At 61.1% G+C, this 56,231-nt stretch carries 52 protein-coding genes (1 of these 52 only partly in view); 23 read left to right on the top strand and 29 right to left on the bottom strand.

Annotated features, from left to right (window positions below):
* Positions 1–63 precede the first annotated feature (63 nt).
* From H8F22_RS24610 to H8F22_RS24565, 10 genes are all read right to left on the bottom strand, one after another.
* Positions 64–2,268, bottom strand: coding sequence for an OsmC domain/YcaO domain-containing protein (locus H8F22_RS24610; RefSeq protein WP_194940791.1), 2,205 nt, complete (start codon positions 2,266–2,268; stop codon positions 64–66).
* 156 nt (positions 2,269–2,424) lie between these two features.
* Complete coding sequence (locus H8F22_RS24605; protein WP_194940790.1) at positions 2,425–3,582, bottom strand: glutathionylspermidine synthase family protein; 1,158 nt, start codon at positions 3,580–3,582, stop codon at positions 2,425–2,427.
* Positions 3,583–3,594: 12 nt separating this feature from the next.
* The gene (locus tag H8F22_RS24600; RefSeq protein WP_027924371.1) at positions 3,595–4,308 is read right to left on the bottom strand and encodes a DUF1190 domain-containing protein; all 714 of its coding nucleotides are present in this window, start codon (positions 4,306–4,308) and stop codon (positions 3,595–3,597) included.
* A gap of 19 nt (positions 4,309–4,327) precedes the next feature.
* Complete coding sequence (locus tag H8F22_RS24595) at positions 4,328–4,756, bottom strand: DUF350 domain-containing protein (protein ID WP_194940789.1); 429 nt, start codon at positions 4,754–4,756, stop codon at positions 4,328–4,330.
* A gap of 14 nt (positions 4,757–4,770) precedes the next feature.
* Positions 4,771–5,454, bottom strand: a complete 684-nt coding sequence (locus H8F22_RS24590) for a DUF2491 family protein (protein WP_027924369.1) — start codon at positions 5,452–5,454, stop codon at positions 4,771–4,773.
* Positions 5,441–6,475, bottom strand: coding sequence for an ion channel (locus H8F22_RS24585; RefSeq protein ID WP_027924368.1), 1,035 nt, complete (start codon positions 6,473–6,475; stop codon positions 5,441–5,443). Before H8F22_RS24585 ends, H8F22_RS24590 begins: the two co-directional genes overlap by 14 nt.
* A gap of 74 nt (positions 6,476–6,549) precedes the next feature.
* The gene (locus H8F22_RS24580) at positions 6,550–7,113 is read right to left on the bottom strand and encodes a rhomboid family intramembrane serine protease (RefSeq protein ID WP_027924367.1); all 564 of its coding nucleotides are present in this window, start codon (positions 7,111–7,113) and stop codon (positions 6,550–6,552) included.
* Between the two features lie 177 nt (positions 7,114–7,290).
* Complete coding sequence (locus H8F22_RS24575; protein ID WP_027924366.1) at positions 7,291–7,989, bottom strand: PspA/IM30 family protein; 699 nt, start codon at positions 7,987–7,989, stop codon at positions 7,291–7,293.
* A 21-nt stretch (positions 7,990–8,010) separates the two neighbouring features.
* The gene (locus H8F22_RS24570) at positions 8,011–8,592 is read right to left on the bottom strand and encodes a YjfI family protein (protein WP_027924365.1); all 582 of its coding nucleotides are present in this window, start codon (positions 8,590–8,592) and stop codon (positions 8,011–8,013) included.
* 234 nt (positions 8,593–8,826) lie between these two features.
* Positions 8,827–9,375, bottom strand: a complete 549-nt coding sequence (locus tag H8F22_RS24565) for a cysteine hydrolase family protein (RefSeq protein ID WP_027924364.1) — start codon at positions 9,373–9,375, stop codon at positions 8,827–8,829.
* Between the two features lie 102 nt (positions 9,376–9,477).
* On the opposite strand from H8F22_RS24565, the gene H8F22_RS24560 reads away from it, so the two are divergent.
* The 3 genes from H8F22_RS24560 to H8F22_RS24550 all read left to right on the top strand — a co-directional run bounded on the left by H8F22_RS24560 (position 9,478) and on the right by H8F22_RS24550 (position 12,616).
* Complete coding sequence (locus tag H8F22_RS24560; protein ID WP_027924363.1) at positions 9,478–10,473, top strand: GlxA family transcriptional regulator; 996 nt, start codon at positions 9,478–9,480, stop codon at positions 10,471–10,473.
* A 285-nt stretch (positions 10,474–10,758) separates the two neighbouring features.
* Positions 10,759–11,868 (top strand): DUF3182 family protein, encoded by a 1,110-nt coding sequence (locus tag H8F22_RS24555; protein ID WP_059182087.1) that lies wholly within the window; start codon positions 10,759–10,761, stop codon positions 11,866–11,868.
* Positions 11,858–12,616, top strand: coding sequence for an alpha/beta hydrolase family protein (locus H8F22_RS24550; RefSeq protein ID WP_027924361.1), 759 nt, complete (start codon positions 11,858–11,860; stop codon positions 12,614–12,616). Before H8F22_RS24555 ends, H8F22_RS24550 begins: the two co-directional genes overlap by 11 nt.
* Before the next feature lie 117 nt (positions 12,617–12,733).
* On the opposite strand, the gene H8F22_RS24545 is transcribed toward H8F22_RS24550, so the two are convergent.
* The 5 genes from H8F22_RS24545 to H8F22_RS24525 form a co-directional block, all read right to left on the bottom strand.
* On the bottom strand, positions 12,734–13,720 hold the full coding sequence (locus tag H8F22_RS24545) for a lysylphosphatidylglycerol synthase domain-containing protein (protein WP_027924360.1): 987 nt from the start codon (positions 13,718–13,720) through the stop codon (positions 12,734–12,736).
* Positions 13,707–15,002, bottom strand: coding sequence for a cardiolipin synthase ClsB (gene clsB, locus H8F22_RS24540; RefSeq protein WP_027924359.1), 1,296 nt, complete (start codon positions 15,000–15,002; stop codon positions 13,707–13,709). The genes H8F22_RS24545 and clsB overlap by 14 nt, the downstream gene beginning before the upstream one ends.
* Positions 14,999–15,796: an endonuclease/exonuclease/phosphatase family protein gene (locus H8F22_RS24535; RefSeq protein WP_194940788.1), complete on the bottom strand. Its 798-nt coding sequence runs from the start codon at positions 15,794–15,796 to the stop codon at positions 14,999–15,001. Before H8F22_RS24535 ends, clsB begins: the two co-directional genes overlap by 4 nt.
* Entirely contained in the window at positions 15,793–16,719 is a 927-nt protein-coding gene (locus H8F22_RS24530) for a DUF72 domain-containing protein (RefSeq protein WP_027924357.1), read from the bottom strand. The genes H8F22_RS24535 and H8F22_RS24530 overlap by 4 nt, the downstream gene beginning before the upstream one ends.
* Before the next feature lie 204 nt (positions 16,720–16,923).
* The gene (locus H8F22_RS24525; RefSeq protein ID WP_027924356.1) at positions 16,924–18,123 is read right to left on the bottom strand and encodes an MFS transporter; all 1,200 of its coding nucleotides are present in this window, start codon (positions 18,121–18,123) and stop codon (positions 16,924–16,926) included.
* Between the two features lie 247 nt (positions 18,124–18,370).
* Here H8F22_RS24525 and H8F22_RS24520 point away from each other — a divergent pair, with 247 nt between their 5' ends.
* Positions 18,371–20,494: a mechanosensitive ion channel family protein gene (locus H8F22_RS24520; RefSeq protein ID WP_194940787.1), complete on the top strand. Its 2,124-nt coding sequence runs from the start codon at positions 18,371–18,373 to the stop codon at positions 20,492–20,494.
* A 115-nt stretch (positions 20,495–20,609) separates the two neighbouring features.
* On the opposite strand, the gene H8F22_RS24515 is transcribed toward H8F22_RS24520, so the two are convergent.
* Positions 20,610–24,926 carry a DEAD/DEAH box helicase gene (locus H8F22_RS24515; RefSeq protein WP_194940786.1) on the bottom strand — a complete coding sequence of 1,439 codons (4,317 nt, stop codon included), beginning with the start codon at positions 24,924–24,926 and terminating at the stop codon, positions 20,610–20,612.
* 322 nt (positions 24,927–25,248) lie between these two features.
* Between H8F22_RS24515 and H8F22_RS24510 the strand changes: the two genes are divergently transcribed.
* On the top strand, positions 25,249–26,133 hold the full coding sequence (locus tag H8F22_RS24510) for a sugar nucleotide-binding protein (RefSeq protein ID WP_027924353.1): 885 nt from the start codon (positions 25,249–25,251) through the stop codon (positions 26,131–26,133).
* Positions 26,126–27,055, top strand: coding sequence for an NAD-dependent epimerase/dehydratase family protein (locus H8F22_RS24505; protein WP_027924352.1), 930 nt, complete (start codon positions 26,126–26,128; stop codon positions 27,053–27,055). The genes H8F22_RS24510 and H8F22_RS24505 overlap by 8 nt, the downstream gene beginning before the upstream one ends.
* 54 nt (positions 27,056–27,109) lie before the next feature.
* Here H8F22_RS24505 and H8F22_RS24500 read toward each other — a convergent pair whose 3' ends face one another.
* The 5 genes from H8F22_RS24500 to H8F22_RS24480 all read right to left on the bottom strand — a co-directional run bounded on the left by H8F22_RS24500 (position 27,110) and on the right by H8F22_RS24480 (position 31,255).
* Positions 27,110–27,811, bottom strand: coding sequence for an OmpW/AlkL family protein (locus tag H8F22_RS24500; protein ID WP_027924351.1), 702 nt, complete (start codon positions 27,809–27,811; stop codon positions 27,110–27,112).
* 222 nt (positions 27,812–28,033) lie between these two features.
* Positions 28,034–28,552 carry a DUF3299 domain-containing protein gene (locus tag H8F22_RS24495; RefSeq protein ID WP_027924350.1) on the bottom strand — a complete coding sequence of 173 codons (519 nt, stop codon included), beginning with the start codon at positions 28,550–28,552 and terminating at the stop codon, positions 28,034–28,036.
* A gap of 11 nt (positions 28,553–28,563) precedes the next feature.
* The gene (locus H8F22_RS24490) at positions 28,564–29,829 is read right to left on the bottom strand and encodes an ABC transporter permease (RefSeq protein WP_027924349.1); all 1,266 of its coding nucleotides are present in this window, start codon (positions 29,827–29,829) and stop codon (positions 28,564–28,566) included.
* Position 29,830: 1 nt separating this feature from the next.
* Positions 29,831–30,541 carry an ABC transporter ATP-binding protein gene (locus H8F22_RS24485; RefSeq protein WP_027924348.1) on the bottom strand — a complete coding sequence of 237 codons (711 nt, stop codon included), beginning with the start codon at positions 30,539–30,541 and terminating at the stop codon, positions 29,831–29,833.
* A 135-nt stretch (positions 30,542–30,676) separates the two neighbouring features.
* Positions 30,677–31,255, bottom strand: coding sequence for a DUF2796 domain-containing protein (locus H8F22_RS24480; RefSeq protein WP_027924347.1), 579 nt, complete (start codon positions 31,253–31,255; stop codon positions 30,677–30,679).
* A gap of 135 nt (positions 31,256–31,390) precedes the next feature.
* Between H8F22_RS24480 and H8F22_RS24475 the strand changes: the two genes are divergently transcribed.
* Positions 31,391–31,738 carry a hypothetical protein gene (locus tag H8F22_RS24475; protein WP_027924346.1) on the top strand — a complete coding sequence of 116 codons (348 nt, stop codon included), beginning with the start codon at positions 31,391–31,393 and terminating at the stop codon, positions 31,736–31,738.
* Here the strand turns inward: H8F22_RS24475 and trxA are convergent.
* The 3 genes from trxA to H8F22_RS24460 form a co-directional block, all read right to left on the bottom strand.
* Positions 31,735–32,607 (bottom strand): thioredoxin, encoded by an 873-nt coding sequence (gene trxA / locus H8F22_RS24470; RefSeq protein WP_194940785.1) that lies wholly within the window; start codon positions 32,605–32,607, stop codon positions 31,735–31,737. The two genes, H8F22_RS24475 and trxA, sit on opposite strands and share 4 nt — an antisense overlap.
* Positions 32,608–32,707: 100 nt before the next feature.
* On the bottom strand, positions 32,708–33,364 hold the full coding sequence (locus H8F22_RS24465) for a class I SAM-dependent methyltransferase (RefSeq protein ID WP_027924344.1): 657 nt from the start codon (positions 33,362–33,364) through the stop codon (positions 32,708–32,710).
* Positions 33,361–33,825, bottom strand: coding sequence for a YbaY family lipoprotein (locus H8F22_RS24460; protein ID WP_027924343.1), 465 nt, complete (start codon positions 33,823–33,825; stop codon positions 33,361–33,363). Before H8F22_RS24460 ends, H8F22_RS24465 begins: the two co-directional genes overlap by 4 nt.
* Positions 33,826–33,952: 127 nt before the next feature.
* On the opposite strand from H8F22_RS24460, the gene nrdR reads away from it, so the two are divergent.
* The 12 genes from nrdR to H8F22_RS24400 all read left to right on the top strand — a co-directional run bounded on the left by nrdR (position 33,953) and on the right by H8F22_RS24400 (position 42,656).
* Positions 33,953–34,417, top strand: a complete 465-nt coding sequence (gene nrdR, locus H8F22_RS24455; RefSeq protein WP_003228656.1) for a transcriptional regulator NrdR — start codon at positions 33,953–33,955, stop codon at positions 34,415–34,417.
* Positions 34,414–35,547, top strand: a complete 1,134-nt coding sequence (gene ribD / locus H8F22_RS24450; protein WP_194940784.1) for a bifunctional diaminohydroxyphosphoribosylaminopyrimidine deaminase/5-amino-6-(5-phosphoribosylamino)uracil reductase RibD — start codon at positions 34,414–34,416, stop codon at positions 35,545–35,547. Before nrdR ends, ribD begins: the two co-directional genes overlap by 4 nt.
* Positions 35,548–35,594: 47 nt before the next feature.
* Entirely contained in the window at positions 35,595–36,260 is a 666-nt protein-coding gene (locus tag H8F22_RS24445) for a riboflavin synthase (protein ID WP_027924341.1), read from the top strand.
* A gap of 16 nt (positions 36,261–36,276) precedes the next feature.
* Positions 36,277–37,368 carry a bifunctional 3,4-dihydroxy-2-butanone-4-phosphate synthase/GTP cyclohydrolase II gene (ribBA, locus tag H8F22_RS24440; RefSeq protein WP_027924340.1) on the top strand — a complete coding sequence of 364 codons (1,092 nt, stop codon included), beginning with the start codon at positions 36,277–36,279 and terminating at the stop codon, positions 37,366–37,368.
* Positions 37,369–37,459: 91 nt separating this feature from the next.
* Positions 37,460–37,936 (top strand): 6,7-dimethyl-8-ribityllumazine synthase, encoded by a 477-nt coding sequence (gene ribH, locus H8F22_RS24435; protein WP_003185938.1) that lies wholly within the window; start codon positions 37,460–37,462, stop codon positions 37,934–37,936.
* Entirely contained in the window at positions 37,933–38,433 is a 501-nt protein-coding gene (gene nusB, locus H8F22_RS24430; protein WP_027924339.1) for a transcription antitermination factor NusB, read from the top strand. Before ribH ends, nusB begins: the two co-directional genes overlap by 4 nt.
* An 18-nt stretch (positions 38,434–38,451) precedes the next feature.
* Positions 38,452–39,417: a thiamine-phosphate kinase gene (thiL, locus tag H8F22_RS24425; protein WP_059182093.1), complete on the top strand. Its 966-nt coding sequence runs from the start codon at positions 38,452–38,454 to the stop codon at positions 39,415–39,417.
* Entirely contained in the window at positions 39,414–39,917 is a 504-nt protein-coding gene (locus tag H8F22_RS24420) for a phosphatidylglycerophosphatase A family protein (RefSeq protein WP_027924337.1), read from the top strand. The genes thiL and H8F22_RS24420 overlap by 4 nt, the downstream gene beginning before the upstream one ends.
* Positions 39,918–39,938: 21 nt before the next feature.
* Positions 39,939–40,673: a substrate-binding periplasmic protein gene (locus H8F22_RS24415; RefSeq protein ID WP_194940783.1), complete on the top strand. Its 735-nt coding sequence runs from the start codon at positions 39,939–39,941 to the stop codon at positions 40,671–40,673.
* A 149-nt stretch (positions 40,674–40,822) separates the two neighbouring features.
* A complete protein-coding gene (gene ribA, locus H8F22_RS24410; RefSeq protein ID WP_027924335.1) occupies positions 40,823–41,440 on the top strand; it encodes a GTP cyclohydrolase II in 618 nt (205 codons plus the stop codon).
* Positions 41,437–41,856: a hypothetical protein gene (locus H8F22_RS24405; protein ID WP_027924334.1), complete on the top strand. Its 420-nt coding sequence runs from the start codon at positions 41,437–41,439 to the stop codon at positions 41,854–41,856. The genes ribA and H8F22_RS24405 overlap by 4 nt, the downstream gene beginning before the upstream one ends.
* Entirely contained in the window at positions 41,856–42,656 is an 801-nt protein-coding gene (locus H8F22_RS24400; RefSeq protein ID WP_194940782.1) for a cobalamin-binding protein, read from the top strand. The genes H8F22_RS24405 and H8F22_RS24400 overlap by 1 nt, the downstream gene beginning before the upstream one ends.
* Before the next feature lie 49 nt (positions 42,657–42,705).
* Here the strand turns inward: H8F22_RS24400 and H8F22_RS24395 are convergent, their stop codons facing one another.
* The 5 genes from H8F22_RS24395 to H8F22_RS24375 form a co-directional block, all read right to left on the bottom strand.
* Positions 42,706–44,589 carry a TonB-dependent receptor domain-containing protein gene (locus tag H8F22_RS24395; RefSeq protein WP_194940781.1) on the bottom strand — a complete coding sequence of 628 codons (1,884 nt, stop codon included), beginning with the start codon at positions 44,587–44,589 and terminating at the stop codon, positions 42,706–42,708.
* A 169-nt stretch (positions 44,590–44,758) separates the two neighbouring features.
* Positions 44,759–46,657, bottom strand: coding sequence for a 1-deoxy-D-xylulose-5-phosphate synthase (gene dxs, locus H8F22_RS24390; protein WP_194940780.1), 1,899 nt, complete (start codon positions 46,655–46,657; stop codon positions 44,759–44,761).
* A gap of 92 nt (positions 46,658–46,749) precedes the next feature.
* On the bottom strand, positions 46,750–47,637 hold the full coding sequence (gene ispA / locus H8F22_RS24385; protein ID WP_027924330.1) for a (2E,6E)-farnesyl diphosphate synthase: 888 nt from the start codon (positions 47,635–47,637) through the stop codon (positions 46,750–46,752).
* Positions 47,634–47,876 (bottom strand): exodeoxyribonuclease VII small subunit, encoded by a 243-nt coding sequence (locus tag H8F22_RS24380; RefSeq protein ID WP_007894317.1) that lies wholly within the window; start codon positions 47,874–47,876, stop codon positions 47,634–47,636. Before H8F22_RS24380 ends, ispA begins: the two co-directional genes overlap by 4 nt.
* Positions 47,877–48,053: 177 nt before the next feature.
* A complete protein-coding gene (locus tag H8F22_RS24375) occupies positions 48,054–49,196 on the bottom strand; it encodes a Fic family protein (RefSeq protein WP_194940779.1) in 1,143 nt (380 codons plus the stop codon).
* A 278-nt stretch (positions 49,197–49,474) separates the two neighbouring features.
* On the opposite strand from H8F22_RS24375, the gene H8F22_RS24370 reads away from it, so the two are divergent.
* The 4 genes in view from H8F22_RS24370 to H8F22_RS24355 are tightly spaced (at most 36 nt apart) and all read left to right on the top strand, a layout consistent with a single transcriptional unit that may run on beyond the window.
* Complete coding sequence (locus H8F22_RS24370; protein WP_194940778.1) at positions 49,475–50,266, top strand: YfaP family protein; 792 nt, start codon at positions 49,475–49,477, stop codon at positions 50,264–50,266.
* A 36-nt stretch (positions 50,267–50,302) separates the two neighbouring features.
* Positions 50,303–52,012: a DUF2138 domain-containing protein gene (locus H8F22_RS24365; RefSeq protein ID WP_194940777.1), complete on the top strand. Its 1,710-nt coding sequence runs from the start codon at positions 50,303–50,305 to the stop codon at positions 52,010–52,012.
* The gene (locus tag H8F22_RS24360; protein ID WP_032833560.1) at positions 51,997–52,647 is read left to right on the top strand and encodes a DUF1175 domain-containing protein; all 651 of its coding nucleotides are present in this window, start codon (positions 51,997–51,999) and stop codon (positions 52,645–52,647) included. Before H8F22_RS24365 ends, H8F22_RS24360 begins: the two co-directional genes overlap by 16 nt.
* A protein-coding gene (locus tag H8F22_RS24355) for an alpha-2-macroglobulin family protein (protein ID WP_194940776.1) crosses the window boundary here: on the top strand, positions 52,644–56,231 show its 5' portion. It continues 978 nt past the right edge of the window; only the first 3,588 of its 4,566 coding nucleotides appear in the window; the start codon lies at positions 52,644–52,646; the stop codon falls past the right edge of the window. The genes H8F22_RS24360 and H8F22_RS24355 overlap by 4 nt, the downstream gene beginning before the upstream one ends.

Raw genomic sequence — 56,231 nt, 5'->3', positions numbered from 1 at the left:
CGGCGATCCAGTCAGTAACAAAAAAAGCGAAGCCATCTGGCTTCGCTTTTTTTATGGGCGCTATTAACGGGATAACGTGGTGACGTTGGCCCGTGCCGAGTGCAGTTTCTTGTAGCTTTCGATCAACCGCAGGTGCCTGTCGAGCCCCTCCAGTTTCATGTTGGTCGGCGTCAAGCCATGGAAGCGCACGCTGCCGTCCACCGAACCGATGGCTGCGTCGGTACGCTCGTTGCCAAACATCCGGCGGAAATTGGCCTCGTAGTCTTCCAGTTCCAGGTCTTCGTCCAGCTTCATTTCCAGCACCACATTGACGGCCTGGTAGAACAAACCACGTTCAACCGTGTTGTCGTTGTACTGCAGGAACATTTCTACCGCCTCTTTCGCCTCTTCATATTGCTCCAAGGCGAGATAGATCAGCAGTTTCAACTCCAGGATCGTCAGCTGACCCCACGCCGTGTTGTCGTCGAACTCGATGCCGATCAAGGAGGTAATGTCGGTGTAGTCGTCCAGTTCACTTTCCACCAGACGCTCAACCAGCGATTGCAATTCTTCTTCGTCCAGTTGATGCAGGTTGAGGATATCGGCGCGGAAGAATAAGGCTTTGTTGGTGTTATCCCAGATCAGATCATCCGCCGGATAGATTTCCGAATAGTCCGGCACCAGGATGCGGCATGCCGTTGCGCCGATATGCTCGTAGACCGCCATGTACACTTCTTTGCCCATGCCTTTGAGGATGCCGAACAAGGTCGCGGCTTCCTCGGCATTCGAGTTTTCACCCTGGCCGGAGAAGTCCCACTCGACGAATTCGTAATCCGACTTGGAGCTGAAGAAGCGCCACGACACCACACCGCTGGAGTCGATAAAGTGCTCGACGAAGTTGTTCGGCTCGGTCACCGCATGCCCTTCAAACGTCGGCTGCGGCAGGTCATTGAGGCCTTCGAAACTGCGGCCCTGCAACAATTCGGTGAGGCTGCGTTCCAGTGCCACTTCCAGGCTCGGGTGCGCGCCGAACGAGGCGAACACGCCGCCGGTGCGTGGGTTCATCAGCGTGACGCACATCACCGGGAATTCACCGCCCAGGGACGCATCTTTCACCAGCACCGGGAAGCCTTGCTCTTCCAGCGCCTGAATACCAGCCAGTATACCGGGGTACTTCGCCAACACCTCGGCCGGCACATCCGGCAGGGCAAATTCGCCTTCGATGATTTCGCGTTTGACCGCGCGCTCGAAGATCTCCGACAGGCACTGTACCTGGGCTTCGGCCAGCGTGTTGCCGGCGCTCATGCCGTTGCTCAGGAACAGGTTTTCAATCAGGTTGGACGGGAAATACACCACCTCGCCGTCCGACTGACGAACATACGGCAGCGAACAGATGCCGCGCTCTTCATTGCCCGAGTTGGTGTCGATCAGATTGGAGCCGCGCAGTTCGCCGTCGCGGTTGTAAATCTTCAGGCAGTATTCGTCGAGAATTTCCGTGGGCAGCGCGTCCTTGCGGCCAGGCTTGAACCAGCGCTCGTCCGGGTAATGCACAAACGGCGCGTTGGCGATGTCTTCGCCCCAGAACTGGTCGTTGTAGAAGAAGTTGCAGTTCAGACGTTCGATAAACTCGCCCAGAGCCGACGCCAACGCGCTTTCTTTGGTGGCGCCTTTGCCGTTGGTGAAACACATCGGCGAGTGTGCATCGCGGATGTGCAGCGACCACACGTTGGGCACGATATTGCGCCACGAAGCGATTTCAATCTTCATGCCCAGGTCCGCCAGAATGGCCGACATGTTGGCGATGGTTTGTTCCAGCGGCAGATCCTTGCCCGCGATATAGGTGTGCGCCTCGGAATTGGAGGCAGGCATCAACAATGCCTGGGCATCGGCGTCGAGGTTGTCCACTTCTTCGATCACAAACTCAGGCCCGGCTTGCACCACTTTTTTAACGGTGCAACGGTCGATGGAGCGCAGGATGCCCTGGCGGTCCTTGTCGGAGATGTCCGCCGGCAACTCGACCTGAATCTTGAAAATCTGGTTGTAGCGGTTTTCCGGGTCAACAATGTTGTTCTGCGACAGGCGGATGTTTTCGGTGGGAATACTGCGAGTGTCGCAGTACAACTTCACGAAATAGGCCGCACACAACGCCGATGAAGCCAGAAAGTAATCGAACGGACCCGGTGCCGAACCATCGCCCTTGTAGCGAATCGGTTGATCGGCGACCACGGTGAAGTCATCGAACTTTGCTTCAAGCCGAAGGTTGTCGAGAAAGTTGACCTTGATTTCCATGGGGGATTACCAGAATAACGGGCTAGACGAATTGGCCGCCATTATCCGGCTTTTCAGGCGTATGTCTTGTCGTTGTCGGATCCGGAGTCTGGTTTACGCCTGTTTCAACCTGGCGCCCGATACACGGTATCGGGCGTTTGATGAGCGATTTGATGCTCAGTCGAGGATCAGGTGTGGCAAAAAGCGGCTCGAATCCTTGGTGATCAAGCTGTTGTCTTCCCGCACGCCAATCCCGGCCGCCTGATCGCCAATCACCCAAGAACCGATCAGCGTGTAGCTGTCGCCAAATTTAGGCAGCGGCGCAAATTCCTGAAGGATAAACGGCGCGTCGGTGTAGGGGCCGTCCTCTTTCACGATCAGACCGTCGGCCGTTTGCAGCTCGATGTTGGCGCCTTCGCGGGAGAAGAACGGTTTGCGCACCCAGCCCTTGGGCACGGCTTTGTTCGGATCCGTGTCCAGATGCGCCGCGAGCAGGTTCGGGTGACCTTTATTGAATTCCCACAGCAACGGCAGGATGCCCTTGTTGGAAATAATGGATTTCCACGCGGGCTCAAAAAACTGCGTATCACACTGGGCAATTGCGGCACCGAAGGGCTCGTGGAAGATGAATTCCCAGGCGTGCAACTTGAACAGATGAGGAATCCAGCGATCCTCAAGGTCGACGAAGCGTCCGTCACTGGTCAGGCCGATGTCTTCGATGTCGATGTGCCGTGATTCGATGCCGACCTTTTCCGCGACCAGCCGCAGGTAATCGGTGGTGCCCTTGTCTTCGACCGAGTGTTTCATCGAGGCGAAATAGAACGGCTGCTTCAACTGCAACTGGGCAAAAGCCTGATGCAGTTTGGTGTCGATGCTGTTGAACTGGTCGGCCTGCTTGGGCACCAGACCACGCTCGATGCATTGTTCCAGCCAGCCCCATTGAAACGCAGCGGCCTCATACAGGCTGGTCGGCGTGTCGTAGTTGAGTTCCAGCAACTTGGCCGGCCCGGTGCCGTTGTAGGAAAAATCCATGCGCCCATACAGGTGCGGGTGGCCTTCGAGCCATGACGTGCGAATCATGTCGTAGAACGCCGGAGGAATACTCAGGCGCTCGAGCAATTCCTCGTTCTGCACCACCCGGGCGACCATGTCCATGCACATCTCATGGATCTCGGTGGTCGGGTCTTCCAGATCGTTTTCGATCTGCTTGAGCGTGAACTGGTAATACGCGCGCTCGTCCCAGTAGGGTTCGTCGTCGATGGTGTGAAACAGAAAGCCGAGACCTTCGGCGGTCTGTTTCCAGTCATGACGCTCTGCGCAATGGATTTTCTTCATGGCCCGGTTTCCTTAACTGCTCGACCCGCCGCCCCAGCCGCTGCGCGCACTGGCCTTGCTGCCAAAGCCGCCACGCGACGTCGACGAGGCAACGGAAGAAACCGGCTTGCTGGCCGATTTGCTGATGGTGGAGCTGTAACTGCTGCCGGATCGCGCCTGGTTGGAGCGGCCAAACGTTGAACCGTTGGCGACGCGCTGACTGAGTGTTGAATTGCCGTAGTTACCGCGATCGTCGCGGTAGCGGTACACCGGCTGCGAGTAATAGCTGTTGCGGTTGTTGCTCAGCATGTTGCCGATCAACAGCCCGGTCAGCAGGCTGCTGGTGGAGAAGCCCGAACCGCCGGTGTTGGCTTCCGAAGCCGGCAATTGCGCCTTGGCGGCGTCGACCTGGGACTGCGTCACCTGGCCATCGGCAGTCAGCTCGAAGCCGCCGAGCCGGGGAATGAACTTGCCGGTCGACTCCTGCTGGCACCAGTCGGCGACGAAGTCGGCATCGCAATCGGCCTGGTTGTCGTACACCGGCGCAATGCGGCGATGTTCGGCCATGGCGGTCATGTAGGCGTCCGAGCAGACGTCTACCGGGAGCTTTTCATCGGCGCATTGCTGGACGGACTGGAAGTTGTACTTCTTCTGCACCGCGTAGGTTTTTTCCGTTGGCCCGCAACCGGATATCGCCATGGCGACCGATGCGGCCAGCGAGAGCTGAACGTACTTGCTTCGTTTCATCAGGATCTCCGCTGCGCAATCAGTTCTGGGAAGGGGTCATGCACGCGGCGTTCAACATGCCCACGCTGATGGCCACTGCCGCGACATAAATGCCCGCCGCGATTTCACCTTTCTTGATGCGTTCCGAGGTGCCTTTGAGCACCAGGCTGGTCATCAGGAACGCCAGCAGTTGCACGAATGCGGCAATGACTGCCCAGACGACGAAGTCGAGCAGGCTGATCGAGTAGGCAATCACATTGCTCGCTGGAATGGCGAAGCCAATGATCGCGCCACCCAGTGCAATCGCAGCCGCCACGTTGCCCGAACGGATCAGTTCGAACTCTTTGTGCGGTGTGATGCGGGTGTAGATGAACTGGAACAGTGCGAACAACACGGCGGCGCCGAGGATGTAAGACACAAACCCGAGCACGGCTGCCGGGTTCAGCGAGATGGCGAGTGCTTCTAGCATGGACGGCTTCCTTGTTAAAAAGTATTCAGGTCGGTGGTGTACAGCGAGACGCCCAGCGACGTGCTCAAGCTGATGGTGCCTTCGGCGTCTTCTTCGACGGAAAACAGCAGGAATTCCCGGCGATCGGTCAAGCCGGTTTCGCGGGCGTACAGCATCGAACGGTGCTCGATGCTGTAGCTGTCTTCCGGGTTTTTCAGCTGTTCGCTCAGTTCGACCAATTCCGTCTGACCGTTCTCGGTGCCCCATTCGCGGGTGTATTCGACGCCGTTATGGGTGTAGGTCGGCAACCCGATCAGGCTTTGCGGGCCGGCCAGCCGTCGCAGCTCTGCTTCGCTGCTGATGGTGATGTAACTGAGGTAATTGAACAGGATCACCGACTCGACCTGGCCGGCGATATCGCCGGTGGTGTGCACTTGCAGCCAATACTCTTCCTCGTTCATGTAATAACGCGACAGCCAGGTCGACTGCCCGAGATCAATGGTGCCGTTGCTCCAGATTTGCTGGGAGCCCGGGATCGTCACCGTGGAGTTGCCGTCGAGCAACAACTTCAGCGTCGTGTCGAACATCACCTCTTTGCCCAAGGCCAGGCCCAATGGGCCAGTGACGGGTGACGGCGTTGCGTTGGCAGTCCATTTCGACGGGGTGTTTGTGTTCGTGTTCGGAGCCTCAAGCCCCATCAACTGTTTAAACCATCCCATTGGAGATCTCCTTCAGGCGAGTGGAGGCAATGTAAAAGAGTTCGCCGCCCTGAACGCGCGTGGCACAGGGCGGGTTGATTGAAGGTTGCTGCGCGCCTTGGGCGCGATAGCCAATGAGCGTGGCGTTGTGGCGCTGTTTCATTTGCGCGTACAGATCGCCAAAAGTCGCCTCATAGGTGTCGGGCAGTTTCATCAGGTATTGAGTGGCGCCTTCACCCACGCACAGCAATTCGTTGATGACCACTGACGAGCCGGGGTCCTGGGAGGCGCGCACCAACATCTCGATGGCCATACTTGAAGTGCATTCCAGGCTGGGGGCGTAGGCGCTGGCGAGCGCGGCGATTTCACTTTCATTGAAGTGTGCGACCACATGCCCGACCGGGTTCAGTTGATTGATCGCCAGCACGGTGGCCAGGGTCAAATCGTCTGACGAGGTACGCACCAGCACGCGTTCGGCGCCGGGAACACCGGCACGCAGTAACAATGCCGCGGAAGACAGGCTTTCACCTTTGATGAAGTCCGCCTTGCCCGGCAGGGGGTTTTCTTCGAGGGTGCAATCGCAAATGACGATCAGGTTGTCGTTCGAGGTTTCGTCCGCCAGCAACAGTTCAATGACCCGTTCGCTGGACGCGCCTTCCCAGCCGATGAGCACGGTATGGCCGACCTTGCCGGTGAAATCGCCTTTACCCTTCATGCCTTTTCTCCATGCATCGATAACACTGCTGGTGGTTTTGCCGATGGCTGCCGTCAGCAGCGCAATGCCGCCGAGCATGACCCAGGTCGCCACGAAAATTCGCCCGGCCGATGTCTGTGGCGCGAGATCGCCATAGCCCACGGTCAGCGTGGTGGTGAGATAGAAGTAGGTGAACGTGGCGGGGGCGGTGAGGTGGTGTTCGCCCAGAAACACCAGGCCCAGCCAGGCTGTGCTCAGGTGTACGCCCAACGCAATCAGCAGGCCCGCCCAGCCGAATCGGTGGAAGAGGGACGAAGCATACATGCGCACTAACAAAAAAATCGACATGGGGTCCCTGGCTCCGTGGGGGGTACTCGTTCCTGGCGATAGAGTCGCGTTGGCATTCGAGTGCTCAAGTGCGCTTACCGGGCGGCATTAAACCTGCTGCGCGGTGCAGATAACAGTACTTTGGCTGCGATAAATCCGGCGAAGGCCCCGAACAGATGCCCTTCGAAGGAAATGCCCCGGCGAGGCAGGAAGCCAAAGACCAGGCCGCCATACAACAGCGCCACGACGCCCGCCGTGAGTACATTGCCCCAGCTCTTCTGGAACCAGGCGCGCGACAGAATGTACGCCCACAGCCCGAACACCCAGCCGCTGGCACCAATGTGTACACCTGCAAAACCGAACAGCCAGACCAGCGAGCCGCCCAGCAGAATAATGATGGCGCTGACCGCCATGAACCGATTGAGCCCTTCGACCATCACCAGCGTTCCCAGAACCAAAAAGGCCACAAGGTTGGCGCTCAGGTGCGAGAAGGACGCATGTAAAAAAGGTGAAGTGACGATGCCGAGCAGTCCATGCACGGTTCGCGGGATCAGGCCGAATGCCATAAGGCTGTAGCCGGTCGCCGCGTTGATCACTTGCAGCGCGACCATGAAGATGGCCAGGCTGGCGATTAGCTTGAAACCCTTCAGGGCATCCATCCTTGACCTCGGTTCTACAAAAAATAAGGGCGATGAGTTCAGTCAGTTAAGGTAACCCACCTGTGGGAGCGAGCTTGTTCGCGATGGCGGTGGGTCAGCCAACATTGATGTTGAATGACATACCGCCATCGCGAGCAAGCTCGCTCCCACAAGGTGTTTGGTGTTGCCCCGACCGCTTTACTCGGCCGATTTTTGCTTCAGGCGTTCCAGGATCGCGTTGGCGCTGCCTTCGTTCGGCGTGATGCCGGCTTCGCGCAGTTTGCGTTCCAGGTCGGTACCGGTCGATGCGTCGGCCAGTTCGTCCTGAGCTTGCAGTTCAGCGGCACGTTGTTGCTGCTTGGCCTGCAAACGGTTCAGGGTGCCGACGGCAGTTTCCAGCTTGCCGTTGGCGCCGCCGCTGGCGATAGAGGCGCTGACCTGGGCTTTCTGCACGCTTTCGCGGGCCTTGGCCATGTCCACTTGCTGGCGCAGGCTCTTGATGCGGTTTTCGGCCTTGGTGATGTCTTTGCGCATGTTTTCCGCGTAACCGCCGAATTCGGTGGCCTGCTTTTGCTCGACATCGAGCTCATTGGTCAGGGTCGAAATCGCTTCGGCGACTTCCATCGCCAAGTCTTCACGGCCGGCGTTCAGGGCGGCAACAGCCTTGGATTCCAGGTCCTTGATTTTGGCGTTGTACTCGCTGACGCGGTCGGCCGACAGTTTGTGCTTGGCCATGATGGTGACCAGTTCACGCTTGGCGTTGGCCAGCGCGCTGTCAGCATCGCGAATTTCCTGGTCGAGGATGCGCAGGGCCTGCTGGTCGACGATGGCTTCGCCCACTTCAGTGGCGCCGCCGCGCAGTGCGGTGAACAACTTGCTCCAGATGGACTGAGTCATTGGATCTTCCTTTCCTGATAATTACTTGAAGAAGCGTTCGAAGGCTTCGATGGCACGCTGAACGTTGTCGACGAGGGTTTTCACCTCGGTCACCACGTTGGTCAGGCTGGAGTCGGAACTCAGCGCGCCAAACATGTTGTAAACGACCTGGCCGTTGGGCATGGACTCGATACCGATCGAGGACAGCGGGAACATTTCCCGGCTGCGCAGCACGGCATCGTTGAAGGCTGGCACGTCGCGGATGGACTCGACGTCGACCAGAACGGTGTCGACGATGATTTGCTCACCTGCCACGGCGATGTGAATCGGCAGTCCGCCAAACTCGTTCATCTCCAGCTTCAGGCTGGGTTCGGCGCTCTGGATCAGGGAGAGCGTGATCTCTTGCGAAGCCACCTCATCAAGGGCCTTGAGGGCGTTGTAGAGGCTATCGATGTTCCAGTTGTTGCCTGCGCTCATGTAATTCTCCGACATGAATGAGCCAGCCAGAATCGGTTGGCGTAGCTGTTGCTCCATCTGCTTGAGCAAGCTTCGGTTTTCGGGAAGCACCCAAGATTCGTGTTTCACATAACCGGCGGCTGCCAGGCCTGCGCGCATCTGCTTCATGTAGAAGCTCGATGGTTTTTTCGCGGACGGTTTCGAGCGGCTTTGCATGGCAGTGACTCCGTTGTGAAAATCTCACGCGTGAGAAACCCTACGCCCAATCCTAAACGTCATCAATGACTCACGCGTGAGTTTTTTCTGCCACGCGCCAAAAGGCCCGCTGCATGGCGGGCCCTGTGGTATTTCAAAGTGTTTCCCGACCGTTAATGAAGGTTGGGATGATCACATTTACCGCGTTTAATCACGCAGGAACTCATCGGTGGACACCACGTTGGCGTAGGCAAAGCCCAAAGCCGACATGAACGCCGCGTGAACATGGGCGGCCGGCACGGTCAGGCCGTTGAATTCCAGGTCACGGGTGGCACAGGCGTCATGAATCACCGTGACGTTGTAGCCAAAATCCGCCGCCGCGCGGGTGATGCCATCGATGCACATGTGGCTCATGCTACCGACCACCACCAACTCCTTGATCCCTTGTTCATCGAGGATCGATTTCAGCTCGGTTTCGCGGAACGAGTTGACGAAGTGCTTGAGGACCACGGGCTCATTGGCGAGGTTGAGCACGTTGGGGTGCAGCTTTGCGCCTTCGGAACCGGGGGTAAAGAACGGAGCCTCTTCGGAGGTGAATTCATGGCGAATGTGCACCACTGAATCACCAGCCTCACGAAAGGCCTTGAGTACACGAACGGCGTTATCTGCCGCGGCGTCAGCGCCGACCAGCGGCCACTTGCCTTGTGGGAAGTAGTCGTTTTGGATATCAACTACGATGAGCGCTTGCTTGGCCATAAGTGTTTCCTTGAAATGCTTGTTGGGTGTGGAACGAAGTATTGGGCCTGGCGGGCCGTCCGAGGATTGGCCGCACCGACAATAGAAGGGGGAAAACTGACAATGGACGCAGAAAGGGCAATCGCCGAACTGGGCGTGCTGATTTATCCCGGCGCGCAGATGGCGGCGGTGCATGGGCTGACGGACCTGTTCGACGTGGCTAACAGAATCGCCGCCGAGCATCAGTCGGCGCGGTTGCCGCTGTTGCGGGTCAGCCATTGGCAGGTTGAGGGCGATCAGGCCCCGGTTCGGGTCTACGACAGCCATCCGGCGCCGGACTCAGCCTTGGTGGCGGTGTTGATCCCGCCGTCGATCGCCAGTTTTTACGCCGGTCAGGTGCCGCAGGCATTGCTCCAGTGGGTTCGTCAGCAGCACGCGAACGGCGCGACCCTCGGTGGCGTCTGCGTGGGCTCGATTCTTTTGGCTGAAAGCGGCCTGCTCGATGGCCGCAGCGCCACCGCGCACTGGACCTCGGCCAAAGCCTTCGCCGAGCGTTACCCGGCGATCAAGCTCAAGGCTGATACGCCGATTGTCGACGACGGCGACTTGATCACCACGGCCGGACTGATGGCCTGGTCCGAGTTGGGGCTGCGCCTGGTGGACCGTTTGCTGGGGCCGAGCATTGCGACCGGCACCGCACGCTTTCTGGTGGTGGAACACAGTGACAGCGCGAGCGAGTGCGGCAGCAACTTTGCACCGATTCTCAGTCATGGCGACGCCTCGATTCTCAAGGTCCAGCATTGGCTGCAAAGTACCGGGGCGACCGATGTGTCGCTGACCGCCATGGCCGAGCGGGCCGGGCTGGAGGAGCGCACGTTCCTGCGTCGCTTCCGCGCGGCGACCGGGCTCAAACCGACCGAATACTGCCAGCACCTGCGGGTCGGCAAGGCCCGGGAAATGCTCGAGTTTACCAACGGCACCATTGATCACATTGCCTGGACCGTGGGGTATCAGGACCCGAGTGCGTTTCGGGCGACGTTCAAGAAAATTACCGGGCTGGCGCCGAGTGATTATCGAACGCGGTTTGGTGTGTCGCCGATGGCCGCAACTCCACGGTAGCCAGATCACTGCATAGCCTGTGGGAGCCGAGTTTGCTCGCGATTGCGCCATAACATTCAACACTGATGTGTCTGATACATCGCCATCGCGAGCAAGCTCGGCTCCCACAGGGCTATCGTGCAAAATGCAGGAGGTGAATCGACTGTCGTGCAGAATAAAACAGGCCTGATGCCATTACCCTTTTCACAACTATCTGATTTAACAGTTGTTTGCGGCGCCCACCGCTTGGCCTGATCTCTGCACCGTTCCCTCAACACTCATCAATCGCCATTTGAAGGGGGACGCATGACCCCAACAAGCCGCAAAAAACTGGTGGTCGCCCATTCCGTGGGCCCCGATGCGCCACAGCATGAAGTCGAAACCAATCGCGCCCTGGCCCGTTGGCTGGCGCAGATTCTGGGCCTTAAGTACGGCGGCAGTTTTGATCAGAAATTGCATGACGGCCGGGATCTCTACCTGCTGCCGACCCAGACCCTGGTAGGCGCCGCTGCCGCCCGGCAAATGGGCGTCAAAGGGCCGGAAGATTTGTGGGGCGGCTACGTCGACCACGATTTCATCTGCACCAAAGCCATCAGCCATGGTTTGCTCAACAAGAATGCTTATGCCCCACCAGGCTGGTCACCGCTGTTTTCCGAACGCGTGCGCAACGTGGTGCTGGATGGCCTCAGCGTGTTCTCCCTCGACGATGCGCGGCCCGCCGCCGAACACTTGCTCTACAACGGCCCGATCCGGCTCAAGCCGGTGCATGCCTGCGCCGGACGGGGACAGGAAGTGATTGAAAGCCTCGACCAGTTCGACGCCATTCTCGCCAGACCTGATGCCAGCAAGCTGTTCGCCGAAGGCGTAGTGTTGGAGCAGGACCTGAGTGACGTGATTACCCACAGTGTCGGCCAGAGTTTTATCGGCGACACCGTGCTGAGTTACTGCGGTGATCAATACTTGATCGAAGACGGGCAGGGCGAGCGGGTGTACGGCGGCTCCAACCTGCTGGTGGTGCCGGGTTATTACGAGGACCTGCTCAAGCTGCCGTTGCCGGATGACGTGCGATTGGCGATCCGCCAAGCGCAAGTGTTTGACAGCGCCGCCGATGAGGCCTATCCCGGTTTCTATGCGTCACGGCGCAACTACGACATTGCTCAGGGGCTGGACAGTAACGGCAAGCCACGTAGCGGTGTGCTGGAGCAGTCCTGGCGCATGGGCGGTGCCAGCAGCGCGGAAGTGGCCGCGTTGCAGAGCTTCGTCAATGATCCGCGGATGCGCGCGATTCGTGTGTCATCCGTCGAAACCTACATCGATCAACCGCTGCCGGCGGACGCCATCGAGGTGTACCGCGGCCCCGCAGAAAACAGTGACTTTCTTCTCAAGTACGTAACGGTCAAATCCTATGACGGCTAGAAGTGAAACCATTCAGATCGACATCGACGATGAACAGATGAGCGGGACTTTTCTCAGCCCCAAATCCAAGGTCCCCGGCGTGCTGTTCGTGCACGGTTGGGGCGGTAGCCAGGAGCGGGATCTGGAGCGGGCCAAAGGCATCGCCGGTCTGGGGTGCGTGTGCCTGACGTTCGACTTGCGCGGTCACACCGGCGGCACCGGAATCCCGCTGACGCGCGTCACCCGTGAAGACAATTTGCGCGACCTGCTGGCGGCGTATGACCGGCTGCTCGCGCACCCGGCGCTCGACACCTCGGCCATCGCCGTGGTCGGCACCAGTTATGGCGGTTACCTGGCCGCGATACTGACGTCATTACGTCCGGTGCGTTGGCTGGCGCTGCGGGTGCCGGCGCTGTATCGCGACGATCAGTGGCACACACCCAAGCGTGAGCTGGACAAGACCGATCTGCGCGATTACCGCAGCACGTTGATCCGCGCCGACAGCAACCGGGCACTGCATGCCTGCTCGCAATTCACCGGTGATGTGCTGCTGGTTGAATCCGAGACTGACGACTATGTGCCCCACGCAGCCATCATGAGTTACCGCGCGGCGTGTCAGCAGACCCACTCGCTGACCCACCGGATTATCGACGGCGCCGATCACGCCTTGAGCGACCCGGTTTCGCAGCAGGCGTATACCTCGATTCTGGTGGACTGGATTACCGAGATGGTGGTGGGTGAGCGGTTGAGCATTATTCAATCCCGCTGAGAAATCTTCGCTGTTTTCGAGTCCGTCATCGCGAGCAGGCCCACCCTACAGGTAGACCGCGATCCAAAATGTAAGAGTGAGCCTGCTCGCGATGGCGGCATCCGACTCCCCCCATACTCAAGAAGGTTTCTTCGAGATCCGCAACGACTTGGCCTTGGCCTCCACCACCAGATACATCACCAATGTAATCAATAACGGCAAGATGAAATAAATCGCCCGATACGCCAGCAACCCCGCCACCAGGCTCCCCCGCGAAACCTCATGTTGCAGCAGCGCCACAAACACCGCCTCCAGCACCCCAAGCCCTGCCGGGATATGCGTGATGACCCCGGCGATGGCGCTGATCAGCAGCACACCCAGCACCAGCGGATAGTCCAGCTTGCTCGGCAACAAAGTAAAAATCACCGCCGCCATCAACGACCAGTTCAGCGCCCCCAGTGCCAGTTGCAGCACCGCCATGCGCAGCGATGGCAGGTTGATTTCCACCCCGCGAATCGCCCATTCCCGACGCTTGGAAAACCGGCAGGCGACCAGGTAACCGGCACTCACCAACAGCAGCACCACACCGACGCCTTGCAATGCATCGCTGCTGAGTTTCCAGCCGGGCGGCATGCGCACCAGGCCGCTGCTGAACACGACGCCAGCAATCACCATGTAGCCGAACCAATTGGTCGCGAGGCTCAAGCCGAGGATTTTCGCGATGTTGCCCTTGCTCACACCCAACCGTGAATACAGCCGATAGCGCATGGCGATGCCACCCACCCATGCACTCAGATTAAGGTTAAACGCATAGCTGATGATCCCCACCGGCAGGATCTGTTTCCACGTCAGGTCCTGTCGAATGTAGGTGCGGCCGATCAGGTCGAAACAGGCGTACACCAGAAAGCTCAACAGCGTCAGCCCCGAGGCGATGACCAGCGTGCGTACCTTGAAATCGGCCAGGGTGTCGAAGACTTCGTTCCATTCGAGACGCTGGGCGAGCATCGTCAGCAAGACAATCAGCGCCAGGAAAAACAGCAGGGTCAATGGCCGTTTCCAGCGGCTCCAGCGCGATTTCGCCGGGTGCCCGATGTGTGGGGTCGAATGAGCTTCAGCGCGGGACATGGTGATCGCTCCCGGTCGGCTGGCTGAAGGGCTTCAGGCGCGGCTTGTGGGCCGGCAGCCAACCTGCCCACGCGGGGAAATGCCGCAGGAAGTGAAACACCAGGAAGCCGACCGTCATGTGCCAGATGCGTCCGCGCGGGGCGTTGTCGACGGACATGGCTTTGCAGTGGTTGTCGCTCAGGTGTTCAAGGCGTTCGAACAGCGTGCGATTGAACGCACGGTCGCGGATCAACACATTGGCTTCCAGGTTCATGGACAGGCTCAACGGGTCGAGGTTGCTCGAACCGACGGTGCTCCAGTCCTCATCCACCAATGCGACTTTGCCGTGCAGCGGCCGCTCGCAATACTCGTGAATCTGCACGCCTGACTTGAGCAGATAGTCATAGGTCATGCGCGCCGCGAGCTTGGCCACCAGCATGTCCGGCTGCCCTTGCAGGATCAGCCGCACATCGACACCACGGCGCGCCGCGTTGCGGATCTCGCGCAGCAAGCGATAACCGGGAAAGAAGTAGGCGTTGGCGATCACCACCCGACGCTTGGCGCTGCGCAACACCAGCCGGTAAACCTCCTCGATGTCGGAGCGATGGTCGCCATTGTCGCGGTACACCAGCCGAACCTGACCGTCATGATCGTTGAAGGCCAATTCCGAGCGCCGCTGCCGGCGTCGTTGCCACCAGTATTTGGCACGGGCCGGGCGCCCGCATTGCAGCAGCGCAAAGTGATGAATGTCGGCCACCGCCGGGCCTTGCACTTCAACCGAGTAATCCTGTTTGGCCTCGGGGCCGAAGTCGCCCAGATGGTCGGCGGAAAAATTGATCCCGCCGATGAAGGCAATCGTGCCGTCGACCACCACGATCTTGCGGTGCAGCCGACGGAACCAGTTGGTGCGAATGCCCAGATGCTTTGGCGCCGGATCGAATATCTGGATGTGTACGCCGGCCTGGCTCAACGCCGCCAGGAACCCGGTGCTCAATTCGCCGCAGCCAAAGCCGTCGAGACTGGCGGTGACCCGCACGCCGCGCTGGGCCGCGTCGATCAGCACTTGCTGCAGCTCGTTGCCGACCTTGTCCTCGAACACGATGAAGGTTTCCAGGAGGATTTCCGTGGTGGCCTGACGCATGGCCTCGAACACTCTCGGGAAATACGCTTCACCGTTTTCCAGCAACTCGACCCGGTTGTTGCCTTGCCAGCCGTAGTCGACATTGACCACGCCGGGCTCACGGGTGGTCGGGGTTGTGGACAGGTGTTCCGCGCGGGTTTCTTCCATCGACGGGATGCTCATAGTTCGATCTCCACCGACAGCGGTGCGTGGTCGGAAAGGTGTGACCAGGGGCGCGCCGCCAACACCTGCGGACGACTGGCCTTGAGGTTGCGCACGTAGATGCGGTCCAGTCGAAGCGCCGGCATTCGCGCCGGAAAACTGCGCGCCGGTTTGCCGTGATGTTCGGCGAACACTTCACGCAGGCCACACGGCTTGAGCAGCACATCGGCGCGCTGACGCCAGTCATTGAAGTCCCCGGCCACGATCACCGGCGCATCGTCGGGCAACTCTGCGAGGCGTCGGCTCAACAGTTTTAGCTGTTCAGTGCGATGGGCTTCGCGCAGCCCCAGGTGCACGCAGATGGCGTGGATTTCCTGACCGTCACCGGGCAGGCGTAGCACGCAATGCAGAAGGCCGCGGTTTTCATGGCCGATGATCGACACGTCCAGGTTGTCATGGCGAATGATCTGGAATTTCGACAGCAGCGCATTGCCGTGATCGCCCGCCGGGTAGACCGCGTTGCGGCCATAGGCGAACTGCGGCCACAACGTGTCGGCGAGGAATTCGTACTGCGGCATCGCCGGCCAGTTGCTGTAGCGCATGGGATGCTGCTCATGGGCGCCATGGACTTCCTGCAAAAACACCACGTCGGCGGACACGCTGCGCACCGCTTCACGCAACTCCGGCAGGATGAAACGCCGGTTCAGTGCGGTAAAACCTTTGTGCGTATTGACCGTCAGCACCGTGAAGCGGCGCACGGCGGTCAGGAGGGCGGACGGCTCATCCGCTGCGTCGAGCGGCTCGGGAATGTTCATGGCAGCACGCCTTCCGCTGCCGGCTCACCGGGGGCGGTGGCGAGTTCGTTGTCGAGGTGGAAGCGCTCGAGCAGGCGCCGCGCATCGAAGGGCGCGCGGACCTTGATGTCGTTATCGAAATAACAGAACACCTCGCGGGATTTGCGGGCCTTGGGTTTCTGCCGAGGTGCGATCAATTGCGCGTCCGACGGTTGCTGGCCATGCACCCAGGCATCGATCCGGTCGGCCCAGCGTTTCAGCGCCTGCGGGGGGTAGCCGCTGGCGTAGAGCTCTTCGGCACCGTGCAGGCGCAGGTAGACGAAATCGCTGGTGAGGTCTTCGCGGTACGGCCATTTACCCGCCGTATCGGCAATCACCAGCGCGGCGTTGTAGCGTTTGAGCAGACGGATGAACGCCGGGTCGACAAAGCTTTCGTTCCTGATTTCCACGGCATGCCGTACAGGTTTTTTCTTGTGCGCCGTGAGGCTGGCGTGGCCGTTCAGGTGCGAATCGTGCTGGCGGGCGAGGGTGGCTGCCTGCTGGGTGTCGTGGGGTAATTGTTCGAGGAAGCTTTCGAACACATCGGCGTCGAATTTGAAGTTGGGCGGGAATTGCCAGAGGATCGGCCCAAGCTTTTCCTTGAGCTCCAGCACCCCGGAGGCGAAAAAGTTTGCCAGTGGATGATGGACATCCCGCAGGCGTTTGATGTGGGTAATGAAACGCGGGCCTTTGACGCTGAAGACGAAACCCGGCGGGGTGTCGGCGTACCACTCGGCGTAACGTTCCGGCCGTTGCAAGGCGTAAAACGATCCATTGATTTCAATACTGTTGACTGCCCGCGACGCGAATTGCAATTCGCGTTTCTGGGTCAGCCCCTTTGGGTAGAAACTCCCCCGCCAAGGCGCATAACGCCAGCCTGAAATGCCGATATGAATCGCCGCCATGTCGCCTCCCGTCTGATGGTCCTCGGACAGCCCTGTCTTTGGATGACTGCCGGGCGGGAGAGAAAGTTTCGACGGGACTACGGACGGTACGGCACACACATATCCAATGTAGGAGTGAGCCTGCTCGCGATGACGGAGTGTCAGTCAACATTCACAGCGACTGATTCACCGCTATCGCGAGCAGGCTCACTCCTTCAGGTTAAATCAGTGCCCGGCGACGATTCGGGTTGAACCTTGATACACCGGCCCCAACCGATCAAGCCGACCGCTCCACGCCGTCAGCGCCAATGCCACCAACACCACCAGGCCACCGATCCACGCGGTATGAATCAACCCCAGGTGCGCAACAATCAAACCACCACCCCACGCACCTCCTGCAATACCGAGGTTGAACGCCGCAATGTTCAACCCCGAGGCGACATCCACCGCCTGCGGCGTGTGATGTTCGGCCTGACGCACCACATACACTTGCAGGCCCGGCACGTTGCCGAACGCGACGGCGCCCCACACCAGCACCGTGACCAGCGCCAGCCATGGATTGCCGGCAGTAAACGTCAACATGAACAGCACCGCCGCGAGCAAGGCGAAGATGATTTTCAGCGCGCTGATCGGGCCACGCGTGTCCGCCAGTTTGCCGCCCCAGATGTTCCCCACCGCCACCGAAACGCCGTAGACCAGCAGCACCAGGCTCACCGTGCCGGCGCTGAAGCCGGAAATGTCCTGGAGAATCGGCGCCAGGAAGGTGAACGCGATGAACGAACCGCCATAACCCACCGCCGTCATGGCGTACACCAGCAGCAGGCGCGGTTGCTTGAGCACCTGCAATTGCTGCAACAGTGAAGCGGGTTTGCTGTGGGCGATGTTTTTCGGCACGTAGATCAGGCTGCCAATGAAGGCGATTACGCCCAAGGCCGACACCGCGAGGAAGGTTTCACGCCAGCCGAAATGCTGACCGATGAACGTCCCCAGCGGCACACCGGTGACCAGCGCCACGGTCAGGCCGGTGAACATGATGGCAATCGCACTGGCGGCTTTTTCCTTGGGCACCAGGCTGGTGGCGATGGTCGAGCCAATCGAGAAAAACACCCCGTGGGCCAGGCCAGTGACGATCCGCGCAATGATCAACGACTCGTAGCTCGGCGCTTGCCAGGCCAGCAAGTTGCCGAGGGTAAACAGCACCATCAGCGACAGCAGCAGCATTTTGCGCGGGACTTTGCCGGTCAGGGCCGTCAGTACCGGGGCGCCGATGGCCACGCCCAGGGCATAGAGGCTGACCAGCAGGCCGGCGGACGGCAGGCTGACGCCAAGGTCGGCGCCGATGGTGGGTAACAGGCCAACGATGACGAACTCGGTCGTCCCGATGGCGAAGGCGCTGAGGGTCAGCGCGAGCAAGGCAATGGGCATGACTGCAACTCCGGTGGGTTTGAGTGAATGGAGCGCAGTGTCGGGGTTCCGGTTGTGCGGAAAAATACAGGAGGGAGCATTTGATATTTGCGTTAAGGTCAAATATCGACAGTGCTCTACAGTTATTCGCGGGAGTGAGCTTGCTCCCACAGGGAATGGCCCCGTCCTTTATCCCGCGGCCAAAACCGAACTTACCCGCTATTTTCCGATCAGGTTCTTACAGACTTTTTCGACGGAGCTCCCCGTTTTGCTCAAGTTCAAAACTGCGATACCGCTGGCGCTACTTCTGTTCACATGCAGCCTCGGGCTGCAAGCGGCAACGCTGCCGGGCCTGCCGGCGACCAGCACCGCCGCGACGCCACCAGCTCAGCCGGAGCCACTGGTCCAGGGCGGTTTGCTCGGGGCGATCAGTTCGAGCATCGATGAGGTCGAGAGCAAACTTGATCTCAACGAAGACCTGGTCGACGCCTGGCGATTGCGCGCAGACCGAGCGGCGGACGAAGTGGATCAACTGGTCAATCATCCCTCGGCGCGTTCCAGTTGGAGCGTGATGGGGGATTTCCTGATTTTGTCCGGTGTATGGATGAGCGTTTTTGCGATGCTCTGGCTGCTCGGTGGAATGCTCGCCACGCGACTGAGCGAGCACCGCTTGCTGCTCACCCGTGAACGCGGCCAGGCCGTGCTCGGTTATCTGTTGCCATTCAGCCTGCCGGCGCTGATCAGCCTGCCGTTGACGATTGTCGTCAGCCACTACCTGCCGGTGTCTGCCGGTCGGGCGCTGGCGCTGTGTTTCGCCTACGCCACCAGCAGCGGCATTTTCGCCGCCTCGCTGGTGCTCACATTGGTGGTCCTGTTCAACACCGGGCACAAGCGCCGGGCGGTGCAGATTCTCCGCGATTACACCCCGCGCCCGCTGTTTGGCATCGGTTTTCTGGTCGCGCTCAGCGATGCCTTGACCAGCCCGCAGATCGCCCACCAATTGGGCAGCAACCTGACCAGCAGCATCGCGGTATTGACCGGGCTTGGGGCCTCGATTTCCTTTGGTCTGCTGGTGATCAAGATGCGCCGCCCGGTCGCGCACCTGATCCGCATTCTGCCGTTGGCGCAGCGCCTCAAGCAGCCGGCATTGCGCGAGACGCTGCGGATTTTTTCGGGGCTGTGGTATTGGCCGATTCTGTTGATGGTGATGGTCTCGGTCATGAACCTGATCAGCATCAGCGATGACAATCAGCAGGTGCTGCGCAGCGCGCTGTTCACCACCGTGTTGTTGATCGCCACGGTGTTTCTCAGCACGACGTTGCATCACTTGTTCAAGTCCCGCAGCGAGCAAGCGGCGCGCCGCAGCAATGCCTACAAAGAGCGATTTCTGAGCCTTTCACACGCCTTGCTGCGGATCAGCATGGCGATTGTGTTCATCGACATCCTGGGGCGTATCTGGGGGGTGTCACTCCTGGAATTCGCGATGAGCAACACGGTCGGACGCGCGATCAGTGATTCGCTGAGCCGCATCGGCCTGATCTTCCTCGTGACCTGGATGGTCTGGGTGGTGCTCGACACGGCGATTCAGGAAGCCCTGAAACCACCGGTCAACAAACGCTCCGCACGCCAGCCAAGCACGCGGGTGAAAACCATCCTGCCGCTGCTGCGCAATGCGATGAAAATCCTGCTGGTGGTGGTCTGTGCGATCACCACCATGGCCAACCTGGGGATCAACGTCGCGCCGTTCCTGGCCGGTGCCGGGGTGGTGGGGCTGGCCATCGGTTTCGGTTCCCAGCAACTGGTGCAGGACGTCATCACCGGGCTGTTCATCATCATCGAAGACACCTTGTCGATCGGTGATTGGGTGGTGCTCGATTCCGGGCATGCGGGCACGGTCGAAGGCCTGACCATCCGCACCTTGCGCCTGCGTGACGGCAAGGGTTTTGTGCACTCGGTGCCGTTCGGCCAGATCAAGGCAGTGACCAATCAATCCCGGCAATTTGCTTACGCGTTCTTCTCGGTGCAGTTCACCTATGACACCGACGTCGACAAGGCGATCGAGTTGATCCGTGAGGCCGGGCATTCGATCAGCGACGACCCGTTTCTCAAGTACAACCTGCAAGGGCCGCTCGACGTCTTCGGGGTCGACAAAATGGACCTCAATGGCGTGGTGCTGACGGCGCAGTTCCGTACCGTGTCGGGGGGGCAATATGCGGTGAGCCGGGCGTTTAACCAGCGATTGAAAAAGCTTGTGGATAACAGTCCTTGGGTGCATTTCGCGCAGACTTATCCACAGCAGGTTCTTATGCCGCAGCGGCAGATGGATGGGGATGACGAATTGGCGCAGGAGCATTCGGCGGTGTTGCTGCCGGATCAGCCTAGAACTCAGTGATTTGTGTTGACGCTGATGGCCCTATCGCGAGCAAGCTCGCTCCCACAGGTTGTATGAACGACGCACATCCAATGTGGGAGCGAGCTTGCTCGCGATGAGGACCGCCCGGACACCATCAATGCCGGATCAGTTTGTTGTGTAACTCAGCACTCGATACCTGATCCAGCTCCAGCCAATAATGCTGCGTGCCGGCAATCTCCGCCGCCGCCGGCAACCCATCGCGGTACACCAACCGATTACTCGCCAACGCCGGCACCTTCGCTCCCGGTAACAGCGTCCCGGCCAGGTTCAGCGGATCAACCCCGCACACTGCAATCAAGCTTCCGTCATGCGGCCGACGACGTACTTCGCGCAACAGGGGAATAGCTTCGGGCAACGCAAATTGTTCGCCGGCCAAACCACTGACAAACCGCCCGCCGCGTATCTCACCCCGTGCCTCCAGCCGATGAAAGGTACGCAGCAATTCGCGCCAGCTCGGCAGCCAATCCGCCTCTCGTTCCAGCAAACGCCAGAACACCACGCCATAGCGTCGCAGCAAGGTCATGGCGATGTGTTCCAGTGTCTCGACAGGCGTGGGCGCTGGGCGCTGGTTCTCCACAACCGGCGTGGCAGGCCCGCGGCGTAACAGCGCCCAGCGCCCGGCATCGTCCATGCCGCCGACAAATGCCCCGCGCCCGCGTCGGCTGCTGCGATTCTGGCGTTTGCTGGCCGGGGTGATCAGCGCCCGCAAGCCAGCGAAGCTGTCGGCATTCACCAGTCCGGCGCCGACCAGTTCCTGCAAGGCGATTTCCAGTTCCGAGCGCAGCAGATGGGCTTCGTGAATCAGCTCATCGAAAAACAGCGCGCCGTGCTGGCTGAGCGCTTCGTGAACCTTTTGTGTTTTGGGCGACAGTTCGCTGACCGCTGTCTGCTCGGTCAAGCTACTCCACAAGCCGACCTGGCTGCGCGGCAGCAACAGAATCGGCGTGCTGCGCAGCGCCGTGCTGGCGCTTTTGTTGGGAGCGGTCAGGCGTGTCCAGACCAGTTTTCCGCTGCGGCAAAGATCGTCCAGCCAGCCTGGCGAATAATCTTTGATCCGCGCCGGCAGGATGTCGCTGTCCCAGGCCGATGCAGCGGCGGGGTAGCCTTCGAACTGACTGATAATCGCCGGCAAAACCGCGCTGCCTTGGCCCTGAGTCGAGACCGACAGGTGCTGCCAGTCGAACAGAAAACGCATGAAGTCCTGTAACGCCACCGGCTCGATTTCCCGGCGCAAACGCTTGACGGTGTAGCGGTGAATGCGCGCCAGTAGATGCCGCTCGCACCATTCCTCATGACCCGCGCCGGGCGTGAACCGGCCGCGCAACACATAGCCTTCGCGTTCCAGTTGCGCCAAGGCCTGAGTGACATGATTGGCCGCCACTCCAAGCGGTTCGGCAATCGCGCCCAGTGGCAACGGCCCGAATGCGCTGAGCCGAGCGCGGATCACTTCAACGATGGCTTCTTCTGGCGCCCAAACCTCATCGAAACCGGGCAACGCTTGCAGTTCAGGCAACAAAATCGCCTGTGGATAAATCGCCTGCCAGCAAGTCAACCGCTCCAGGGCCAGCCACAACGATTGCCTGGCGTTGATCTGCAAGCGGCTGGCGCGCCCGCTGTCGGCCAGGGCGTTCAGCCAATCGAGCCAGTGCGCATTGGCCTGCGCTTCTGTGTCGGTGATGCACGCAAGGCTCATCAACGCCTCGTGCATTTCATCGACGCCGGTGGGTGTCGGCCAGGCCTCATCGCGTACCGCTTGAATCGCTTCGGTATCCAGCGCGCCGAGGTCATCGGTTGACTGTGGGTCGGTCCAGCGCCGGTTGAGCACGGCTTGCGTGCGGCGCTCTTCCAATGGCGCATCGTCGAGAAAGGTGTAGGGCCGGGCGCTGAGGATTTCCGCTGCCAGTGGGGAGGGCGCCGGCAAGTCGCGACTGATCAGCCGCACGTCACCCCGTTCCATGCGCCGCAACAGAGTCAGCCAGCCTTCGCTGTCCATCGCCTCGTGCAGGCAATCGTCGAGGGTCTGTTCCACCAACGGATGGTCGGGAATTTCGCGCTCGCCGGCGAGGTTTTCCACACAGGCAATCTGATCGGGGAAGACGCTGGCGATCAGGTCTTCGCTTTTCATTCGCTGGATCTGCGGCGGCACTTTGCGTCCGCCGCTGTAGCGCGGCAGGGCCAGGGCGACACCGGTATTCCAGCGCCAGCGCACGCCGAACAACGGCGCGTCGAGGACCGCTTGAATCAGGATGTGCTCGGCGCTGTTGCTGTGCAGGTAACGCCAGACGTCGTCGAGTTCAAAACTGTGGCTGGTGGACAGCGACAGCACGATCGCGTCTTCGCTGGCGGCAGCCTGCAATTCGAAGTTGAACGTGCGGCAGAAACGCTTGCGCAGGGCCAGGCCCCAGGCACGGTTGATGCGGCTGCCGAACGGGGTGTGGATGATCAGTTGCGTGCCGCCGGACTCGTCGAAAAACCGCTCCATCAGCAGTGTGTCTTGTGACGGCAGGGCGCCGAGCGTCAGGCGTGCGCGGGCGAGGTAATCCACCAGTTGCTCGGCGCTGGCGAGGTTCAGGCCGAGGGTGTCGGTCAGCCAGTCGAGGGCCGGTTGCAGGTTGCCCGGTGTGGCGCCGAGCAGGTCGTCGAGGTGCGCTTGCAAGCGCGCAACGGCAAATGACAGTTCCGCGCTGCGCCCCGGCGCTTCGCCGAGCCAGAAAGGAATGGTCGGCGGCTGGCCCTGAGCGTCTTCGACCCGGACCTTGCCGGTTTCGACCCGCAGGATCCGGTAGGAGGTATTGCCCAGCTGGAACACATCCCCGGCGATGCTTTCCACCGCAAAGTCTTCGTTGACGCTGCCGATGTTCAGTCCTTGGGGTTCCAGCAACACGCTGTAGTCGGCGTTGTCCGGAATGGTGCCTCCGCTGGTCACCGCCGTCAGTTTGGCGCCCCGGCGGCCGCGCAGGGTGCGGGTGACTGCATCACGGTGCAGGTAAGCGCTGCGGATGCCCTGACGCCCGTTGTAACCCTCGGCGAGCATGTGCAGCAGCGCCTGATAATGTTTTTCGTCGAGTCCGGCATACGGCGAGGCGTTGCGGAATGTCTCCAGCAATGCCTGTTCCGACCATTCCTGGCAACTGACTTCGGCGATGATTTGCTGCGCGAGTACGTCCAGCGGCGCGGTAGGAATCTGCAGCGTGTCGAGTTCGCCGCGCCGCACGCAATCGAGCAGCGCGGCGCATTCGATCAGGTCGTCGCGGGTGGTGGCGAACAAGCGGCCCTTGGGCGTACCGCCGACCTGGTGTCCGGAGCGACCCACTCTTTGCAGGAACCCGGAAATCGAGCGCGGCGAGGCAATTTGGCACACCAGATCGACGTCGCCGATGTCGATGCCCAACTCCAGCGAAGCGGTGGCGATCAGCACTTGCAGGTCGCCGCGCTTGAGCCGTTGTTCGGCGTCCAGGCGAAACTCTTTGGCCAGACTGCCGTGGTGCGCGGCCACCGCGTCTTTGCCGAGGCGTTCGCTCAGGTGCCGGCTCAGACGCTCGGCGAGGCGCCGGGTATTGACGAAAATCAGCGTGGTCCGGTGTTCGCGGGCGAGGGCGGCGAGGCGGTCGTAGACCTGTTCCCAGACGTCATTGGCCATGACCGCCGATAACGGCACGGGCGGTACTTCGATGTCCAGGTCCCGTGGGCGGGCGTGGCCGATGTCGACGATGGCGCAGGGACGGTCGCGGCCCACCAGAAAACGCGACACTGCTTCGATGGGTTTTTGCGTGGCGGACAGGCCGATGCGCATCAGCGGTTCTGCACACAGCGCCTGTAACCGTTCAAGGCTCAGGGCCAAATGGCTGCCACGTTTGCTCCCGGCGATGGCGTGAATTTCATCGACGATCACGGTGCGCGTGGTGCCGAGCATCTGCCGGCCAGAATCGGAGCCGAGCAGCACGTAAAGGGATTCCGGGGTGGTCACCAGAATGTGCGGCGCGGTCTTGCGCATGGCCGAGCGGTCTTTTTGCGGGGTGTCGCCGGTGCGCACAGCGGTGTTGATCTGCATTTCGGGCAAGCCCATCGCCCGTAATTGCGTGGTGATTCCAGCCAGCGGGTTTTGCAGGTTGATCTGGATGTCGTTGGACAAGGCCTTGAGCGGCGAGACATAGACCACCAGGGTTTCGTCTGGCAGCCCGTCGTCGGTTTCCAGGCCGCGGTGAACCAGGTCGTCGATGACGGCGAGGAAGGCGGTAAGGGTTTTACCGGAGCCGGTGGGCGCGGCGATCAGGGTCGAGCGGCGCTGACGAATCAACGGCCACGCCCGGGCCTGGGCGGCGGTGACCGTCGGGAAGGTGCTGCTGAACCAGGCGCTGACGGCAGGGTGGAAGCCTGCCAGGGCGCTGTCCATGGGGATTGGCAGATTCATGAAGTCAGTTATGCGGGTGGGGAAATGAAGTTGCAAGTACCGCTCGGGATCTGCGCTGTACTTCAGGGCCCTATCGCGGGCAAGCCCGCTCCCACAAGGTGTGTTGAGCCAATATTCTGTGACCATCCGATAAACCTGTGGGAGCGGGCTTGCCCGCGATAGGGCCAGTAGCCGCACCACAAATCCGGAGGATCTACACTTTACGGATGACGGTTGCGCACTAAACCCGCAAAATGCAACGATTCCGGCAACTATCAACGGCATTGCCCGCGGGCCGTGTCGATAAAGCCATCGTTCCAATCAGACTGGGCCTGCTGACTCTATGCGAATGCGCCTTATGTTACTGGGCGGCGGAAATGCCCTTGGGCAGGCGCTGATTCGCCTCGGTGCGGAGGAAGACATCGGTTTCCTCGCCCCCCGCCCCCCGCAAGACGGCTGGGATGCCGCGAGCCTGACGCAACTGCTCGACGACACCCGCCCGGACGCGCTGATCAACCTCGCCTACTACTTCGACTGGTTTCAGGCGGAGACGGTCAGCGAAGGGCGTCTGGCCGGGCAGGAGCGCGCGGTCGAGCGTCTGGCCGAACTGTGCCAGCATCACAACATCGTGCTGCTGCAACCTTCGAGCTATCGAGTGTTCGATGGCTCCCGCGCCACCGCCTACAGCGAAAAAGACGAACCGGTGCCGCTGGGGCTACGCGGTCAGGCGCTGTGGCGCATCGAACAAAGCGTTCGCGCGACCTGCCCGCAGCACGTCTTGCTGCGTTTCGGCTGGCTGCTCGATGACAGCCCTGAAGGCACGCTCGGGCGTTTCCTTGCGCGGGCCGAAACCCCCGACGAACTGCTGCTGGCCGATGACCGCCGGGGCAACCCGACCCCGGTCGACGACGCGGCCCGGGTGATCATCTCGGTGCTCAAGCAACTCGATTGTGCAGCGCCACTGTGGGGCACCTATCATTACGCCGGGCATGAGGCGACCACGCCGCTGGCACTGGGGCAGGCCATCCTGACCGAAGCACGCAGTCTGCATCCGCTGGCCATCGAAGCACCGACCGCCCAGGCTCACGCCGCGCGTCCGGATGCCGCCGAAGAGCCGCAGCACGCAGTGCTGGCCTGCAAGAAAATTTTGCACACGTTCGGGATCAAGCCTCGCGCCTGGCGCGCCGCGCTCCCGGGCTTACTGGACAGGTTTTATCGCCATGGCTGACGGACCCGTTTTAATCACCGGCGGCGCCGGTTTCATCGGCTCGCACCTGACCGACGCCTTGCTCGCCAAGGGCCATTCGGTGCGCATTCTCGATGACCTGTCCACTGGCAAACGCAGCAACCTGCCACTGGATAACCCCCACCTTGAATTGATCGTCGGCGACGTCGCCGATGCTGCGCTGGTGGCTCAGGCGATGCTCGGTTGCAGCGCGGTGGCGCACCTGGCCGCGGTGGCGTCGGTACAGGCCTCGGTGGATGATCCGGTGAAGACGCACCAGAGCAACTTCATCAGTTCGCTGAATGTCTGCGAAGCCATGCGCCAGGCTGGCGTCAAGCGCGTGCTGTTCGCCTCCAGTGCGGCGGTGTACGGCAACAATGGCGAAGGTGAGTCGATTGATGAAGACACCGCCAAAGCGCCGTTGACGCCGTACGCGTCGGACAAACTGGCGAGCGAGTACTACTTCGATTTCTACCGGCGCCAGCATGCACTGGAACCGGTGATCTTCCGCTTCTTCAACATCTTCGGCCCCCGACAGGACCCGTCCTCGCCGTATTCCGGGGTGATCAGCATTTTCAGCGAGCGGGCACAGAAAGGCCTGCCGATCACCGTGTTCGGCGATGGCGAACAAACGCGCGACTTCGTCTACGTCGAGGATCTGGTGGACCTGCTGGTGCAAGCCATCGAAAAACCACAGGTTGAAGTCGGCGCGGTGAATGTCGGCTGGAACCAGGCGACCAGCCTCAAGCAAATGCTCCAGGCGCTGGAAGCGGTGGTGGGCGAGTTGCCGCCGATCAGCTACGGCCCGGCGCGTTCTGGCGACATCCGCCATTCCCGGGCGAACAACCAGCGTTTGCTGCAGCGCTTCAGCTTTTGCGGGCAGACTCCGATGAGTGTTGGTTTGGCACGGCTGCTGGGACGCTGAGTTTTTTACAGCCACAAAAAAGGCGCCGGTTGAGGCGCCTTTTTTTATGGGGGCTTAGAACTTGTAACCCAGGCCAACCATGTAAACGAATGGGTCTACGTCAACATTGACCTTGGCACGTGTGCCAGGCGCCAGCGAGTCGTTTTCGACGGTCGCGCGGGTGTCGATGTCGATGTAGCGCATTTGGGCGTTGAGCAGGATGTTGTCGGTGATCATGTAGTCAGCACCAACCTGAAACGCCAGGCCCCATGAGTTTTCAGCCTCGAAATTGCTGAAGCCCTTGGCCTGGGCTTCGCTGCCGACGTGTTCGTCATAGATCACGGTGTAGTTGATACCGGCGCCGAGGTACGGCTGGAAATCCGACTTCGAGTCGAGCGGGTAGTACACGACGCTCAAGGTTGGCGGCAGGTGTTTCAGGGTGCCGAGTTTACCGTTGGCCGCGGAACCCAAAGAAGTGCCTTTGAGTTTCACCTCATGCTCGAACGGGGTAGCCGCCAGCAGCTCGATACCCCAGTGGGCGTCAATCATGTACGCGAAGTTCAGGCCCAGCTGCGTGTCGCTGTCCATGGTGGCTTTGCCACCCAGGTTGGTACCGGCCAGCGGGCCTTGGTCGACCTTGACGCTGGAGCTGTCGGCTTTCGGGTTGACGGTGATGGCACCGGCACGAATGAGGATGTCGCCGGCCTCGAAGGCATGGGCGAGCGGGGCTGTGAGCGCTAAGGCAAACAGCGAAGCGCTGAGCAAGGACTTGTGCATGGAGGGCTCCAAAGGACGTTAAAAATTTTCGATGTCCAATGGTACAAAGCGCTCTAATACGGTCTTTTGATTCAGCTCAATGAAACGGTGATGGCCTTGGTTTTTATGTTGGCTCTGAGGGCTCCTTCGCGAGCAGGCTCACTCCTACAGGATTTAGGTGATCCCTGTAGGAGTGAGCCTGCCCGCGATAGCGATCTGTCAGATCACACATGACCACCGGATTCACTCCGGCAGTTCATACACATAAATCTTGTCCGCCTCCATCTGATACCCGGCATCCGCCAGCTCGCTGGTGGACGCCTTGACCTGCATCGCCCCCTCGATCCAGTACGGCTGATACAGCTCATCCAGCTTCACGCCGACTTCGCTTTTCACATGCACGATCTGGTTCGACGGCGGTGGCGGCACGTGGATGCAGGCGCCGAAATACGGCACTAACAGAAAGTCCGTGGTCCGCCCGTCTTCACTGACTTCCAGCGGCACGATGTAGCCCGGCAGGCGAATGTTCTGGCCATCCAGGCTCTTCACCACCGGCGCATTCGGCATGTCCTGCTTGGCGGCGGGTGCCGACTCGGCCGCCAGGGTGCTGCTCATCTGCGACAAGTCGTGCAGCGGCGTCATATTCGGCACTTCCGGCGCGGCGTCCGGCGGGATCATTTCTGACCAGGTCAGGTCTTTCGGCTCGGCCGCCCACAGGGGCAAGGCGACCAGCATTAGCAGCGCTAGTACGGCGCGGGGCATGTTCAACGTCCTCATAGTCGGATCGACAGGCCATCGGCCAACGATTGGCGATACGCGCGCCAGGCCGGCACGCTGCCCATCAGCAAAGCGGCGATCAGGATGCCACCGAGCAGCGTCCATTCATACTCGCTCGGCCACGCCAGCGGCAGGTACAAGCCGTAATTGGCTTGCACGTAGCCCTGGGCGGCGGCGATACACACATACAGCAACGCCACGCCGGCAATCACGCCGGCCAACGCCAACGCAAATGCCTCCAGCACCAGCAACGTTGCGATGTGCCACGGTCGGGCCCCCACCGAACGCAGAATCGCCATCTCCCGCCGACGTTCATTCAGGCTGGTGAGAATCGCCGTGAGCATGCCGATCAGCCCGGTCAGCACCACGAACAGCGAGACCACGAACAAGGCTTTTTCCGCCGTGCTCATCAGGCTCCACAACTCTTGCAGTGCCACGCCGGGGAGGATCGCCAGCATCGGTTCACCGCGGAATTCGTTGATCTCGCGTTGCACCGCGAACGTCGAAATCTTGCTGTTGAGGCCGAGCATGAATGCGGTGATCGCTTGCGGCGTGAGGTCCATGTTGCGCGCCTGATCGGCACTGATCCGGCCTTCGCCTCGGGCCGGCACGCCGTTGTGCCAGTCGATGTGAATCGCCTCCATGCCGCCGAGGCTGATGTGCAACGTGCGGTCCACCGGGGTGCCGGTGCGCTTGAGGATGCCGACCACGGTGAACGGTTTGTCGTCGTGCTTGACCAGGCTGATCACCGCCACGCCGTGGGACAGCACCAGTTTGTCGCCGAGTTTGTAGTGCAGCGCGTCGGCGACTTCGGCACCGAGTACCACTTCGAAAGGATCGGTGGCGAAGGCGCGGCCGTCGGCCAGTTCCAGGTGTTGCTGATGGCCGTACTGGTAATGCTCGAAGTAGGCCTCGGTGGTGCCCATCACCCGATAGCCGCGATGGGAATCGCCGAGGGACATCGGAATCGCCCACTTCACTTTCGGGTTGTTGGCGAAGTGTTCGAAGCTGTCCCAGCGGATGTTGTTGGTGGCGTTGCCAATCCGGAACACCGAGTACAGCAACAGGTTCACCGACCCCGAACGCGCGCCGACGATCAGGTCGGTGCCGCTGATGGTGCTGGCGAAACTGGCTTTGGCTTCGGTGCGCACGCGCTCCACCGCCAACAGCAGGCACACCGACAGGGCGATGGCGAACGCGGTGAGAATCGCGGTGAAGCGCCGGTTAGCCAGACTGGCCATGGCTAGACGAAACAAATACATCTCAGACCTCGGACGGGGTGGCGGCGCGATTGAGTTCGGCCAGCGACAGGTTGCGATCGAACAGCGGCGCCAGGCTCTGGTCATGGCTGACAAACAACAGGCTCGACCCGGCTTCACGGCATTCGGCGAACAACAGGCGAATGAAGTTTTCCCGAGCGTCGTAGTCCAGCGCCGACGTTGGTTCATCGGCGATGACCAGTTCTGGCTGACCAATCAGCGCTCGTGCAGCGGCCACGCGTTGTTGTTGACCGATGGACAGCGAGTCGGCGCGGCGGCTGAGGATGCTTTCATCCTTCAGGCCCAAATGGGCGAGGAGGGTGGCCGCGGCCTGATCGACACTGCCGTGGCGCTGTTTCGCCCGTTCGGCGCGTAATTTGGAGAAGTGGCAGGGCAGTTCAACGTTCTCGCGCACCGACAGGAACGGCAGCAAATTGAATTGCTGGAAGATGTAGCCGGTGTGGTCGACGCGGAAGCGGTCGCGGGCACCGGCACCGAGTTCGGTCAATTCCTGGCCAAGCAGGCGAATGCTGCCGCGATCAGGTTTCTGCACGCCACCGAGCAGGCCGAGCAGGGTGGTTTTGCCACTGCCGCTGGGGCCTTTGAGGAACAGGGTTTCGCCAGGCTCCAGGCGAAACGCCGGGATATCCAGCAACGGCGGGTGACCGGGCCAACTGAAGCCCAGGTCGGACAGTTCGATGAGTGCTTGGGTCATAGCGCCGATTTCATGGGTGTTGATTTACCTGTGTGAGCGAGCTTGCTCGCGAGGGCGGTGTAACAGTCAATGCAGATGTTGAATGTTATGGCCTCATCGCGAGCAAGCTCGCTCCCACAGGGATCTTCGGTGGATTTAGAATTTCAGGGCGGGCGCCTTGGCGGTCACTTCAACACCTTGCTGCCCGCTCGGGCCGATCAGTTGTACCTGAATTTTCTGGGTGGCCGGGAACGTGTTGAAAATAGTCGCCAGGTCCAGGGTTTTCAGGGCGCCGGGCGCTGCACAGGTGAATTGATAGTGTGCGTGGATTTCGCTGTGATCGTGGTGATGTTCGTCCTTGGCATCTTCATCGTGATCATCGTCGGCGTCCGGCTTGTCACCGAACAGCGGGCTCTCCAGTTCCTGCATGGCGACCACACAGCCAGCGGCTTTCGGCAGATTAAACAACGCCAGCGGTTTTTCCAGCTGGGCGCGGACGGCGGCGACCTTGGCTTTGTCGGCATCCGTGGTGGCTGCGTGTTCGAAGCCCACCAGGTTCATCGCCGGGCTTTCCAGTTCCAGCTCCAGGGTCTGGCCGTCCAGCGCTGCGTTCAAGCGACCGACGCCATGTTCATGGGCGCCAAGGCTGCCGTGCTCATGATCATGTTCATCGGCGGCGTGGGCGACGGCCAACGGCAACAAGGCAAACGGCAAAGCGAGCAGCAGACGGCGCATGGCGGGTCTCCGAAAAGTAAAATGAATAATTTGTTATGTAATCTTATAACGTAAGTGCGAAGAGTTTGACCGCCTGCTTGGCGTTGCACAAGTCCCATGGGAGCATGCCGGTCAGAAATGTGCAGGAGCAGACCTATGTTGCGAATTCGCGGGAGCATCGGCGACTGGCCGGTGGATTTGACGCTGGAGATGGATGACGGTGACTGGGCGAAGCTCGGCGCGCAGTTGCAGGTGAGCAAGCCCGAGGCCAGTGTCGCCCCGGCCAAACCGGTGACTCAGGATGAGGCGTTGTGGCAGATCGCCAAGGACCTGCTGCGCAAGGCCGGGCAATTGAGCGGGCCGGATTTGCTCGATCAGCTGGAAGGGCTGACGGGTAGCGCGGTGTCGGGCAAGCGCCTGTTGGTGCGCTTGCGCCATAGCGCCGATGTGAAGGTGTCGAGCGGCGGGGATACGCCGCTCTATCGCTGGATCGAACCGGCTTAGTACAGCGCAGCAAACAGCTTGCGGCGGTACGTGGTCACCAGCGGATGGTCATTGCCCAGCAGTTCGAACACCTGCAGCAAGGTCTTGTGTGGCAGACCTTCGCTGTAGCTGCGATTGCGGATGAACAGCTTGAGCAACGCATCCAGCGCCGCGTCGTATTGCTGGCGAGCCAGTTGCTGAATCGCCAGTTGATACACCGCTTCATCGTCCTGCGGGTCTTTCGCCAGGCGCGCTTTCAGGTCTGCCGCATCCGGCAAATCCTTGGCCTGACCGAGAAACTGGATCTGCGCCTTGGCACCGGCCAGCGCCGCTTTGTGTTCATCGCTCTTGACCGCGTCGAGCACGGTTTGCGCTTCAGCCAATTCACCGCGCTCGGTGAGACAGCGGGCGTAGAGGATCAGTGCCTTGGCGTTGGTGTTGTCTTCGCCCAACAGCACTTTGAGCACGGCTTCGGCGTCGGCGAAACGGCTTCCGTCAAACAACACCTGGGCCTGTTCGAGCGGGTCGGCCGCTGCCGGTGGCGGCATCTGAACGTGGGGCTCAAGCATCGCCCGCACGGCGGATTCCGGTTGCGCACCGGCAAAGCCGTCGACCGGTTGACCGTCCTTGAACAGCACCACGGTGGGCAGGCTGCGAATGCCGAAACGGGCGACGATGTCTTGTTCCAGGTCGCAGTTGACCTTGGCCAGCAGCAATTCGCCCTGATAGCTTTCGGCAATGGTCTGCAGCAATGGCATCAGCACTTTGCAGGGCGCACACCATTCGGCCCAGAAATCCACCAGCACCGGCTTGTGGAAAGAGTTCTCGATCACCGACTGGTCGAAATCAGCAGTCGTGGCGTCGAAGATGTACGGCGTTTCCTGACTCATGGGGGATCTCTTGGAAGCGTGAATGGGGCAACTATACGGCTTGGCGGGGGGTGGCCGGAAGTCGGAGCACTGATCCTTCCCACGCAGAGCGTGGGAGCGATCATGTCCGGGTGGCGTGGTACAGGCTCACATGCCGAAACTCTTCAGGTTCAGCCAGATCCGGCAGGGTCATCGCTTCCAGCATTTCAATGCGCTGATACAACGGGTGACGAAAATCCCGGACCCGCGAATCCGCCACCAGTGCCTCCTTGCCACGGGTCAAAAACTCATCGAGCAATGGCAGGTTCGCCCGGTCGTAGAGCACGTCGGCGACCAGAATCAGATCAAACCGGTCGGCCTCGGCGAAAAAGTCGGTCGAGTAGGTGAGCGGTACGTCATTGAGTTCGGCATTCGCCCGGCACGCGGCAATCGCCAGCGGGTCGAGGTCACAGGCCACCACTTCCAGCGCGCCGGCCTTCACGGCGGCAATCCCCGCCACCCCCGAACCGGCACCGAAATCCAGGACTCTCTTGCCTTTGACCCACTGCGGGAATTCGGCCAGATAACGCGCCACCGCCAGACCACTGGCCCAGCAGAAACTCCAGTAGGGCGGTTCATGCAGGATCCGTCGGGTTTCTTCGGGGCTGAACGCGCGGTCCATGTTGTCGCCGTCGATCAGCCAGAGTTTCAGGTCGGTCTCGGGCAATGCCACAGGCACAAGCTGCGCATCACCGAGCAGTTCACCCAAGGCCTGTTGCAGGTCGAGCGGTGCAATCATGGCGCTTTGACGAATTGCAGCTGACCCAGGGCCTGGGTGGTGGGCTGGGAAATGAACTGCGACGGCAGATGCAGAATCAGCTGACCGGACTGGCTGGCGCGGCCGCGCAGTTCAACGCGGGCACCGACCGGGAATGAGTCCGGGTTGAAGCGCAGGTGAAACGGCAGCGCTTGATTGGTGCCGATCAAGGTGGAACTGGCAAGCAATTGCTGTGGGCGATCCTTTTCATCGATCACCAGCAGCGCCAGTTCGACTTCGGCGCCGGCCGGCACGCCTTGCAAGGTGCCGCTCAATTCACGCTGGTACGCGGGCAGCGGCCCAAGATTGGCCGACTCCTGGGCTTTTTTCTGCGCTGCCTGCGGGGCGGGCCCTGGCGTCGGTGGCTGGGGCTTGGGCGCATCGCTGCTGCAGGCCACCAGCAGGCTGAAAAGACTGAGCAAAACGAGCGGTCTTAAGGACATTTACGGCTCCAGCAAGGTGAAATCCATGGATCAAGCTCTATAGGCGTCTGTATACCGTAAACCCTATGGCTTGTCTTGCCACCGGGATGCGCTACCATGGCCCTCCCTTTTTTTGTTGCCTGCCACCATGCACTGTCCCTTCTGCGGTGCCAACGACACCAAGGTCATCGACTCGCGTCTGGTCGCCGAGGGCGAACAGGTGCGCCGCCGGCGTGAATGCCTGGCCTGCGGCGAGCGTTTCACGACGTTCGAGACCGCCGAACTGGTGTTGCCGCGCCTGATCAAAACCGACGGCAGCCGTCAGCCCTTCGACGAAGAAAAACTGCGTGCCGGCATGCAGCGAGCGCTGGAGAAGCGCCCGGTGAGTGTCGAGCGCCTCGAATCGTCGCTGGTACACATCAAACACAAACTGCGCGCCACCGGCGAGCGCGAGGTCAAATCCCTCGTGGTCGGTGAACTGGTGATGGCCGAGCTGCAGAAGCTCGACGAAGTCGCCTATATCCGCTTCGCTTCGGTGTATCGCCGCTTCCAGGACCTCAACGAGTTCCGCGAAGAGATCGATCGCCTGGCCCGTGAGCCGGTGAAAGAATGAATACGCCCGCCGAACACGCCATCCTCGACGCTCATTACATGGCCCGCGCGCTGGAACTGGCGCGCAAGGGTCATTACACGACGCACCCCAACCCTCGGGTGGGTTGCGTGATTGTGCGGGACGGGCAGATTGTCGGCGAAGGCTGGCACGTGCGCGCCGGCGAGTCGCATGCCGAAGTCCATGCCCTGCGCGCCGCGGGCGACAAGGCCCGTGGCGCTACGGCCTACGTAACCCTTGAGCCCTGCAGCCACCACGGCCGCACGCCGCCCTGCGCCGATGCGCTGGTGAATGCCGGGGTCGCCCGGGTGGTCGCGGCGATGCAGGACCCGAACCCGGAAGTCGCGGGTCGCGGTCTGCAACGCCTGGCCCAGGCCGGAATTGCCACCGAAAGCGGCGTGCTGGAAGGCGAGGCGCGCAAGCTCAATCAGGGCTTCCTCAAACGCATGGAACACGGCTTGCCGTTCGTGCGCGTCAAGTTGGCCATGAGCCTGGACGGCCGCACCGCGATGGAAAGTGGCGAAAGCCAATGGATCACCGGTCCGGCCGCGCGTTCGGCGGTGCAACGCCTGCGCGCCCAGGCCAGCGTCGTGCTGACCGGCGCCGACACGGTGCTGGCGGACAACGCCCGGTTGACCGTGCGCGCTGACGAATTAGGCCTGGATGCGGAGCAAACCGCTTTGGCCATGAGCCGTCCGCCGCTGCGCGTGTTGGTCGACGGTCGCCTGCGGGTGCCGCTGAATGCGCCGTTTTTCAAGGCTGGCCCGGCGTTGGTCGCCACTTGCGTGGCGGTAGAGGAGCAGTACGCCAATGGCCCTGAATGCCTGATCGTGCCTGGCGTTGACGGTCAGGTTGATCTGCGCCAACTGCTGGTCGTGCTCGCCGCCCGTGACGTCAACGAGGTGCTGGTCGAAGCCGGGCCGCGTCTGGCCGGTGCTTTCGCGCAGCAAGGCCTGGTGGATGAATTCCAGATTTTCATCGCCGGCAAGTTCCTCGGTTCTTCGGCGCGGCCGCTGCTCGACTGGCCGCTCGCGCAAATGAAGGATGCTCCCGAACTTAAAATCACCGAAATTCGCGCGGTTGGCGATGACTGGCGGGTCACTGCCATTCCTTCGCCAGTAGCGAGCGTATAATTCCCGGCCATCGCTACAGCGCTGGCTTTGTTCTCGAGGAGAACCTCATGTTTACCGGCATCATCGAATCCATCGGCAGTATTCGTGCATTGACCCCAAAGGGCGGTGATGTGCGGGTCCACGTAGAAACCGGCAAGCTCGACCTGAGCGACGTCAAACTGGGCGACAGCATCGCGGTCAACGGCGTGTGCCTGACCGCGGTAGAACTGCCGGGCAACGGCTTTGCCGCCGACGTCAGCCGCGAAACCCTCGACTGCACCGCCATGAACGACCTCAAGAGCGGCAGTCCGGTGAACCTGGAAAAAGCCCTGACCCCGACCACTCGCCTCGGCGGGCATCTGGTCAGCGGTCATGTCGATGGCGTGGGCGAAGTGGTTGCCCGTACCGAAAACGCGCGTGCCGTGGAATTCCGCATCCGCGCGCCGAAAGAACTGGCCAAGTACATCGCCCATAAAGGCTCGATTACTGTCGACGGCACCAGCCTGACCGTGAACGCGGTCGATGGCGCCGAGTTCATGCTGACGATCATTCCGCACACCCTGAGCGAAACCATCATGGCGTCGTACCAGCCAGGTCGCCGGGTAAACCTGGAAGTCGACTTGCTGGCGCGTTATCTGGAGCGTCTGTTGCTGGGTGACAAGGCCGCAGAGTCGACTGCCGGCAGCACCATTACCGAAAGCTTTCTGGCCGCCAACGGCTACCTCAAATCCTGACTCAAGGGGGTGCCTTGTGGCGCTCAATAGCATCGAAGAACTGGTTGAAGACATCCGCCAAGGCAAGATGGTCATCCTCATGGATGACGAAGACCGCGAGAACGAAGGCGACCTGATCATGGCCGCCGAGTGCTGCAAGCCCGAGCACATCAACTTCATGGCCAAGCACGCCCGTGGCCTGATCTGCATGCCGATGAGCCGCGAGCGCTGCGAACTGCTGAAGCTGCCATTGATGGCGCCACGCAACGGTTCCGGCTTCGGCACCAAGTTCACCGTGTCGATCGAAGCGGCTGAAGGCGTGACCACCGGCATCTCCGCCGCCGACCGCGCACGCACCGTGCAAGCGGCCGCAGCCAAAGACGCCAAGGCTGAAGACATCGTCAGCCCCGGCCACATCTTCCCGCTGATGGCCCAGGCCGGCGGCACCCTGGCTCGCGCAGGCCATACTGAAGCCGCTTGCGACCTGGCACGCATGGCCGGTTTCGAGCCGAGCGGTGTGATCTGCGAAGTGATGAACGACGACGGCACCATGTCCCGTCGCGCTGAACTGGAAGCTTTCGCCGCTGAACACGGCATCAAGATCGGCACCATCGCCGACCTGATTCACTACCGGATGATTCACGAACGTACCGTTCAGCGGATTGCCGAGCAGCCACTGGACAGCGAACTGGGCCAATTCAACCTGGTGACCTATCGTGATTCCGTGGAAGGCGACGTGCACATGGCCCTGACGCTGGGCAATGTGTGTGCCGAAGAACCGACCCTGGTTCGCGTGCACAACATGGACCCGCTGCGCGACCTGCTGATGGTCAAGCAACCAGGCCGCTGGAGCCTGCGCGCCGCCATGGCTGCGGTTGCCGAGGCTGGCAGCGGTGTGGTGCTGTTGCTCGGTCACCCGCTCGATGGCGACGTGTTGCTGGCGCACATTCGCGAAACCGCCGACCAGGCGGCCGTGAAAAAACCGACCACCTACAGCATCGTCGGTGCCGGTTCGCAGATCCTTCGGGACCTGGGCGTACGCAAAATGCGCCTGATGAGTGCGCCAATGAAATTTAATGCGATATCCGGTTTCGATCTGGAAGTTGTAGAATACGTGCCCTCCGAATAATGACCGGTTGTTTCCAGTCTTTGATTCGCGGCTAACAAATCACTGAGGGACGCGTAGAAAGCGCGTCCCGGCTCTTTAAGAGATCTAACGAATGACCCTGAAGACCATCGAAGGTACCTTCATCGCCCCTAAAGGCCGCTACGCTTTGGTAGTGGGCCGTTTCAACAGCTTCGTCGTTGAAAGTCTGGTCAGCGGTGCAGTGGATGCCCTGGTTCGCCACGGCGTAAGCGAAAGCGACATCACCATCATCCGCGCACCTGGCGCCTTCGAAATTCCGCTGGTTGCGCAGAAAGTCGCTCAAAAAGGCGAGTACGCGGCAATCATCGCCCTGGGCGCGGTCATTCGTGGCGGCACTCCGCACTTCGAATACGTGGCAGGCGAATGCACCAAGGGCCTGGCCCAGGTGTCCATGGAGTTCGGCGTTCCGGTCGCTTTCGGCGTGCTGACCGTTGATTCCATCGAGCAAGCCATCGAACGTTCCGGCACCAAGGCCGGTAACAAAGGTGCCGAAGCAGCCCTGTCCGCTCTGGAAATGGTCAGCCTGCTGGCGCAGTTGGAGGCCAAGTGATTAGCGACGATAGCGATCGTTTCAACCCGCGCGATCCAAAGCCTGCGGATGCCGGCAAGCCATCGAAAAGCGTCAAGCGTCGCGAAGCCCGTCAGCTCGCGACCCAGGCGCTGTACCAATGGCACATGGCCAAGCAGTCTTTGAGCGAGATCGAAGCGCAGTTCCGGGTCGATAACGATTTCAGTGATGTCGACGGTGCCTACTTCCGCGAAATCCTTCACGGGGTTCCGGCGAAGAAGGACAAGATCGATGCAGCCCTGACGCCTTGCCTGGACATCACCATCGAAGAGCTGGATCCGGTTGAACTGGCCGTTCTGCGCCTGTCCACCTGGGAACTGCTCGAGCGTGTCGACGTTCCTTACCGCGTTGTGATCAACGAAGGTATCGAACTGGCGAAAGTCTTCGGTTCCACCGACGGCCACAAGTTCGTCAACGGTGTACTCGACAAGCTGGCCCCACGTCTGCGTGAAGCTGAAGTGAAGGCGTTCAAGCGCTGATTTGCGCTTGATATCGCGATGGGCGAGTTTGAGCTGATCCGCAATTTTTTCGCCGCCGCGCCCTGTGCGCAAGGCGGCGAAGGCGTTGCCCTCGGGATCGGCGATGACTGCGCCTTGCTGGCTGTTCCCCCCGGGGAGCAGTTGGCCATTTCCACCGACACCCTGGTGGCCGGTGTGCATTTCGCAGACCCCTGCGACCCGTTTTTGCTCGGTCAGCGCTCGCTGGCTGTGGCCGTCAGTGACCTGGCTGCCATGGGCGCCACCCCCATTGCCTTTACCCTTGCCCTGACCTTGCCGACGGTGACCGCCGATTGGCTGGAGGCGTACTCCCGTGGTTTGAACCTGATGGCGCGACGCTGCGGCGTGGCGCTGGTGGGCGGCGATACCACCCGAGGGCCGCTGAGCCTGACCATGACCGTGTTCGGTCGTGTGCCGGCCGCTCAGGCGCTGACCCGTAGCGGCGCGCAGCCCGGCGATTTGTTGTGCGTGGGTGGCGAGTTGGGCAATGCGGCCGGGGCTTTGCCACTGGTGTTGGGGCAGCGAATGGCTGACGCCGCCGTTGCCGAGCCGCTGCTGGCGCATTACTGGTCACCGCAGCCGCAACTGGCGCTGGGTCAGGCTCTGCGCGGTAAGGCCACCTCGGCGCTGGACATCTCCGACGGCCTGCTCGCCGACTGCGGTCACATCGCGCTGGCGTCGAAGGTCGGCATTCAGCTTGAGCGGAGTAAGCTGCCCGTGTCGGCTGCGTTAGTGGCCTTTCTCGGTCAATCCGCTGCCGAAACCGCAGCCCTCAGCGGCGGCGATGATTATGTGCTCGCCTTCACCCTACCGTCCGTCGAGTTGCCGGGATTGCTGGCAGAAGGCTGGCCAATCCATGTGGTCGGGCGTGTCGTGACGGGGCAGGGCGTGGCGCTGCTGGATGCCGATGGACAAGACATCACCCCGCAAACCCGGGGCTATCAACATTTTCGGGAGACACCGTGACAGATCATCCCAAACAGGTCCCGGCGGAGTTCGTACCGCCTTCGGTCTGGCGCAATCCCTGGCATTTCCTGGCGTTCGGCTTCGGCTCGGGAACCCTTCCGAAGGCACCGGGCACCTGGGGTTCGTTAGTTGCGCTACCCTTTATCCCGTTGTGGCAAATGATGCCCGATTGGGCCTACTGGCTGATGCTGGGCATCACCATGCTGTTCGGTTTCTGGCTGTGCGGCAAGGTGGCCGACGATTTGCGCGTGCATGACCACGAGGGCATCGTCTGGGATGAAATGGTCGGGATGTGGATCACCCTGTGGCTGGTGCCGGAAGGTTGGTACTGGTTGCTGGCGGGTTTCCTGATGTTCCGCTTCTTTGACATTCTCAAGCCGTGGCCGATTCGCTGGATCGACCGGCATGTCCATGGCGGCGTCGGGATCATGCTCGACGACGTGCTGGCCGGTGTATTTGCGTGGTTGGCGATGCAAGGGCTGGTAAGGATTCTCGCCTGACGGGCGAAGCAGGGGACTTGGATGGTTCGGCGCTGGTTGGCGGTGGTTTTCGCAATGCTTTGCTCACTCGCCCAGGCGGGGGACGCCGCGCCGACGCCGTCCGTGATCCATTTGGCCAGCGAAGAATGGGAAGACTACACCGCCGCTGACGGGCATGGCCTGGGCTGGGACGTGATGCGGGCCATCTTCGAACCGGCCGGGGTCAAACTCGACTTCCGTACCGAGCCGTACACCCGCGCCGTGGGCCTGGCCCAGCGCGGTGAAGTGGATGCCTGTGTCGGTGCTTACCGTGACGAGGCCAGCGATGTGCTTTATCCACGCTGGAATTACGACACCGATCACATCTATGCCTTGGGCCTGGCGAGTAATCCGGCACCGAACCCGCAGACCCTCGGCAACTATCGTCTGGCCTGGGTTCGCGGTTACGAATACCAGAAATACCTGCCCAATGTGCAGCGTTACAACGAGGTCGTACGACGCTCTGGCATTTTGTCGATGCTGATGCACAACCGCGCCGACTTTTACATCGACGCGCTGACCGAGATTGATTACATCGTCAAACGGGCCAAGGATCCTGCCCAGTTTCGTCGCACCCATATCGCTGAATTGCCGCTGTACTTGTGCTTCGCCAATACGCCCAAGGCCCGAACGTTGATGGCCTTGTTCGACCAGCGCATGGACCTGTTGGTTAAAAACGGTTCACTGAAACCCATCTTCGAACGCTGGAAGCAGCCTTACCCATTCGACGCGAACTGAACACGGACCCTGTAGCCGCTGGCGTCAGTGGCCTGAGATCTAACATTTTGATCGTTATGCCCCATAATTCAGCCTAAGCGTCTGTAGGAACCTGCTGTTACAATGCCGCGTCTGCGAATCTCCAGTACTTATTGATCAGGAGCACACCGGTGCCTGTCGTTTTCGTCGCCGCTTCCAAGCTGCCAACGCCTTTTGCGCAATTCACCATGCACGGCTTTCTCGATGAAGAAAACGGGCGCGAGCACGTCGTGCTGAGTCTGGGTGAGTTCGCCGACGGTGCCCCGGTACTCGGCCGGTTGCACTCCGAATGCCTGACGGGTGATGCCTTGTTCAGCCAGCGTTGCGACTGCGGCTCGCAACTTGAAGCCGCGTTGCAGGCCATCGCCCGTGAAGGCCGTGGCGTGTTGCTGTACTTGCGTCAGGAGGGCCGTGGCATTGGCCTGCTGAACAAGATCCGCGCCTATGAGTTGCAAGACGGCGGTGCCGACACCGTTGAAGCCAACGAGCGCCTGGGCTTTGCTGCCGACCAGCGTGATTACGCCATGTGCCTGCCGATGCTTGAGCACCTGGGCGTGAAATCCCTGCGTCTGATGACCAACAACCCGCGTAAGGTCAAAGCCTTGACCGACATGGGGATAGTGGTCGCCGAGCGCGTGCCGCTGCACACCGGTCACAACCCGCACAACAAACTCTACCTGGCGACCAAGGCCAGCAAGCTCGACCACATGATGGGCAACGAGCATCAGGGCGAGGCGGATCGGGCGTGACCCGCGGTCAGGTTCGGCGGCGGTTGTCGTTCAGTTGGTGGCAATACCTGGCGCTGGCCTTGTTGCCGTTGTTCGTGATCAATGGCGTGTTCGGCCAAGGCGAGGCGATCCTGCCGGTGCTGGCGATGCCGTTGTTCATCGCAGGTGTGGCGTCGATGTTTGTCAGCCTGAAGTTTTTCGGTGGCTACAAGCACGCCCTGATCGCGACGCAAAAAGCCCTCGATACGCCCGAAGAACCCGCCGCCTGGATCGTCCTGGCCGCCAAGCGACGTACCGCGTTCCTGGCGGCTGCATTGCCGGCCTGGATTGGCGCGCTGGCGGTGTTCGTCGGCCTCGAAGCCGTGCCGTTGGTGTTGCTGGCGCTGTCGACCACGGTGCTGTTCTACCTCTACCGTATTCCGCGTCAACTCGGCTGATGCGCCGGGCCTGGCTGGCGGTATTGCTATTGGCCGCCAGCGGCTCGGCGGTTGCCGTCGAACGGGTCGTCAGTCTGGCGCCGTCCCTCTCTGAAATCGTGGTTGAACTGGGCTCAGCCGACCTGCTGGTCGGGGTGCTGGATGCTGGTGAACGCCCGGCCGAACTGCAAGACCTTCCTTCCGTTGGCCGCTATGGTCAGTTGGACATGGAGCGTTTGCTCAGTCTCAAACCCGATTTGCTGCTGCTCTGGCCGGGCAGTGTTGGCCCCGCGCAGCGTGAGCAGCTCAAGCACTTGAACATTCCCACCTACGTCGCCGAACCCCACACGCTCGACCAACTCGCTGCACAAATCGAAGCCATCGCCACGCAACTCGGCCGGCCCGAACGGGGCGTGACGTTGGCGACTGACCTGCGGCAAAAACTGGATAACCTGCGCCGGCGTTATCGGCGGGACGAGCCGCTGCGGGTGTTTTATCAAGTCTGGGATCGGCCGCTGTACACCGTGGGGGGTGGGCAGATCATCAGTGATGCGCTGGAAGGGTGTGGGGCGCGCAATGTGTTTGCCGACCAGACATTGCCGGCGCCGCAGGTCAGTGTCGAGGCGGTGTTGCAGCGCAATCCCGAGGTGATTCTGGCCAGTGATCAGGCCCAGCTCGACGCGTGGAAGGCGTGGCCGCAGGTGGCGGCGGTGACGCGGGGGCAATTGCTGCTGGTGTCGGACAAGGGACTGGAGCGGCCGAGTGGGCAGATGGTCGAGGCCACTGCGAAGCTTTGCCAGCTTATCGCACCGGACCGCTGAGACCGAGGCGCGGCCATCATGGGCAAGCCTTGACACCACTGACTTCAGATCAGATTTCCGGTGTCCAGGTCACCCCGAACATCAACGCCCGACCTTCCTCGCGATACCCATATTCACTGCCGTCATGGCTATACAGCGCCCGGCTATAGCCTTTATCCAGCAGGTTATCGAGCTTCAGCTCAAGCTTGATTTCACGGTCGAGCTCCCAGCTACTGCGCACCCCTAACAAGGCGTATCCACCCAACGGCTGTTGATTGTTCAGGTCGTCATAGCTGCTGCTGACTGCTTGCCAGCTCGCACCAAGGCCCAGGCGATCAAATTGTCGATCCAGGTCCAGGCTCAATGTCCGCCGTGCACGACGCGCCAGGGTATGGCCGGTATCGCGGTCGCGCGGGTCGATGATCGCCACGCCAAGGTTGCTTTGCCAGCCGAACAGTTCCTGTTTCAGTGCGGCTTCGAAACCGTTGATCCGCGCCGACGCCACGTTCTCTGGCCGCGAGTTGCTGCCAAAAATAATCGCGTCTTCAAGGTCAGTGCGGTACAGCGACGCTTCCAGGCGACTGTTTTCGGTTAGCTGGCTGCGCCATTGCAGTTCATAGCTTTTCGACGTTTCGGGTTTCAAATCCGGGTTGCTGAAGTCCGGGTAGTACAAGTCGTTGAACGTCGGCGCTCGAAAGCCTTCGCTGTAGGTCAGCAGCACGTCGTTGTCCGGATTCACCGGCACAGTGAGGGTGCCACTCCAACTGTTCTGGCCGCCAAACTGTTGGTTCTCGTCGTGGCGCAAGCCCAGCTCAGTGGAAAAACTGTCCGCCCGATAGTGATGCTGGACAAACGCCGCACGGTTCCAGCGACTGTCTTCATCGAACGCTGTAGTGCTGTTGATCCGGTCTTCGTACCAGTCGCCGCCCAGAAGCAGGCTATTGCGGTCGTTGAGCGTCAGGTCGTTCTGCCAGTTCACTGAGTCGCGGTAGGTGTTGAAGACGCTGCGTTCATCGCTGAGCTTGTCGAGGGTCTTCTCGCGGTTTTCGCTGTGGCCGAACTCGACGCGAGTTTTCCAGATGTCGTTAACCCGCGCATCGAGGTAACTGCTGACGCTGCTCACCTCGAAATCGCTGTAAGGCTGTTGCTGCACGGACTCGAAGGTGGTGGAGTCGAAGCGGCCAAACGGGTTGTCGAACTCGCTTTTACCCCGGTTATCCAGCACGTTGGCGCCGATTTCCAGGTCATCGGTGAGCGCGTGACTGATGCTGAAACTGACCGATTGGTTGCGGTATTCATCGTGATCGCTGTCGCTGGGGTACGACTGGTGCGTGCGATTGATCCCGGCGGTTTCATTGAGGCTGGCGCCGAGGTTGAAGCGGGTTTTGTCATCGCCGCCGGACAGCCCAAGGCTGCGCTCCCAGGTCTGGTTGCTGCCAAATCCCACGTGCAACCGCGGTTGCAGACCTTGCTCGTCGCCACGGCGGGTGAAAATCTGAATCACCCCGCCAATCGCATCGCTGCCATAAATCACCGAACGGGAGCCGCGCAGCACTTCCACGCGCTCGACCTGTTCGATGTTGATGTGCTGCAGGTTGCTGTCGCCTGAGGTCGAGTTGCCGATGCGCTGACCGTCCACCAGCACCAGGCTTTGCGCTGACTGGGTGCCGCGGATGTAAACCCCTGGCAGACTGCCGCGCCCACCGGTTTGCGCGACTTGCACGCCCGGCACCCGGCTGAGCAGGTCAGTGATGCTGTTCGGTTGCAGGCGGTCGATGTCTTCTCGGGTGAACACCGTGTTGGCGGCGCTGCTGTCGTTGCGCGCTTCGACCTGACGGTTGGCGGTGATCAGTACGTCGGGCAGTTTCAACGCTTGATCGCGTTCGAAGGAGTCGGCCAGCAGTTGGCCGGCCGGCAGCAGGGTCAGCGTCAGGGCGAGGGGGGAGAGTTTCATCGGCAGTCCGTTGTGGCGCGTTGTAGCGAACAAAATGTGAAGATCACAAAAAACCAATGTGGGAGCGAGCCTGCTCGCGATGACGATGTGTCAGTCAGGGAATTGTTGACTGTCAGTCCGTTATCGCGAGCAGGCTCGCTCCCACAGGGGATTGCGTGTATCCAGCAGGTTAAATCTTGAGCAGTTGCAGGCGCTCGCGCACCGCCGCTTCGATCCCTGCCTCGTCCAGCCCGCACTCGGCCAGCATCTGTGCAGGCTTGGCGTGTTCGACATAGAGGTCCGGCAAGCCCAGGTGCAGGATCGACTTGAGGATGTTCTCGCGGGCGAGGAATTCGCTAACCGCGCCGCCAGCACCGCCCATGATTGCGTTTTCTTCGACGGTCACCAGCAGCTCGTGGCTGCCAGCGATGTCGCGAACCAGCGCTTCATCCAGCGGTTTGACAAAACGCATGTCGACCACCGTCGCGTCCAGCGTCTCGGCGACTTTCAGCGCCTCGGCCAATTGCACGCCGAACACCAGGAAGGCGACTTTGCTGCCCTGACGACGAACAATGCCTTTGCCGATTTCGATCGGTTGCAGGTCTTTCTCGATGGTCGCATTCGGACCCGCGCCGCGCGGATAACGCACCGCCGCCGGGCCGTTGTAGAGGTGACCGGTGGTGAGCATTTTGCGCAGTTCGTTTTCATCGCTCGGGGTCATCACCAGCATGCCGGGGATGCAGCGCAGGAACGACAGGTCGAAGCTACCCGCGTGAGTCGGGCCGTCTTCGCCCACCAGGCCGGCGCGGTCGATGGCGAACAGCACGTCGAGGTTCTGCACCGCGACGTCATGAATCAGTTGGTCGTAACCGCGTTGCAGGAACGTCGAATAAATCGCCACCACCGGTTTCGCGCCTTCGCAGGCCATGCCGGCGGCGAAGGTCACCGCGTGTTGCTCGGCAATCGCCACGTCGAAATAGCGCAGCGGGAAACGCTCGCTGAACGCTACCAGGTCGGAGCCTTCTTTCATCGCCGGGGTGATGCCTACCAGACGCGGATCAGACGCGGCCATGTCGCACAGCCATTCACCGAACACACCGGAATACTTCGGTCCGCTGGCCTTTTTCGGGGCGGCGGCCGGAGCGTCCAGCGGTTCGAGCTTGGTGATAGCGTGGTAGCCGATCGGATCGACTTCTGCTGGTGCGAAGCCTTTGCCTTTCTTGGTGACGACGTGCAGGAACTGCGGGCCTTTCAGGTCGCGCATGTTGCGCAGCGTCGCGATCAGGGTCGGCAGGTCATGGCCGTCGATAGGACCGATGTAGTTCCAGCCCAGTTCTTCGAACAGCGTGCCGGGAACCAGCATGCCTTTTGCGTATTCTTCAGTGCGCCGGGCGATTTCCCAGGCCCCGGGCAGGCGCGACAGGACCTTTTTGCTGCCTTCACGCATGCTGGCGTAAGTGCGACTGGAAAGGATCTTCGCCAGATAATTCGACAGGCCGCCGACATTGCGCGAGATCGACATGTCGTTGTCGTTGAGGATCACCAGCATGTTGGCGTTCACTTCCGGCGCGTGGTTCAGCGCTTCGAAGGCCATGCCGGCGGTCAGCGCGCCGTCGCCGATCACGGCAATGGCTTTGCGATCACTGTTTTGCAGGCGGGCGGCAATGGCCATGCCCAGCGCAGCGCTGATCGAAGTGCTGGAGTGGCCGACGCCAAAGGTGTCGTACTCGCTCTCGGAACGACGCGGGAAGGCCGCAATACCGTCCTTCTGGCGCAGGGTGCCCATGCGCTCGCGACGGCCGGTGAGGATTTTATGCGGATAAGCCTGATGACCCACGTCCCACACCAGCCGGTCGTCCGGGGTGTCGAAGACGTAATGCAACGCGATGGTCAGCTCGATGACGCCCAGGCCGGCACCGAAATGCCCGCCGGTCTGACCGACCGTGTAGAGCAATTCCAGGCGCAACTCATCGGCCAGGGTTTCCAGCTCGGCTTCGCCTAACCGGCGCAGGCCGTCCGGCGTGTTGGCACGGTCGAGCAGGGGCGTGGTCGGGCGCTTGCGGGGAATCTCATGAAACGTCGTGGGCATCAGGCGAATCGTTATAGGTATAAAAGATGCGGCAGTTTACCTGATGCATCGCCCCCTGCCCACGCGTTGCTTTTAACTTGGCCGATACGCTGTCAGCTACGCCGGTCGACGATATAGCGGGCGAGGTCGCGCAAAGGCTCGGCGGCCGCGTCAAACGGTCGCAGCGCGTGCAGGGCCTGATCGCGCAGTTCCAGGGCGTAAGCCTTGGCCGCGTCGAGGCCAAGCAGGGCCGGGTAGGTTGGTTTGTCGCGAGCGATGTCCGCGCCCTGGCGTTTGCCGAGGGTTTCGGTATCGCTTTCGACATCAAGAATGTCGTCCTGCACCTGAAAAGCGAGGCCAATGGCCTGTGCATAAGTCTGCAACGCTTTCAGTTCGTCCTTCTCGGCACGGCCGCTGGCCAGGGCGCCGAGTTTGACGCTGACTTCAATCAGCGCGCCGGTCTTGTGCCGGTGCATGTACTCAAGGGCTTTTTGATCGAGCTTGAGGCCGACCGAACCGAGGTCGATGGCTTGCCCGCCGACCATGCCCGCCGGGCCTGCCGCGACGGCCAGGGCGCTGACCATCTGCAGGCGGATCTCGGCGTCAGCTGCGTTCAGGCGCGAGTCGAGCAGGGCGCTGAACGCCAGGCTCTGCAAGCCGTCACCGGCGAGGATGGCGCAGGCTTCATCGAATTTCTTGTGAGTCGTCGGCTGGCCGCGACGCAGATCGTCGTCGTCCATGGCCGGCAAATCGTCGTGTACCAGGGAATACGCGTGAATCAGCTCCACTGCGCAGGCCGCGCCGTTGGCTTGCTCGGCCTTGCCGCCCAGCGCTTCGCAAGCTGCGTAAGCCAGTAACGGACGTACACGTTTGCCGCCATTCATCACGCTGTAGCGCATGGCTTCATAGAGACGGGCGAGCTCGGGGCTGGGTGCGTTGAACAGGGTTTCCAGTGCCGCGTTGACACGGGCCTGGCTGGTCGCCGAATACGCTGCAATCATTCTGGCTGATCCGCGTCGAAGGGTTCCTCGGCCAGCTCGCCATCACGCTCGAGCAGCACTTGAACCTTTTGCTCGGCCTGGGCCAGCGCCGCCTGGCAATCGCGGGTCAGACCGATGCCTTGCTCGAAAGCCGTCAGCGAGTCTTCCAGCGACAGTTCGCCGTTCTCCAGACGCTCTACCAGCGTTTGCAGGTCAGCGAGAGATTGTTCGAAATCCAGTGCAGCTTTTTTGCGGGCCATGGCGGCTATTTCCGGTTGACGTTAAACCGGCGCGACACTAGCAGACATGGGGGTTATGGGCAAATGGGCCGGGCATTTCGGCCACAGCACCGGCGGCAACCGGATCACCTGCACCGAGCTCTTTGTAGCAGCCGGACGCAGGCTTCGCCAGCTGCTAAAGCTCACCCTATGGCTTAATTATGCTGAGTCATCCGGATAGCTGACCTGATAGCGAGTACTACGCCCGCCACCGGGCAGGCGTTGCAGACAACCCTTCTCCAGCAACTCTGCCAAATGGCGGGTGGCGGTGGCTTTCGATACTTTCGCCACGGCTTGATATTGAGCCGCGCTGATCCCGTCCGCGAAGCCTCGCTTCCCACCGTTCAGCATGCGATTCAGTACCTTGATCTGCTCGGCTGACAGTTTTGCGTCCCGATTCGCCTGCCAGAAGCGCGCCTTGCCCAGTACCGCTTCGATCCGCGTCATGGCCTGCTGCAAGCTGCGCAGCAGGGTTTGCAGAAACCATTGCAGCCACTCGGTGATGTCCGTGGCGCTTTTCTGGCTGGTTTCCAGCACTCGGTAATAGCTGGAGCGGTCGTCCAGGATGCTCGCTGACATGGCGTAGAAGCGGATCGCCTGCGCCTCTCCCTGAGCCAGGGCGAGATCGGTAAGGGTTCGCGTGAGGCGACCATTGCCGTCGTCAAAGGGGTGCAGGGTGACGAACCAGAAGTGCGCGATGCCGGCCCGCAACAAGGGATCGAGCCCGTCCTGCTTCTGGCTGGCTGCAAACCAGGCAAGAAACGTATCGAGCTGCTGTTCAAGCCCAAGGCGTGGCGGTGCTTCGTAGTGAATGGTCGGTTTGTCCAGTCGCCCGGACACCACCTGCATGGGCTCATCGCCACGCAGCTCGCCGATATGGATCGAACGGGCGGCAACATTCATGTCCTGATCGGGAAACAGCCATGTATGCCACTCCAGCAACCGCGGCAGTGTCAGCGGTTGTGCGAAGCGCTGAGTGGCGTCGAGCATTAACTGCGCCAGCCCTTCGCTGCGTTGGCTGACTTTATCGCCATCGACCACCTCCAGGCCCAGGCGCCGCGCCAGTGATGAGCGGACCGAGTCCACGTTGAGCTGTTCACCCTCGATGGCTGAAGACGTCACGATGTTTTGTAACAGCGCGTCCAGTTCGTTCTGTGCGCTGAGTGAGCGATCCACGGAACTGGCCATGCCCATCAACCGGCCTTGCGCCTGTACGCACTCACGCAATAGCGGCGTCAGGCGTTCGGATTGCCAGGTGAAATTCGGCCAGTCGGGCTGTTGCCAAATCCAGTGAGGTGCCATGACCACGGGTAACTCCAGAGTGAATGAGCCGAATAATAGCCTTATTCGGCTCATCTTGTGAGCCGAATAAGGTCGCTATTCGGCTCACGTCCCCACTTCTTCGTGATGCCTACAGCAAATCAAGAGGTATCCGATTGTTAAAAAACTGCCGAATCGCTAACCTTCGCGCCTTCTACGACCCAATAGTCACGGGTCTTTCTGACGAAACGCAGTATTTGGATCTGTAACGCGCCGAGGATCGGGCGCAAGGTTTCGTTATGCATGGCAGGAGGCGTCACATGCGTTCACTTCTTATACTGTTGATGGGGCTGGCCTGCGCGAGCGCCGCCTGGGCCCAGCCGACGGCTGAGCTGTCGGAGCCGGTCGGCGGCTGGCGCTATAACGGCCTGCTCGACCGCAGCGAAAACCCGCAGGTCGCCTATCCCACGCCGCCCATCGACCGCGGTGTGCAGCGCAATCGCACGATGATCGAAGGCCAGCTCAAGGCGATAGGCACGCAACGCGGGCCGCACACCCTCGCCGTCAACGGCAATCCACTGAACCTGTACACCGACGACGAAGGGCGTTTCGCCCGGCCGTATGCCTTTGGCGCGGGTTCCAACAGCGTCGAAGTGCGCAGTGCCGAAGGCAAGTCGCTCAAGCGCGTTCAATTCTATGAAGCCAATGACCTGCGCACGCCGGCACGGATTCGCGTGGTGCTCGGTTGGGACGACCCGAAAGCCGAGCTCGACCTGCACATCATCACCCCCGACGGCCAGCATGCGTTTTTCGCCCACACGGCGTTGACCAATGGCGGCGGCCTCGACCCGGATGGCGTCGATGGTCCCGGCCCGGAAATGTTCACCATGACCGCGCCGCTGCATGGCACCTATCTGGTTTACGTGAACTATTGGGGCAACTTCGGCAGCGAAGGCTATAACTTCGATGAGACCAGCAACCAGAACGAGGTCATCACCTCGCAAATCAACCTGGTACTCAACGAAAACACCGTCGACGAAAAACGCGAGACCTTCATCGTGCCCCTGCGGGCCATCGGTGACCTGTTGCTGGTCAAGACTTTCAACTATTAAGCATCCCGCACCACGGATGAATTGGGCGTTGTGAACATGAGCGATAACACTGTATCTCCGGCTGCGCAAACACCGGCCGCCAAAACTCCTCGCCGCTGGCCGGCGCTGCTGGTCGGCCTGGCCCTGGTCGCCGGCGTCGCGGGCGGGTTGGGGTGGTTCATGCACAAACCCAAGGCTCCGCCAGCGCAATTGGCCAGCGACAAACTGGGCATGAGCCGGCCGGACGGTCTGCTCGAAACCCATTCCCTGAGCCAATTGCCCAAGGATCTGCTGGCGGTGCCGTTCCTCAAGGAAACCCTGACCGAAGATTTCGTCTTCTATTACGAAGCGCACGTTGATCGCCTCGGCTTGATCGGCAGTCTGCGGCGGATCATCTACGAACATGACCTGAAACTGCAGGACAGCCTGATCGAGCAACTTTTCGATCAACCGGCCGACGTGGCGCTGTGGCGCGGGGCGGATGGTCGGCTCAAGGATTTCCTCTTGGTGATGGATCGCGGTGGTCTGGCCAAAGTGCTGGAACCGCTGGCCAAAGTGGCGCTGGACGATTCGCAGCTGACCCAGCTCAGTGTGGTGAAAGTCGGCGCCGACGACGTGGCGCTGTATCAGCTCACCTACAACAACAAAGCGCTGGTGTTCGCCTCCCATGGCGACAAACTGGTGGTGCTGTCCAATCCCGTCAAACTCTACGACCCGAGCAGCGGCCCGAGCGACGAGCGCGGCAGTGTCTCGACCACGGCCATCGCCGCGTTGCTCAACGGCGACAAACTGTTCCCCGAAGCATTCGGCCTGCCACCGCGCGCGCCGGAAGTGAAGCAACGCCTGTCGGTCAATTCGAGCGTGTTGGCCATGGGTTACCAGCGCTTCATCCCGAATTTCGCCGGGCTGCGTTTCGACATGGACGACAAGGGCTGGCACAGCTTCCTTGCGATGGATGAACTGGACGATCAGCCGGACTTCGATTTCAAACCGATCTGGCAAGCCATGCCGATGGGCGCCAGTGCCTGCGTGGCCTTGCCGCTGGCCGCTGAACAGCAGAAACCGTTGCTGGTGAAACTCGGCGCCGAAGAACCGGTGGCCCAAGCGTTGACCGAACACATGGCCGGTGCGGCGGGCCTGTGCTGGTACGCCGATTCGCGTCTCTACACGCCGTTGCTGGTGGCCAGCCTGAATGACAAGGACAGCGCCAAACTCGATGGCGAGCTCGGCAGTTTGTTCGGTTCGATGGTCGGCGCCTATGAGCCCAACGTCGAAGAGCACGCGTTCCCGGTGATCGAGAAACAGGACGGCCCGACTCACCAGTGGCAGCGTCAGGTCAGCTCCAACTTCGGTCCCTACAAAGCCAAGGACGCTGAAGATCCGGACGCGATCTCCGGCAAGGCCTTCATGAAGGTCAGTCTGGCCCGTCACGGCTCGACGCTGCTGTTTTCCCTCGACGACAAACTCGTGGACAAGGCCCTCGGCACCCTCGACAAGCGCTTCCCGCCGATGGCCGACGTGGTGCCGAAAGACCTGTTGATGCCGGTGTATTTCGGCCCGGATGCGATGGCGCAACTGATGCAGCAGGAAACCCTCGACAGCCTGCCGCAGGACATGGAACCGGTGTTTTACAACGCCGCGCAAACCTACCTGATCCCGAAACTGCGCAAGCTCGGCGGTTACGGCAAATACGCCCTGACCTTGCCTGAAGGCAGCGAGCCCGATGGCCATTGGCAATGGCTGCCACTGGAATGGAAAGCCCTGTGACCGCACTCATCCGCGGCCTCGGCCTGCTGGCGCTGTTGCTGGGCAGTCGCGCCTTTGCCACTGAGGCCGCGCCACTGGATCCGCAGCAATCCCAGGTGTTCCGCGCCTGGTTCGTGCGCATCGCCCAGGAACAACTGACCCAAGGCCCGAGCCCGCGCTGGTATCAGCAGGACTGCGCGGGGCTGGTGCGGTTCGCCGCCAACGAAGCGTTGAAAGTCCACGACGATAAATGGCTGCGCAACAACGGCCTGTCCAATCGCTACCTGCCGCCGGAACTGCAGTTGAGCGAGGCGCAACGCGGTCTCGCCCAGCAGTGGCAACAGGGCGGCGGCAAGGTCGGGCCGTACGTCAACGCGATCAAGCTGATTCAGTTCAACAGCCATCTGGTGAGTCGAGACGTGGCGCAAGCCCGGCCCGGCGACCTGATGTTTTTCGATCAGGGCGACGACCAGCACCTGATGATCTGGATGGGCCGCTACATCGCCTATCACACCGGCACCACCACCCCCACTGACAACGGCATGCGATCCGCGAGCCTGCAGCAACTCATGACATGGAAGGACACCCGATGGATACCCGACGCAGCCAACCCCAACTTCATCGGCGTCTATCGACTGAATTTTCTCTCCCAATGATCGGTGCCCGCATGTTGCGTTTTTTGCCTCTGCTGTTGGTTTTGCTGCTGCCGTTTTCGGCGGTCAACGCCGAAGACACCGTCGAGCCGAGCGGCTATACGCCGGTGGCCGGTGAAAGCTTTTTCCTGCTGGCCGACAGCAGTTTCGCCAGTGACGAACAGGCGATGGTGCGCCTCGAAGCGCCGGGCCGTGACTATCGCCGTTTCCGCATGGAGCCTTATGGCGGCGCCGACATTCGCGTGTACCGCATCGACAAGCCGCTGGATTTCCTCAAGCGCCAGAAGAACCTGCACCGTGTGGTCAGCGATGGCCAGTTCAAGGGTGAAGGGCTGTCGAATACCCTCGCGTACCTGTGGGACAACTGGTACCGCAAATCCCGTCGCGTGATGCAACGGGCGTTTTCCTACGAGTCCCGTCAGCAAGTCACCGAGGAAGTACCGGAACTGAAGATGGGCACCGCGATTGCTGCGCCAACGCCTTACGACGCACAGCCGCAATTCGCCCTGATCCCGGGCCTGCCGGTGGTCAGTCAATTCCGCTATCCGCTGTGGCAAGCCAAACCGATCCAGCCGCCTGAAGGCGTGAACCTGGCCGGCTCTTCCAGTGAGTTCGTCAGCGTCGCGCCGGGTAACGTCTACATCCCGTTGGGTAACCTGAAACCGGGTCTGTACCTGGTGGAAGCGCTGATCGGCAAGTACCGCGCGACCACCATGGTCTTCGTCTCGAACACCGTGGCCGTGAGCAAAATCGCCGGTGATGAACTGGTGGTCTGGGCCGCGCGCAAACACGAAGGCAGTTCGGTGCCGAAAGTGAATGTGTTGTGGACCGATGGCCTCGGCGTAATGAGCAGCGGCGCCACTGATAGCGATGGTTTGCTGCGCCTGAAACACGTCAGCCCGGAGCGTTCGTTCGTGATCGGCGAGGATGAAGAGGGCGGGGTGTTTGTCTCCGAGAACTTCTATTACGACAGCGAAATCTACGACACCAAACTTTACGCCTTCACCGACCGGCCGCTGTACCGGCCGGGGGATTGGGTGTCGTTGAAAATCGTCGGGCGCGAGTTCAAGAACGCCCGGGATTCCGTCGCACCGACTGCGGCCGACGTCAACGTAACCGTGCTCGATGCCACCGGCACGGCGCTGCAATCGCTGGCGCTGAAACTGGATTCCAAGGCCGGCACCCAAGGCCGATTCCAGTTGCCGGACAATGCGGTGGCGGGCGGTTATGAACTGCGTTTCAGCTACAAGGATCAGGCCTACAGCAGTGCGTTCCGCGTGGCCGAATACATCAAGCCGCACTTCGAAATCTCGCTGAACCTGGCCAAGCAGGATTACCGCACCGGCGAACCGGTGAAGGGCAGCCTGGTGCTGCTGTACCCGGACGGCAAACCGGTGGCCAACGCCAAGTTGAGCCTGAGCCTGCGCGCCCAGCAACTGTCGATGGTCGACAACGAACTGCAATACCTCGGGCAATTCCCGGTGGAGCTGACCAGCACCGAATTGACCACCGACGCCAAGGGCAACGCGACCCTCGACCTGCCGGCCGCCGAGAAACCGAGCCGCTATATGCTCACCGTGTTTGCCAGCGATGGCGCGGCGTATCGGGTCAAGACCACCAAGGAAATCCTCATCGACCGTGGCGCGGCAAGTTTCAGTTTGCGCGCACCGCAGCGATTCAGTGCGGTGGGCGACAAGGTTGCGTTCAGCTTCGTCAATGAGGGCGCCAACGAGCAGAGCAAAACCGTGACGCCGAGCAGCTACAGCTGGGTGCGTCTGGAAGACCAGACCTCCGGCGACGGCAAACTGGCCGCCAGAGACAAAGGTTTCACCGTGGCCTTCGAGCGTCCCGGCACCTACAACCTGACGTTGAAAGATGACCATGGCCGAGTCATTGGTGCGACCGGTCATTCGGTCACCGGCGACGGCGTAAAAGCCGTGCCAGGCACCGTGGAAATCGTCCTCGATAAACCCGAGTACAAGGCCGGTGATGAAGCCCTCGCACTGATCACGTTCCCGGAGCCGATCAGCGATGCATTGCTGTCGCTGGAGCGCGACAAAGTCGAGGCCACCGCGCTGCTGTCCAAGGGCGGTGACTGGCTGAAGATGGAGAAACTCAGCGACACCCAATACCGCGCACGCATCCCGGTGAAAGACAATTTCGCCCCGAACCTGACTTTCTCCGTGCTCTACACCAAGGGCGGTCAATACAGCTTCCAGAACGCCGGGATCAAGGTGATTGCGCCGCAGATCGACGTGGCCATCGCCACCGATAAAGAGACGTATCAACCCGGTGAAACCGTGTCGGTCGACCTGACCACACAGTTCGCCGGCAAGCCGATTCCGGCGCACCTGACCGTCAGCGTGGTCGATGAAATGGTCTACGCGTTGCAACCGGAAGTCGCGCCGAGCATCGACCAATTCTTCTACCACCCGCGCCGCAACAACGTGCGCACCAGCGCCAGCCTGTCGTTCATCAGCTATGACGTGGCACTGCCGGGCAGCCCCGGCGCGCCGGGCAAAGCCAACCGCAGCGAGCGCGGGGTGAAAGTGCTGGAACGGCCGCGTCGTGAAGACGTCGACACCGCCGCGTGGCAGCCGGAACTGGTGACTGATGCCAACGGCAAAACCCGTTTCACCTTCAAGATGCCGGACTCGCTGACCCGCTGGCGCATCACCGCCCGGGCCATCGCCGATGACGGGCAAGTCGGGCAGAAGAAGCAGTTCGTGCGTTCGGAAAAACCGCTGTACCTGAAATGGAGCGGGCCGACTAAATTCCGCAGTGGCGACAAGCCGAGTCTCGGGGTGTTCGCCTTCAGTCAGGCCGAGAAACCGGTCAAGGCGGAGCTGGTGATTCATTTCGGCGGCGCCGATCAGCGTGTGCCTGTGACCCTGAACAACGGCATCAACTACATCGCGCTGCCGGAGTTCTCGTTGGCCAGTGGCGAGTGGACCGCCGAACTGGTGCAGGACGGCAAAACCGCTGACGCGCTGGCCGTGCGCCTGACCGCCACCGGCGAAGGCTGGCAGGTCACGCAAAGCCAAAGTCTGGACGTGGCCAGTGGTGATACGCCGCTGAGCGTGCCGGCCGATGCGACGGATATCCGCCTGCGTCTGGATGACAGTCCGCAAGCGCTGTTCCGTTCGGCGCTGGATGATCTGCTGAGCTATCCGTACGGCGGCGTCGAGCAGACCGCCAGCCGTTTGCTGCCGCTGAGCATCGCCTATCCGACGCTGGCCTCGAACCCGCAGATCCGCGACCGCTTGCGCCTGATCATGCAAAACAGCCGCCTGCGACTGGTGCAAATGGCCGGGCCTTCCGCGAGCTTCACCTGGTGGGGCATGGATGGCGAGCCGGATGCCTTCCTCACCGCTTACGCCTATTACGCCGACTGGAACGCCAGCAAAGTATTGGACTTGAGCTTGCCGCCGGAGCATTGGCAGCGGGTGCTGGAGGTGTATTCGAAACAGGCCCAGAACACGCCGTTGTTGCAGCGTGCGCTGATCCTGTCGTTTGCCAAACAGATGCAATTGCCGGTGAACACCTTGCTCAGCGGGTTGATGGACGACCTGGCGAAAGCGGGCGAG

Origin of the sequence: Pseudomonas mucoides, assembly GCF_015461845.1 — a bacterium.
Taxonomy (GTDB): Bacteria; Pseudomonadota; Gammaproteobacteria; order Pseudomonadales; family Pseudomonadaceae; genus Aquipseudomonas; species Aquipseudomonas mucoides.
Note: the sequence above shows the minus strand (reverse complement) of the source record. Positions and strands in the feature narration are given on the sequence as shown.

What these genes read in the sequence shown, in the direction of transcription:
- H8F22_RS24585 (WP_027924368.1), bottom strand. Translation starts at nt 6,475, where the DNA reads ATGTCGATTTTTTTGTTAGTGCGCATGTATGCTTCGTCCCTCTTCCAC.
- H8F22_RS24530 (WP_027924357.1), bottom strand. Translation starts at nt 16,719, where the DNA reads ATGGCGGCGATTCATATCGGCATTTCAGGCTGGCGTTATGCGCCTTGG.
- H8F22_RS24500 (WP_027924351.1), bottom strand. Translation starts at nt 27,811, where the DNA reads ATGCACAAGTCCTTGCTCAGCGCTTCGCTGTTTGCCTTAGCGCTCACA.
- H8F22_RS24415 (WP_194940783.1), top strand. Translation starts at nt 39,939, where the DNA reads ATGGTTCGGCGCTGGTTGGCGGTGGTTTTCGCAATGCTTTGCTCACTC.
- thiL (WP_059182093.1), top strand. Translation starts at nt 38,452, where the DNA reads ATGGGCGAGTTTGAGCTGATCCGCAATTTTTTCGCCGCCGCGCCCTGT.
- H8F22_RS24555 (WP_059182087.1), top strand. Translation starts at nt 10,759, where the DNA reads ATGACCCCAACAAGCCGCAAAAAACTGGTGGTCGCCCATTCCGTGGGC.
- H8F22_RS24495 (WP_027924350.1), bottom strand. Translation starts at nt 28,552, where the DNA reads ATGCCCCGCGCCGTACTAGCGCTGCTAATGCTGGTCGCCTTGCCCCTG.
- H8F22_RS24395 (WP_194940781.1), bottom strand. Translation starts at nt 44,589, where the DNA reads ATGAAACTCTCCCCCCTCGCCCTGACGCTGACCCTGCTGCCGGCCGGC.
- H8F22_RS24360 (WP_032833560.1), top strand. Translation starts at nt 51,997, where the DNA reads ATGGAAAGCCCTGTGACCGCACTCATCCGCGGCCTCGGCCTGCTGGCG.
- H8F22_RS24560 (WP_027924363.1), top strand. Translation starts at nt 9,478, where the DNA reads ATGGACGCAGAAAGGGCAATCGCCGAACTGGGCGTGCTGATTTATCCC.
- H8F22_RS24565 (WP_027924364.1), bottom strand. Translation starts at nt 9,375, where the DNA reads ATGGCCAAGCAAGCGCTCATCGTAGTTGATATCCAAAACGACTACTTC.
- ribD (WP_194940784.1), top strand. Translation starts at nt 34,414, where the DNA reads ATGAATACGCCCGCCGAACACGCCATCCTCGACGCTCATTACATGGCC.
- H8F22_RS24570 (WP_027924365.1), bottom strand. Translation starts at nt 8,592, where the DNA reads ATGAAGCAGATGCGCGCAGGCCTGGCAGCCGCCGGTTATGTGAAACAC.
- H8F22_RS24460 (WP_027924343.1), bottom strand. Translation starts at nt 33,825, where the DNA reads ATGTCCTTAAGACCGCTCGTTTTGCTCAGTCTTTTCAGCCTGCTGGTG.
- H8F22_RS24365 (WP_194940777.1), top strand. Translation starts at nt 50,303, where the DNA reads ATGAGCGATAACACTGTATCTCCGGCTGCGCAAACACCGGCCGCCAAA.
- nrdR (WP_003228656.1), top strand. Translation starts at nt 33,953, where the DNA reads ATGCACTGTCCCTTCTGCGGTGCCAACGACACCAAGGTCATCGACTCG.
- H8F22_RS24525 (WP_027924356.1), bottom strand. Translation starts at nt 18,123, where the DNA reads ATGCCCATTGCCTTGCTCGCGCTGACCCTCAGCGCCTTCGCCATCGGG.
- H8F22_RS24510 (WP_027924353.1), top strand. Translation starts at nt 25,249, where the DNA reads ATGCGAATGCGCCTTATGTTACTGGGCGGCGGAAATGCCCTTGGGCAG.
- H8F22_RS24485 (WP_027924348.1), bottom strand. Translation starts at nt 30,541, where the DNA reads ATGACCCAAGCACTCATCGAACTGTCCGACCTGGGCTTCAGTTGGCCC.
- H8F22_RS24475 (WP_027924346.1), top strand. Translation starts at nt 31,391, where the DNA reads ATGTTGCGAATTCGCGGGAGCATCGGCGACTGGCCGGTGGATTTGACG.
- ispA (WP_027924330.1), bottom strand. Translation starts at nt 47,637, where the DNA reads ATGATTGCAGCGTATTCGGCGACCAGCCAGGCCCGTGTCAACGCGGCA.
- H8F22_RS24580 (WP_027924367.1), bottom strand. Translation starts at nt 7,113, where the DNA reads ATGGATGCCCTGAAGGGTTTCAAGCTAATCGCCAGCCTGGCCATCTTC.
- H8F22_RS24515 (WP_194940786.1), bottom strand. Translation starts at nt 24,926, where the DNA reads ATGAATCTGCCAATCCCCATGGACAGCGCCCTGGCAGGCTTCCACCCT.
- H8F22_RS24490 (WP_027924349.1), bottom strand. Translation starts at nt 29,829, where the DNA reads ATGTATTTGTTTCGTCTAGCCATGGCCAGTCTGGCTAACCGGCGCTTC.
- H8F22_RS24370 (WP_194940778.1), top strand. Translation starts at nt 49,475, where the DNA reads ATGCGTTCACTTCTTATACTGTTGATGGGGCTGGCCTGCGCGAGCGCC.
- H8F22_RS24505 (WP_027924352.1), top strand. Translation starts at nt 26,126, where the DNA reads ATGGCTGACGGACCCGTTTTAATCACCGGCGGCGCCGGTTTCATCGGC.
- H8F22_RS24445 (WP_027924341.1), top strand. Translation starts at nt 35,595, where the DNA reads ATGTTTACCGGCATCATCGAATCCATCGGCAGTATTCGTGCATTGACC.
- H8F22_RS24590 (WP_027924369.1), bottom strand. Translation starts at nt 5,454, where the DNA reads ATGGGATGGTTTAAACAGTTGATGGGGCTTGAGGCTCCGAACACGAAC.
- H8F22_RS24375 (WP_194940779.1), bottom strand. Translation starts at nt 49,196, where the DNA reads ATGGCACCTCACTGGATTTGGCAACAGCCCGACTGGCCGAATTTCACC.
- H8F22_RS24400 (WP_194940782.1), top strand. Translation starts at nt 41,856, where the DNA reads ATGCGCCGGGCCTGGCTGGCGGTATTGCTATTGGCCGCCAGCGGCTCG.
- H8F22_RS24550 (WP_027924361.1), top strand. Translation starts at nt 11,858, where the DNA reads ATGACGGCTAGAAGTGAAACCATTCAGATCGACATCGACGATGAACAG.
- H8F22_RS24605 (WP_194940790.1), bottom strand. Translation starts at nt 3,582, where the DNA reads ATGAAGAAAATCCATTGCGCAGAGCGTCATGACTGGAAACAGACCGCC.
- H8F22_RS24575 (WP_027924366.1), bottom strand. Translation starts at nt 7,989, where the DNA reads ATGACTCAGTCCATCTGGAGCAAGTTGTTCACCGCACTGCGCGGCGGC.
- H8F22_RS24480 (WP_027924347.1), bottom strand. Translation starts at nt 31,255, where the DNA reads ATGCGCCGTCTGCTGCTCGCTTTGCCGTTTGCCTTGTTGCCGTTGGCC.
- trxA (WP_194940785.1), bottom strand. Translation starts at nt 32,607, where the DNA reads ATGAGTCAGGAAACGCCGTACATCTTCGACGCCACGACTGCTGATTTC.
- dxs (WP_194940780.1), bottom strand. Translation starts at nt 46,657, where the DNA reads ATGCCCACGACGTTTCATGAGATTCCCCGCAAGCGCCCGACCACGCCC.
- clsB (WP_027924359.1), bottom strand. Translation starts at nt 15,002, where the DNA reads ATGAGCATCCCGTCGATGGAAGAAACCCGCGCGGAACACCTGTCCACA.
- ribH (WP_003185938.1), top strand. Translation starts at nt 37,460, where the DNA reads ATGACCCTGAAGACCATCGAAGGTACCTTCATCGCCCCTAAAGGCCGC.
- H8F22_RS24545 (WP_027924360.1), bottom strand. Translation starts at nt 13,720, where the DNA reads ATGTCCCGCGCTGAAGCTCATTCGACCCCACACATCGGGCACCCGGCG.
- H8F22_RS24600 (WP_027924371.1), bottom strand. Translation starts at nt 4,308, where the DNA reads ATGAAACGAAGCAAGTACGTTCAGCTCTCGCTGGCCGCATCGGTCGCC.
- H8F22_RS24610 (WP_194940791.1), bottom strand. Translation starts at nt 2,268, where the DNA reads ATGGAAATCAAGGTCAACTTTCTCGACAACCTTCGGCTTGAAGCAAAG.
- H8F22_RS24595 (WP_194940789.1), bottom strand. Translation starts at nt 4,756, where the DNA reads ATGCTAGAAGCACTCGCCATCTCGCTGAACCCGGCAGCCGTGCTCGGG.
- H8F22_RS24465 (WP_027924344.1), bottom strand. Translation starts at nt 33,364, where the DNA reads ATGATTGCACCGCTCGACCTGCAACAGGCCTTGGGTGAACTGCTCGGT.
- H8F22_RS24535 (WP_194940788.1), bottom strand. Translation starts at nt 15,796, where the DNA reads ATGAACATTCCCGAGCCGCTCGACGCAGCGGATGAGCCGTCCGCCCTC.
- H8F22_RS24380 (WP_007894317.1), bottom strand. Translation starts at nt 47,876, where the DNA reads ATGGCCCGCAAAAAAGCTGCACTGGATTTCGAACAATCTCTCGCTGAC.